Origin of the sequence: Pseudomonas sp. xss_4 (assembly GCF_043104125.1) — a bacterium.
Lineage (GTDB): Bacteria > Pseudomonadota > Gammaproteobacteria > Pseudomonadales > Pseudomonadaceae > Aquipseudomonas > Aquipseudomonas parafulva_B.
In genome coordinates, this window is sequence record NZ_JBICKJ010000069.1 from 55,652 (window position 1) to 113,322 (window position 57,671).

Here is a 57,671-nt window from a genome sequence, read left to right on the forward strand (position 1 = left end):
GAAGCTTTCGTTGAGGCTCACATAATCCCGATTCAGGGGCGGCACGAACATCTGGACCTTTACCGGGTCCTTGGTGCTGGCCACAAATTCGATCTTGGCATCGATGTTCCACAGATCGTCCGTTTCATCCTCGGTCACCGGGATGCCAAGTACGAAGATCTGATAAGCCGTGACCGCTACGCCCAGCAACACCAGAACGGTGATCAGGACTTTCAGATGGAGGGTAAGAGAGCGCATCGGAATTACTCTGCTTTGGGAGCGTCGGTGGCACAGGCAGGTTTGCCGGCCGCATATTTAAGGCTTGGGTCGACCAGGGCGTCGAAATGCTTCAAAGCCTCCGCGCCGATCAACAGTGGGAACTGGAAAGCGCTGCGATCGGTGAGGTTGACTTCGATGGTGCGCCTGGCCTGGCCCATGCAGATGTCCAGCTCGATGACGGGGCGTGCGGTGTAGGCCTTGCCTGATTCGGCGTCGTAGTCGCCAGCCCTGCGCTTGATCTTGCTCACGCGCGCCAGCGGGCGTTCGATGGGATGGGAATGGGCAGCATCGATGGCCAGGTAGAAGCGCACCCAGCTTTCGCCATTGCGCTTGAAACGCTTGATGTCGCGGGCGCTGAGCGAGGCTGTCTTGGCCCCGGTGTCGAGCTTGGCCGCCACTTCGAGGTCGAGGTCGCCCAGGCGAGCATATTCGTTCAGACCGTACACGGTCTTGCCGGCTGCCTGGCTCAGGGCCGGCAACAGGAGGAGGCTAATCAGCAAAGCAAAGGGTGTCAGTTTCATAGTCCTGGCGCGGTATTGTGCAAAGTTCGGGGTAAGGCGACTGGCAACGGCTGCACAAGCTTCCTCGTTGATCTGCCGGCACCATGCGGGCGGGGCAGACGGGCTATCCATACTCCATCGAAGGCGCGGCATTCTATCACGCCGACGTATTGACGCCAGCGGTGCGCGATCTGACAGTTTGATCGGAGGGTAGTTTCTTGTTGGGTGCATTGTTGACAATGTGGCTTAAGGCTTTGACTATTACGTGACCCAGCGTTAGATTTAACGCCATGTTTTGTGAAAGGTGTCAACAATATGCAGGCGCTCTCAATGGGTAACCCGACTGGCAACGAGGAATCGGAAACCCTGTCCGAGCATGTCTTCAGGCGGATTCAGGCGGCGATTGTACGGGGGGACATAGCCCCGGGGAGCAAGATTTCCGAGCCGGAGCTTGCCCGCACCTATGGCATCAGCCGAGGCCCGCTGCGTGAAGCCATTCACCGCCTCGAGGGCCAGCGCCTGCTGGTTCGTGTGCCCCATGTGGGCGCACGGGTGGTTTCACTGAGTCACGCCGAACTCATCGAGCTCTATGAAATCCGCGAGTCGCTCGAAGGCATGGCCTGCCGCCTGGCGGCCCAGCGCATGGGCCGAGCTGACATCGACGAGCTGCGCCAGGTGCTGGAAACCCATGAGCGCGATGCTGCCTTCCAGGCGGGCGTGGGCTACTACCAGCAGGAAGGTGACTACGATTTTCACTATCGCATCATCCAGGGCAGCGGCAACCAGACCTTGGTCAAGATGCTCTGCGGCGAACTGTACCAACTGGTGCGCATGTACCGTATCCAGTTCTCGGCTACGCCCAATCGGCCGCGTCAGGCCTTCGCCGAGCACCACCGCATCCTAGACGCCATTGCCGAGGGTGACGGCGAGTTGGCCGAGCTGTTGATGCGTCGTCACATCGCTGCGTCCAAACGCAACATCGAGCGCCATTACCAAGGCGACCACACCCACAGCACACGAGGTGAACAATGACCGTCCAGAGTACCCCAGGCCAACGTTTTCGCGACGCAGTGGCCGCCGAGCGCCCGCTGCAAGTGGTCGGCACCATCAATGCCAACCACGCCTTGCTGGCCAAGCGTGCCGGTTTCAAGGCCATCTACCTGTCCGGCGGCGGTGTGGCAGCAGGCTCCCTGGGTTTACCTGACCTGGGCATCAGTGGCCTGGACGACGTGCTGACCGATGTCAGGCGCATCACTGATGTGTGCGACCTGCCACTGCTGGTGGACGTGGACACCGGGTTCGGTGCCTCGGCCTTCAACGTTGCCCGTACCGTGCGCGCCATGAGCAAGTTCGGCGCCGCCGCCATTCATATCGAGGATCAGGTGGGCGCCAAGCGTTGTGGCCACCGTCCGAACAAGGAAATCGTCACCCAGCAGGAGATGGTCGATCGCATCAAGGCGGCGGTCGATGCCCGCCTTGATGACAGCTTCGTGATCATGGCCCGTACCGATGCGCTGGCGGTCGAGGGGCTCAATGCGGCGCTGGATCGGGCGGCCGCCTGTGTCGAGGCCGGCGCGGACATGATTTTCCCCGAAGCCATCACCGAACTTGCGATGTACAAGACATTCGCCGACCGGGTCAAGGCCCCCATCCTGGCTAACATCACCGAGTTCGGTGCCACGCCTTTGTACACCACCGAAGAGCTGGGCTCGGTCGATGTGTCGCTGGTGCTGTATCCACTGTCGGCGTTCCGCGCCATGAACAAGGCTGCCGAGAACGTCTACGCCGCCCTACGCCGTGATGGCACGCAGAAGAACGTGATCGATACCATGCAGACACGCATGGAGCTTTACGACGCCATTGGCTATCACGCTTTCGAGCAAAGTCTCGATGCATTGTTTGCCCAGAAAAAAGGCTGACCTGCCTACTGCGCGCGCTGCAGCGCCCTTGTTCAGGGGTAGATAAGGGTTAGCCAGCCTGCATTCCATAACAAGTTCAAGAAAGGAGAAGCACCATGGCCGAAGCAAAAGTACTCAGCGGCGCAGGCCTACGCGGTCAGGTTGCCGGTCAGACGGCCCTGTCGACGGTCGGTCAGGCCGGCGCAGGGCTGACCTATCGCGGGTATGACGTCCGCGACCTGGCTGCCCACGCCGAATTCGAGGAGGTGGCTTACCTGTTGTTGTATGGCGAGCTGCCCTGCCAGGCCGAGCTTGCCGACTACAAGCACAAGCTCAAGGGCCTGCGCGACCTGCCCCAGGCGTTGAAAGAAGTACTGGAGCGCATCCCGCGCGACGCTCACCCGATGGACGTGATGCGCACGGGCTGCTCCGTGCTCGGAACCCTGGAGCCCGAGCTCACCTTCGATGCCCAGCGCGATAAGACCGACCGGCTCCTGGCCGTCTTCCCAGCGATCATGTGTTACTGGTACCGCTTCAGCCATCACGGCGTGCGCATCGACTGTGTCAATGACCAGGACACCTTGGGCGGCCACTTCCTGCAGTTACTCCATGGCAAGCAGCCCAGTGAGCTGCATGTGAAGGTGATGAACGTATCGCTCATTCTCTATGCCGAGCACGAGTTCAACGCCTCCACCTTCACCGCCCGCGTGTGCGCCTCGACCTTGTCCGACCTGTACTCCTGCGTCACCGCCGCCATCGGTTCGCTGCGCGGCCCGCTGCACGGCGGCGCCAACGAGGCGGCCATGGAGCTGATCGAGCGCTTCCAGAGCCCGCAACAAGCGACGACCGAGTTGCTGCACATGCTCGAGCGCAAAGACAAGATCATGGGCTTTGGCCATGCCATCTACAAAGAGTCCGACCCGCGTAACGAGGTGATCAAAGGGTGGTCCAAGCGCCTTGCCGATGAGGTGGGCGACACGGTGCTGTACCCGGTGTCCGAAGCCATCGACAAGACCATGTGGGAGCAAAAGCGCTTATTCCCCAACGCCGATTTCTACCATGCCTCGGCGTATCACTTCATGGGTATACCGACCAAGCTGTTCACCCCGATCTTCGTCTGCTCGCGTCTTACCGGCTGGGCAGCGCACGTGTTCGAGCAGCGTGAGAACAATCGCATCATCCGTCCGAGTGCCGAATACATCGGCGTCGAACAGCGTCAGTTCGTACCGATCGAGCAGCGCTGATGGTCGCCCACCCCGCGCAGACTTTGTTGGCCTCGCGGGGTGGCCCAGCATGTCTGCCCGCACGCGCACCCTTGAACGCCATCCGTGACCGAGCCTGATAACGATATGAATACTGCCTACCGCAAAGCCTTGCCAGGCACTGACCTGGATTACTTCGACGCCCGCGCTGCCGTCGAGGCCATCAAGCCCGGCGCCTATCAGGGCTTGCCCTACACCTCGCGTGTGCTGGCCGAGAACCTGGTGCGCCGCTGCAGCCCTGGCACGCTCCAGGCGTCGTTGGCCCAGCTGATAGAGCGCAAGCGCGACCTCGATTTCCCCTGGTATCCGGCCCGGGTCGTCTGCCATGACATCCTGGGTCAGACCGCGCTGGTCGACCTGGCCGGCTTGCGCGATGCCATCGCCGACAAGGGCGGTGACCCTGCCCAGGTCAACCCGGTGGTGCCAGTGCAGCTAATCGTCGATCACTCACTGGCCGTCGAGTGTGGCGGCTATGACCCCCAGGCGTTCGAACGCAACAGGGCCATCGAGGATCGCCGCAACGAAGACCGTTTCCATTTCATCAATTGGACCAAGAAAGCGTTCAAGAACGTCGATGTCATCCCGCCTGGCAACGGCATCATGCACCAGATCAACCTGGAGAAGATGTCGCCCGTGGTACACAGCGATGACGGCGTGGCCTACCCGGACACCTGTGTCGGCACCGACAGCCACACCCCGCATGTGGACGCCTTGGGCGTCATCGCCATCGGCGTGGGCGGGCTTGAGGCCGAGAACGTCATGCTCGGGCGCGCCTCCTGGATGCGCCTGCCGGAAATCGTCGGCGTCCAGCTCACTGGTAAACTGGCGCCCAACTTGACGGCAACCGACCTGGTATTGGCCCTGACCGAATTTTTGCGCAAGCAGAAGGTGGTCGGCGCCTACCTGGAATTCCATGGGGAAGGCGCCCGTGCCCTGACGCTCGGCGACCGCGCCACCATCTCCAACATGGCCCCTGAATATGGCGCCACCGCGGCCATGTTCGCCATCGATCAGCAAACCATCGACTACCTGCGCCTGACAGGCCGCGAGGAACAGCAGGTCGCACTGGTAGAGACCTACGCCAAGACCGCGGGTCTGTGGGCTGACAGCTTTACCGAGGTGGTCTACGAGCGCACGCTGGACTTCGATCTGGCCAGCGTGGTGCGCACCATGGCGGGCCCCTCAAACCCCCATGCCCGGGTGGCCACCAGCGAGCTGGCCGCCAAGGGGATCGCAGGTGCCTGGGAGCAGGTACCCGGTCAGATGCCGGACGGGGCGGTGATCATTGCAGCCATCACCAGTTGCACCAACACCAGCAACCCGCGCAACGTGATCGCTGCCGGGTTGCTGGCGCGCAATGCCAATAGGCTGGGGCTGACGCGCAAGCCTTGGGTCAAGTCATCCCTCGCCCCTGGATCCAGGGCAGTGCAGCTGTACCTGGAAGAGGCGGGCCTGGAGGCGGAGCTCCAAGCGTTGGGCTTCGGCATCGTCGCCTTCGCCTGCACCACCTGCAACGGCATGTCCGGCGCCCTCGATCCGGCCATCCAGCAGGAAATCATCGATCGGGACCTGTATACCACCGCGGTGTTGTCGGGTAACCGAAACTTCGATGGCCGTATTCACCCGTATGCCAAACAGGCATTTCTGGCGTCCCCGCCTTTGGTTGTGGCCTATGCCATCGCGGGTACGATCCGTTTCGATATCGAGAAAGATGTGCTGGGCGTGGCATCGGATGGCCGTGAAATTCGCCTCAAGGACATCTGGCCCAGCGATGAAGAAATCGATGCGATGGTCCGCGCTGCGGTCAAGCCCGAACAGTTCCGAAAGGTCTACATCCCCATGTTCGCCGTCGAGCAAGACCGTGGGCCCAAGGTAGCGCCGCTGTACGACTGGCGCCCCATGAGCACCTACATCCGTCGCCCGCCCTACTGGGAAGGCGCCCTGGCGGGAGAACGCACCTTGCGTGGCATGCGCCCGCTGGCGTTGCTGCCGGACAACATCACCACCGATCACCTGTCGCCCTCCAATGCCATCATGCTCGACAGCGCGGCGGGGGAGTACCTGGCCAAAATGGGCTTGCCTGAAGAGGACTTCAACTCCTATGCCACCCACCGTGGGGACCACCTCACGGCTCAGCGCGCCACCTTCGCCAACCCCAAGCTGTTCAACGAGATGGTGCGCAATGAAGATGGCAGCGTAAGGCAGGGTTCGCTAGCACGCCTTGAACCCGAAGGCCGGGTCATGCGCATGTGGGAAGCGATCGAAACCTACATGCAGCGCAAGCAGCCGCTGATCATCGTGGCCGGTGCCGATTACGGTCAGGGCTCTTCACGCGACTGGGCTGCCAAAGGGGTGCGTCTGGCGGGCGTGGAGGCCATCGTCGCCGAGGGGTTCGAGCGCATCCACCGCACGAACCTGGTGGGCATGGGCGTCTTGCCCCTCGAATTCATGCCGGGTACCGACCGTAAGGTGCTGGGCCTGGACGGCAGCGAAACCTATGACGTGATAGGCATCCGTACTCCCCGCGCTACCTTGACCCTGGCGGTGACCCGTCGCACAGGAGAGCGTTTTGACGTGCCGGTGACCTGTCGTCTGGATACAGCCGAAGAGGTGTCGATCTACGAAGCGGGCGGGGTGTTGCAACGCTTTGCCCAGGACTTCCTCGAAGCGACCGTTTAACACAACGTGGCCGCCTTGCGGCCCCCAGTCGCCCGCACTGGCTCGGACCACCGGGCCATCCAAGAGGCTTCAATCCATGGCACATGCACCTCAAATCAAGATTCCGGCTACTTACATGCGTGGCGGCACCAGCAAAGGCGTGTTCTTCCGCTTGCAGGACCTCCCGGCGCAGGCGCAAACGCCCGGCCCGGCACGCGATGCCTTGCTGCTGCGGGTAATCGGCAGCCCCGACCCCTATGGCAAGCAGATCGACGGCATGGGCGGGGCGACGTCCAGCACCAGCAAGGTCGTGATCCTGTCCGCCAGCAAGCGCCCTGATCATGATGTGGACTACCTGTTCGGCCAGGTCAGTATCGACAAGCCTTTCGTAGACTGGAGCGGCAACTGCGGCAACCTTTCCGCAGCAGTGGGTGCGTTCGCCATCGGCAGTGGCCTGATAGAACCCACGCAGGTACCCGAAACCGGTGTCGCCACGGTGCGTATCTGGCAGGCCAACATCGGCAAGACCATCGTAGCGCATGTGCCGATGAGCAACGGTCAGGTGCAGGAGACCGGCGACTTTGAGCTTGATGGCGTCACGTTCCCTGCCGCCGAAGTGCAGCTGGAGTTTCTTGATCCGGCAGCCGACGATGATGGGGAAGGTGGGGCGATGTTCCCTACCGGCAACCTGATCGACGAGCTTGCAGTACCGGGGGTTGGCACCTTCAAGGTGACGTTGATCAATGCCGGTATCCCAACGGTGTTTCTCAATGCAGCCGATCTTGGTTACAGCGGCATGGAGTTGCAGGATGACATCAATGGGGATCCGGCTGCCCTTGAGCGGTTCGAGGCGATACGGGCCCATGGTGCGCTGCGCATGGGGCTGATCGAACATCTAGGGCAGGCTGCCGCACGCCAGCATACCCCCAAGGTGGCATTCGTGGCGCCGGCACAGGCTTATCTCGCCTCAAGTGGCAAGCAGGTGGGGGCAGAAGATATCGACTTGCTGGTGCGCGCCTTGTCCATGGGCAAGCTTCATCACGCGATGATGGGCACTGCCGCCGTCGCGATCGGTACGGCTGCGGCCATCCCGGGGACACTGGTGAACCTTGCTGCAGGCGGCGGTGAGCGCAGCGCTGTACGCTTCGGGCATCCATCGGGCACCTTGCGGGTAGGTGCGCAGGCGTGCCTGATCGATGGGCAGTGGTCGGTGACCAAGGCGATCATGAGTCGCAGCGCGCGTGTGTTGATGGAGGGCTGGGTACGCGTTCCTGGCGATAGTTTCTGACAGGCGTGCTCGCCATCGCCGGCCCGTCACGTTCAAGAAGGCGTCTGGGCGTGATTTAGTCGGTGCCTGACTGTTCTGAATGAAAAAAAAGCCCCGGCATCACTGCCGGGGCTTTTTTCATGGAGCCAGTGGATGGCTGTCTGGCTTACGCCTGGACCACTGGAATCTTGGCGTTAGCGGCCGCTTCGCGGAACTCGGCAATCTGGTCGAAGCTCAGGTAGCGGTAGACGTCGGCAGACATGCTGTCGATGTCCTTGGCGTACTGCATGTACTCTTCGACGGTCGGCAACTTGCCGATGATCGAAGCCACCGCAGCCAGCTCGGCCGATGCCAGGTACACGTTGGTGGCGTCGCCCAGGCGGTTCGGGAAGTTACGGGTCGAGGTCGACACCACGGTCGAACCGGTCTGCACCCGCGCCTGGTTACCCATGCACAGGGAGCAGCCTGGCATTTCCATCCGCGCACCGGCTTTGCCGTAGATGCCGTAGTAGCCTTCTTCGGTCAGCTGATGAGCATCCATCTTGGTCGGCGGAGCCAGCCACAGACGGGTCGGAATACCACCCTTGACCTTTTCCAGCAGCTTGCCAGCGGCGCGGAAGTGACCAATGTTGGTCATGCACGAACCGATGAACACTTCGTCGATCTTCTCACCCTGTACCGAGGACAGCAGGCGAGCATCGTCCGGGTCGTTCGGGGCGCAGAGCACAGGCTCCTTGACGTCGGCCAGGTCGATTTCGATGATTTCGGCGTATTCGGCATCGGCGTCGGCCGACAGCAGTTCTGGGTTGGCCAGCCAGGCTTCCATGGCCTGGGCGCGACGCTCCAGGGTGCGTGCATCACCGTAGCCCTCGCCGATCATCCAACGCAGCAGGGTGATGTTGGACTTGAGGTACTCGGCAATGGCTTTTTCCGGCAGCTTGATGGTGCAACCGGCGGCGGAGCGTTCAGCCGAGGCGTCCGAGAGCTCGAAGGCCTGCTCGACGGTCAGTTCGTCAAGGCCTTCGATTTCAAGGATGCGACCGGAGAAGGCGTTTTTCTTGCCCTTCTTCTCGACGGTCAGCAGGCCCTGCTGGATGGCGTAGTAAGGGATGGCATGCACCAGGTCACGCAGGGTGATGCCAGGTTGCAGCTTGCCTTTGAAACGCACCAGGATCGACTCTGGCATGTCCAGTGGCATCACGCCGGTGGCGGCAGCGAAGGCTACCAGGCCGGAGCCTGCAGGGAAGGAAATGCCGATCGGGAAGCGGGTATGCGAGTCGCCACCGGTGCCCACGGTATCGGGCATCAGCATGCGGTTCAACCAGCTGTGGATGATGCCGTCCCCTGGGCGCAACGACACGCCGCCACGGGTGCGGATGAAGTCTGGCAGGGTGTGGTGGGTGGTGACGTCGATTGGCTTCGGATAGGCCGCGGTGTGGCAGAAGGACTGCATCACGAGGTCAGCGGAGAAGCCCAGGCAGGCCAGGTCCTTGAGCTCGTCACGGGTCATGGGGCCAGTGGTGTCCTGGGAACCCACGGTGGTCATCTTCGGCTCGCAATAGGCGCCTGGACGTACGCCTTGGCCTTCCGGCAGGCCACACGCGCGGCCGACCATCTTCTGCGCCAGGGTGAACCCTTTGCCGGTGTCGGCAGGCTGCTCTGGCTTCTTGAACAGGTCCGATGGGCCCTGGCCAAGCTCGGCACGGGCTTTTTCGGTCAGGCCACGGCCGACGATCAGTGGGATACGGCCACCAGCACGCACTTCGTCGAGCAGCACTTCGGTCTTGAGTGCGAATGTGGTGACCAGCTCATTGCTTTCGTGACGGCGTACTTCACCTTTGAACGGGTAGACGTCGATCACGTCGCCCATGGCCAGGTCGGTGCAATCGAACTCGATCGGCAGGGCGCCGGCGTCTTCCATGGTGTTGTAGAAGATCGGGGCGATCTTGGTGCCGAAGCAGAAACCGCCGGCACGTTTGTTGGGGACGTACGGGATATCGTCGCCGAAGAACCACAGCACCGAGTTGGTGGCGGATTTGCGCGAAGAACCGGTACCCACCACGTCACCCACGTAGGCGACCGGGAAGCCCTTGGCCCTGACCGCTTCGATCTGAGCCAGTGGACCCACCGAGCCCGGCTGCTGCGGCTCGATACCGTCGCGGGCCATTTTCAGCATGGCCAGGGCGTGCAGCGGGATGTCAGGGCGTGACCATGCATCTGGGGCAGGGGACAGGTCGTCGGTGTTGGTTTCGCCAGGCACCTTGAACACGGTCAGGGTGTATTTGTCGGCGATGGCCGGGCGCGAGGTGAACCACTCGCCGGCGGCCCAGGATTCCAGTACGGCCTTGGCATGAGCGTTGCCGGCCTTGGCTTTTTCAGCCACGTCGTGGAAGGCATCGAACATCAGCAGGGTGTGCTTGAGCTGCTCGGCCGCGACGGCGCCCAGCTCGGCGTCATCCAGCAGCGCGACCAGCGTCTCGATGTTGTAGCCGCCCTGCATGGTGCCCAGCAGTTCGGTGGCGTGCTTGCGATCGATCAGCGGCGAGGTGGCTTCGCCCTTGGCGACGGCCGAAAGGAAGGCTGCCTTGACATAGGCGGCCTCATCGACTCCAGGCGGTACGCGGTTGGTGAGCAGGTCTACGAGGAAGGCTTCTTCGCCGGCCGGCGGGTTTTTCAGCAACTCGACCAGGCCTGCAGTTTGTTCGGCGTTCAGCGGCTGGGGCACGATACCCAGAGCGGCGCGCTCTTCGATGTGTTTGCGGTAGGCTTCAAGCACAGTTATTTCCCTCATCAGTGGCCCCTTTAAGGGGTCCGGGACGCTCATCCAGCATTCCTTGCACCCATGCGCCGTCATGGCTTCTTGGGCCGCCTGGCCAGGGTCGCAAGGAATCCTTGCGGAAGCTGCTTTCAAAGTTTTACGCCTGCAGAACGAGCATCTGATGAGGGCTGGCTAGGGCCTGCGGGGATGCAGGCCCGGACCAACGTCGTTCTGCCGGATCAACTGTGCTCGTGACGCTTTGAAAACAGCTTCCAACGGACATTGTTGCCTTCGAAAAGGCCGGATGATTCTACGGTAAAAAACGCTGGAAGGTAAGGCGGCGATGATGACTTTAACGGGTGACCCTGGTTAGACAAAGGGCTAACATGGCCGCGTACTCCACCTTCAAGCCGTTGTATTTCATGTCCAACAAGTCCATCAAAACGCCCTGCGTCGGCCTGTGTTCCACGGTTTACGGAGACACGGTATGCCGAGGGTGCAAGCGCTTCCACCATGAGGTCATCCACTGGAATGGCTATGACGATGCGCAAAAACGCGCGGTCTGGTTACGCCTGGAGCAACTGCTGGTTCAGGTGATGATGGCCAAGCTCGAGGTGTTCGACAAAGGCTTGTTGCGCCAGCAACTTGAACAACGTGCCATACGGTATGTCGAGCAGCAGTCCGAGTACTGCTGGGCCTACCAGCTCATCGCCAGGGGCGCGCGCATGATTCGGGACCTGGAGGCCTACGGCATGGCATTGCTGCCCGAGTTCCGCGACTGGGAACTGCCACAACTGCGCGATGCAATTGATCGTGAGTTCTTTCTGTTGTCAGAGGCGCATTACCAGCGCTACATCGCGCCATCGTTTCTCAACAGCGCGTTGGAGTAGTCACCTTTCCCTCTATTTCGCTGCTTGGCTGGCCTCTAGCGTGGTGCTTCCGACGATCTAATGGAGCATCTCGATGGACAGCTATACCTTCAAACCCGATCTGTGCTTTCACGCACGTTGCTGGTGGCAGATAGACGGGGCCCGCATTGCAGAGGGTGCTTGGCACGCGGCCGTGCAGCATCTGGCCCCGCTGTGGGTGGGTTTCGAAAGTGGTGACGGTGATGATGGCTGGATGCGGACAGAGCCTGAAGGCGCATTGGAACCGTCTCCCAGCCCGCCTTTCAGGGGGGTTTGGCATCTTGTGCCCTGTCCTGTGGTTTGGGGTGTACCATGTTCGCGATCTGTACAGTTACGAGATCAGGCCGGCCTATTTCGAGTCCACCGTTGATCTGTGGCCCAGGCTTGAGTATGTCATGGCCAAAGACTTCGGCTTTATAGGTATGTCCGGTAGTCCCCAGGCGGCAGGAACGGAGAACGCGCCGCTCTGGGGCATTGATGGCCTTGATCCCCGGCATCTGAAGGTTGGGCAGCGTAAAAGCAATCTACTGTTGTTTGACCCTGCCGGGGCAGCAGTCAGGCGTTACAAGCAGTTTGGTCGCTCTTACCTCGCCACCCACCAGGGGCGACGAGGTGCACTCAGTCTGGAGGTGGTCGGTCGCCCTGTGCCTCCTCATCCCAGGCCGTTGGAATAACCACTACGGTCAGGGCGAGTTAGGTCAACACGTGTTGATCGATTCGACCGGCTTGATGTAGAGCGCTTCCTTCTGCAATGCGCGGCCGGCGTTGCTTAGCGTTAGGCTCACATTCCGACTCAAGAGTGAGCCAGCATGACCGACTACATTCATCACCCTGAACTCTCGTTTCTTGCCCGCTGCTGATGGCAGTTGACCGAAGAGCTGATTCACCCGGATCGATGGTGGGACTGCCAGGACAAGCTCGCCCCAATGTGGCTTCACGTCGACGTAGCAAGTATCCACAACGATCATTGGTACAACTACTGGCGGGCCGAGCCTGAGGGGCAAGGGCCACTGCGACTGGCGCCAGAGGACTATACCAAGGATGGTCATCAGTATGGCGAGCTGTTCTGGTTCGGTGCCTACATTGCCGCTTCAGGGGAGGATGGGGCAAGGCTCCTACGAGATCCGGCCTTATGACAGAGACTGGCGACCGCTGAACCGAGTCCTTTACAACAATCCCTCCTCATTGTCGGGCTATGCGGCGGTCAAGCGCGAATGAGCCGAGCGCCGGGCAGTCGCGTCTTGCCAATCCCACCCATCTATGGTCCGTCGAAGCAATGGACTATGCCGGCATCAAGCGCGGTGCACGACTGTGCAACCTGATTTTGAAAAATGCTCAAGGGCGTAGCGTAAGGCGCTGTTAAAAAGACGGTGTATCGTTGATCAATACGGTCAGCGGCCAACCTGGCCGGATAGCGCTAGAGATCCTCGACTATGCGCATCAGGCCCGCGAGTGGGCGTGGGGAGCAGGACTGGCAAGTGCTGGTGTCCGGTACGCATTCAAGCCTCAATACAGTTTTATTGGACGTGCTTGGTGGCGGCCTGAAGGTGAATCAACGGAACAAGGCTTGGTCACGGCAAGGTTCGACGAAGGCAGCGAATGGTCTCCGAGGGCCGGGTTGGCCGTTGAGACGAGCGATTATTTCGAGGATCGCTGGCGCATCGGCGAATTCCGCATGGCATGCGACCGCCTCTGTTTTGCCGCCTACGGCAATGGAGAAAGCCATGTCTATGAGCTGTGGCCGCTCGACAGTCACGGCAGACGGCTTGATTCTACCCTTAAAGAACAGCGCGGTTGGACGACAAGCCTGGCCAAGCGCTGGACCAGCAGGCGAGCCCTCCCAGACTTTCTCTGGAAGCTCCAGGGGCTCGATCCCACCACCCTGGAAGAAGGGGCATCTGTCCACAATGCGCAGTTGCAGCAAGTGAATAGCGGACCTGTGACGTTGCACTTGCCCCATCAACGCCGTCGGTTGATCGCAGGCGTCCAGGGGCAGCAGGGCTCGCTAATGCTTCAAGTGCTTGAGACCGCGGCCCGGTGCTGATCCGGTGGCACGTTGCCACGCGCAGGTCTGCAGCGGTGCAACTGCGCCGCCGGACCAGGCTGGGCAAGGCGCCGTGGACGGAGGCGTCAGCGCGTTAAGAGCCTGCCTTTGGGCTTAGTCGCCGCTGTATTCGCAGCCACTGGTGCACGTCTCGTGAATACGCACCTTGGACAGCTCTGGCAGCAACGGTTTGACCTGATCCCAGATCCATTTGGCGATGACTTCGCTGGTGGGATTTTCCAGGCCAGGAATGTCGTTCAGGTAGTTATGATCGAGCTGCTCGTAAATGGGCTTGAACACGGCCTTGATCTCGGCGAAGTCGCGAATCCAGCCGGTATGCGGGTCAAGCGGACCCGTCAGATGAAGGCCGACCTTGAACGAGTGCCCATGCAAACGCCCGCATTTATGGCCTTCGGGCACATGGGGAAGGCGGTGGGCGGATTCGAACGTAAATTCTTTAAAGATTTCCACGCAGTCAAACTCTGTCTGAATCAGTAATGCGCGCAGTTTACCAGCATGCCTCTCACAAGGCTTGCAGTCGTTCATGCAGCCGCCCGGTGGCGACCAATTCTAGAAACTCGTCGCCCAGGCGTTGGCTTTCATCGATGGCCTTGTACCAGTAGCGCTGGCGCGCCGGTGCGTCGCCCATGAAGCGCTTGAAGTCGTTTCGGTCGGGCAGCTTCCCATGGGGCAGGGTTGCCAGGTAGGCCGGCGAGGGCGCCAGCAGCAGTACGTTCTGCAGGCGCCTGGCATCGCCCTTGCGCCACGGCAGGGCCTTGTCGAACCAGCCAGGGACGACTTTGTCAGTGAAGTGCGGGTAAACCACCAGGTCATCGCCGCCGTAGGGCAGATCCAGGTGATAGTCCAGCAGCCCGCCATCGCGGTACATGCCGGTCCCGGCCCCTGGGATGTCCCGTACCCCCTCCATGACCATGGGGATCGATCCCGAGGCAAGCAGGGCATGGCGCAGGTTTGCCAGGTCCAGCGGCAGGCAGCGCGTCGGGAAATCCGTCAGGGTATCAAGCGGTGGCAGGCTGCGGCTGTCGTGCAGAATGACCCGCTCGAAATGTCGGGCCAGGCGGGATCTGCCCAACAGGTTACTGGCGATCACCGAGCCAAGGCCCATACCCAGTCGGCCGCGATGATCGTGAGCGAGCTGGCCATGGCTTTTGACGACCAGGATATTCAACCGGTACGCCGGGCTCGCCAGCACCTGGCCGTCGCGCCCCTGCAACAGCTCGTCGAGCATGCGCTGGCAACTGCGTGTTATCTGGGCTGGGGTAACGCCTTTTGCAAAATCCTGCTCGGTGTAGAGCATTCCCAGCCGCCGCAGCCCGGCAACCGGGTCGTCAAGGCAGGCGCTTGCGAAGCGCCAGGCGCCAATCGATGCGCCAATCAGTGCGCGCGGGCGAGGGGCCGATGGCAGGAACTGACCGAACAGCGCCAAGTCCAGGCCCTGAATGCCCAGCGGTTTTGGCCCACCTGCTGCGCCCGGGAGCACGCCGACGTCGGCAGCCTGCAGCCCGCGCTCTCTAATTTGGCTCAAGGCGCGTTGGCCAGCCTTCAGGGTAAGGGCGGGGTACTTGACGTGTATAGCGCTCATGGCGGACCTCTGCGGCGACGGGCGCCGCATTATAGAGTGATGCAGCCGTTCGAGACGTGCCCTGTTGACCTGCCGGCTACGCTATCATGCGGCCAGCTGTTTTCAGGTTGAGTTAAGGACTGCTGGTTAATGTTGATTGCGTAGACAACGTGTACAGCATTATGGAGAAACGAACGATGAAAACCTTGACTGCACTGTTCACCGCCGCTGCCCTGTCGCTGGGTGCCAATGCTGCATTCGCCAAGGATGTGCAGCCTGACGAAGTGGTCAAACTGGTCAACACCAAGACCATCAAGTCCCTGGACGAACTCAAGGCGGCCGCCATTGCCAAGCACCCGGGTTCCACCGTCACGGACTCGGAACTTGAAGACGAATACGGCCGCTACGTGTACAAGGTCGAACTGCGCGATACCCAGAATGTGGAGTGGGACGTGGCTTTCGATGCCAAGACCGGTGAACTGCTGAAGGATGAGCGAGACAACTGATGAACCCACCTCCACGGGCAGCGCGCTACCTGGCCCTCGCTCTGCTGGCAGCGTGCTCGCTGGCCGCTGCCCGGGACCTGGACCAGGATGAGGCACTGGCTTTGCGCCAGAAGGGCGTGATTCTACCGCTCGAACACTTGCTGGAAACGGCCATGGCCCGTCACCCAGGGGCGCGTTTGCTGGAGGCAGAGCTTGAAGAAGACGACGACCGCTATGAGTACGAGGTCGAGTTGCTGACGGTGGACGGCGTAGTACGGGAGGTCAAGCTCGATGCTGCCACCGGTGCCCTGCTCAAAGACGAGGAAGATGACTGAATGCGCCTGTTGCTTGTCGAGGATAATGTCCCGCTGGCCGACGAACTTACCACTGCGCTGCAGCGTCAGGGGTACGCCGTCGATTGGCTGGCCGATGGCCGAGATGCGGTCTATCAGGGCCAGTGCGAGCCTTATGACCTGATCATCCTGGACCTTGGTCTGCCAGGGTTGCCTGGCCTCGAAGTCCTGGCTCAGTGGCGTGCAGGCGGGCTGCTGACGCCTGTGCTGATTCTGACGGCGCGTGGCTCCTGGGCCGAGCGCATCGAAGGCCTGAAGGCCGGCGCCGACGATTACCTCAGCAAACCCTTTCACCCCGAAGAATTGCAGTTACGCATCCAGGCGCTGCTGCGCCGCGCGCGTGGACTTGCCAACCAGCCAAAGCTCGAGGCTGCCGGCTTGCATCTGGACGAACGTCGTCAATGCGTAAGCCGCGAGGGCGTCGATATCCAGCTTACGGCCGCAGAATTTCGCCTGTTGCGCTACTTCATGCTGCACCCCCAGCAGATCCTGTCCAAAAGCCACCTGGCTGAGCACCTCTACGACGGCGAGACCGAGCGCGACTCCAACGTGCTCGAGGTTCACGTCAACCACTTGCGCCGCAAACTTGGCCGTACGGTGATCGAGACACGACGCGGCCAGGGCTACCTGTATGCCGGGAGCGCTGCGTGAAGTCGATCCAGGCGCGGCTCAGCCTGGGCCTGGTGGCTGTGTTGGTGGTAGTAGGGGTGGTACTGGCGCAACTGACGCTGTGGCTGTTCGAAGCCGGGTTGCAACGTTACCTGGAAAACGGCCTGCGCAACGAAAGCGAGAACCTGTTGGTGGCGCTGGTGCGCGGGCCTGCGGGCATGCAGCTCGATGAGCAACGCATCTCGGCTGCCTATCAGCGGCCGTTTTCCGGCTATTACTTTCGCATCGACTTTGCCCAGGGCACGTGGCGTTCACGCTCCCTGTGGGACATGAACCTGCCCAAACCGTCGGCCCCTGGTCTGTCGGACCGGCACGAGCTTGGGCCAGAAGGGCAGGAGTTGCTGACGCTGCGTGCCGATTACCGGCGCCTGGGGCAGGACATATCCATCAGTGTCGCTCAAGATTACTCACCTGTGCGACAAGGCTTCCGGCGCCTTCAGCAAATTGGGCTGGGCATGGGCCTGGTCGCGCTGGCCCTGGTGCTGGTCCTTCAGCGCATGACCGTCACCCGCTCGCTACGCCCGCTGGAGCGGGCGCGCCAGCAAATCGCCCAGTTGCAGCAGGGGCAACGCTCCCAGCTCGACGCCCAAGTGCCCAGTGAGCTGGTGCCGCTGGTTGGGCAGATCAACCATTTGCTCAGCCATACCGAAGACAGCCTGCGACGCTCGCGCAATGCACTGGGTAACTTGGGCCACGCCTTGAAAACACCCCTGGCGGTGCTGCTTAGCCTGGCATCCAGCGAGCGCCTGCAGGGCTTGCCTGAGGTTCGCGCACAGATGCGCGAGCAGTTGCAGCAGATCGAGCAGCGCCTGGCCCGTGAGCTCAACCGCGCACGCCTGGCAGGCGATGCGTTGCCGGGTGCGCAATTTGCCTGTGATGACGAGTTGCCGGGGTTGCTGAGCACCTTGGGCATGATCCATGGCGAGGGCCTGCTGCTGAGCCACGCCGTGCCACCTGGCCTGCTGCTGCCCTGGGATCGCGAAGACATGCTGGAACTGCTGGGTAACCTGCTGGACAACGCCTGCAAATGGGCGGACAGCGAGGTGCACTTGGGCATCGCAGCCACCGAGGAACACTATCAGCTGTGGGTTGACGACGACGGCCCTGGTATCCCTCACCAGCAGCGTGTGCAAGTGCTTGAACGGGGTTCTCGGCTTGACGAAGAAGTCGATGGACACGGTCTGGGGTTGGGCATCGTGCGTGACATCGTCCAGGCTTGGGGCGGGAAACTGCAACTGCTTGAGAGTCCGATGGGTGGATTGCGTGTGGATATCCAGTTGCCGCGCCGGAGCCTGTGACCAGCGCGGCGTCACACAGGTCGGCCCCGTTCCCGCTGGCAAACGGCTGTACTGCAAAAAAAATGCATCACTGCCACATTTTTTTGAATTAGCCCAAATGGACGTCGCTCGGCAGAATCGCTGCATGTAGCCTTCACTGGCCGATGGGCCAAGGCCTACGTTTCTTCTTCCGTCCAGACCTACAGAACCCGAAACGACATGCCTGCCTCGCGTACCGACCGTCTTTTGCAGTGGTTATTACCGCCGTCCCTGAACATCCCCCCCACCCAATGGCTGCGCGCCGGTATCGGCGCATTGGTCGGGCTGTTTCTCGCAGGCTGGCTGACGAGCCTGGCGTATGGCCCGGATATCGCCTTGCACCTGCTCGGGCCGTTAGCGGCCTCCGCGGTGCTGGTGTTCGCCGTTCATTCAGGTCCCCTTGCACAGCCTTGGCCAGTGCTTGGCAGCTATACCCTGGCCGCGATCGTTGGCTTGGCAATGCGAGACGGTTTTGGTCCAGGGCTTGGGGTCGCCGCCGCTGCCCTGTGTCTGTCCATCCTGGTGATGTGCTTGCTGCGCTGCCTGCATCCACCCGGTGGGGGAGTGGCGGTCAGTGCGGTTCTGGCCGACCCAGGGCTGACCGCCTTGGGTGACCATCTGCTTGAGCCAGTGCTGCTCAACGCGCTGATTCTTGTTGCGGTGGCTACCCTCTATAACCGCTTGACCGGGGTGCGCTACCCGAAAGGCCCTGCACCGCGTAAGGATTTGCACCACACCCACGATCCGCTGCCCAGTGAGCGCGTCGGCATCCGCGGTGAGGACCTGGATCAGGCGCTGGAAGAGTTGGGCGAGTTTGTCGACGTCACACGCGACGAGCTGGAGCGCATCATTCTCGCCACCGAGCAGCACGCGCTGCAGCGCAGTCTCGGTGGCATAACGGCGGCGTCGGTGATGTCGAAGGACGTGCAGTTCGTCAGCCCCGAGACCACCTTGCAGCAGGCCTGGAAGCTGCTCGACAGCCACCATGTCAAGACCCTGCCGGTGCTGCAGGACGGCGCCTTGGTGGGGATCGTCAGCCTGAGCGACCTGGTAGGCCCGGCCATGCAGCAGGCGCGTTTGAGCTGGCGGGGCCTGTTCGGGCGCAAGCCCGTGCGCATGGCGCAGGTGATGAGCCGCCGGGTCGTGAGTGTCAGCAGCCAGCACCCGCTGGAGCGCCTGTTGCCGCTGCTGTGCGAGCAGGGGCTGCACTGCCTGCCGGTGCTCGACGGTGATGTGTTGGTAGGGGTGGTCACCCAGACTGACCTGATCGCCGGGCTCAAGCGCCAGTTGCTCAGCAGCGCCAATGCCTCAGAGCGTCGGGTCCCAGCGTTGTGACCAGTCGCTGGCCTCGGCTGCGATAAGCCGGCGCAGGATGCCCAGGGCCTGTTGCAACGCTTCGCTGTCACGCTCGCGGGCGTAGACCAGAAAGGTGGGATAGGTGAATTCCGGCGCCTGCGGTACGCGCTCGAAGACGCCACTGTCCAGATAAGCCTGCACCACCCGCGTGCGAAAATAGCCGCTACCGCCCTTGTCGAGGATGAACTGCAAGGCAAGCGGCCCCAGGTTGAAACGCAGCGCGGCACGGGCGCAGTCGGGCAGGGCGGCGTCATGTTGCCGGCGGAAGGCCACACCCCAGTCGATATAGATGTACGGCTCCGGCCGTTCGACCCGCCGGATTCGCACCAGCTTTTCTTCCATCAGCTGCTCGACCTGCAAGCCTGGCCCGTAGATCGGCTGGTACACCAGAGCAGCGTCCAGCACGCCCATCTCCACCTTGCGCAGCAACGACTCGCCGTCGCTCACTTCGCTGTGGATGCTCTGGCCAGGCAGCTCCTGATACAGCGCCGTGACCCAGTCAAGCATCATCGGGTTACCAAGGCTCACCTCGCCCCCAAGGTGCAGTACCTGCTGGTAGCCAGGCGGCAAGGGCAAGTCGCGTCGTGCCGCCTCCCAGGTCTGCACCAGCTGGTTGGCATACCCGACGAAGGCTTCACCGTGGCTGGTCAGGCGGGCGCCACTTCGGCTTCTTATGAACAGGGTGCAGCCCAGTTGCTGCTCGAGGCGCTGCAACCTGGCGGTGACCGCTGTCTGCGATACGTACAGGCGCTCCGCAGCCGCCACTAGGCTACCGCTGCGCACGACTTCCAGAAAAGTGCGGGCCTGATCGATGTCCATTGAGGTGCTCACCGTAAAAAACTGGTCGCTATTCTAGTGAGTTCGTCGCCGCATTGAACGACTTTTGCCCACGTTGCAAAAATGCAGGTCGGTTAGGCCATATCGCGTCTGGCGTCTGGGTACAGGGCATCCATACTCAGCGTTCGCCCTTCAAGAACAACAACATCGGGTCAACTCACCATGAGCTATCAGCACAGTTACGCCCAATCCATTGCCGACCCCGCCGCCTTCTGGGCAGAGCAGGCGCGCTCGGTAGCTTGGTACCGCGAACCCACCGTAGTCCTCGAGAACAATGCCGATGGCACTCACCAGTGGTTCCCTGACGCAAGCTTGAACAGTTGCTATCTGGCTCTGGATCATCAGATCGAGCAGGGTCGGGGGGATCAGTTGGCGCTGATTTACGATTCCCCGGTGACCGGCACACAGCAGTCATTCTCTTACCTTCAGCTTCGCGAAGAGGTCGCGCGGCTGGCCGGCTTGCTGCGCCAGCTGGGGGTGCAAAAAGGCGATGGCGTCATCATCTACATGCCGATGGTGCCCCAGGCCGCCATGGCCATGTTGGCCTGCGCGCGCATTGGTGCTGTTCACTCGGTGGTATTCGGCGGGTTTGCGGCCAATGAACTGGCGTTGCGCATCGATGACGCGCGCCCGGTGTTGCTGCTGACCGCTTCCTGTGGGCTGGAGTTCGAGCGGGTCATCGAGTACAAGCCATTGGTTGATCGCGCCCTGGCGCTGGCCCGCCACCGCCCGCGCAACGTATTGGTCTGGCAGCGGCCCCAGGCGCAAGCGCCATTGCAGGCAGGGCGAGACCTGGATTGGGCTCAGTCCGTAACCGATGCGCAGCCAGTGGCGCCTGTTGAACTGGGTGCGGCAGACCCGCTGTACATCATGTACACCTCAGGTACCACCGGCAAACCTAAAGGCATCGTTCGCGAGAATGGCGGCAATGCCGTAGCGCTGCACTATGCCATGCGCACCGTCTACGGCATGCAGCCAGGCGATGTCTGGTGGGGCATCTCCGACGTGGGCTGGGTGGTGGGGCACTCCTTGATCGTGTACGGGCCGCTGATGTGCGGCTGCACGAGTGTATTTTACGAAGGCAAGCCCATCCGCACACCGGATGCTTCTGCCTACTGGCGGGTGGTTGAGCAGTACAAGGTCAATGCGCTGTTCTGTGCGCCCACGGCCATGCGTGCCGTCCGCAAGGAGGACCCTGACGCCGAACTGCTACGCAAGCATGACCTGAGTTCGTTGCGCCAGTTGTTCCTGGCAGGCGAAAAACTCGATTCCAGTACCCATCAATGGCTGGAGCGGGTAAGCGGCAAGCCGGTGCATGATCATTGGTGGCAGACCGAGACCGGCTGGCCGGTGACTGCGCCCTGCGTGGGGCTCGAGGGTAGCGCGGCAAGAGCAGGGTCGAGCAATCGCGCGGTGCCCGGGTACCATGTGCAGGTGCTCGATGACGACGGCCATCTGGTCGGGCCCAATCACCAGGGCGCGATCGTCATCGCACTGCCGTTGCCGCCAGGCTGCAGCCAGACGTTGTGGGGCGATCACCCGCGCTATGTCCAGGCTTACTTAAGTACGTACCCCGGCTACTACCACACAGGTGACGGCGGCTATCTGGATGAGGACGGGTTCGTCTACATCATGGGTCGCACAGATGATGTGATCAATGTTTCCGGGCATCGTCTTTCCACCGGCGAGATGGAGGATCTGGTCGCGCGTCATTCTGCTGTCGCCGAGTGCGCAGTGATCGGCGTTCACGATGACATCAAAGGGCAGGTGCCACTCGCGTTGGTGGTGCTCAAGGACGGCGCCGGCATTGTGGAGTCGCAGTTGCTCGTCGATCTTGTGGCCAGCGTACGTGAGGAGATTGGCGCATTGGCCTGCTTCAATCAGGTCCGGCTGGTCAAGCGTCTGCCCAAGACCCGGTCAGGCAAGATTCTGCGGGCGGTACTGCGCAAGATCGCCGATGGACAAGCGTACACGCCTCCCTCTACGGTGGACGATCCGGCAGTCCTCCAAGAAATCGAAGCGGTGCTCTCAGGGCTTGCGAGGGCGAGCTAAGACGGCTAGCCCGGCCCCGCTCAGCTTTCGGCGCCGGCGGGGCCCACTTGCTGTAGCTGGCCCAGGCGACTACGCGTGCGCATCAGGTCTGCAAGCGATCCCTCAAGGCTTTCTGCCAGCGGGCGCGAGCCAATGAGAGTCAGTTGCCGGTCCTGGTCGTAGAGCACGTCGACCACGTTGACGAAACGCTGCTGGGCAGCAAGCGAGCATGTCCCCAGGTCGCCCAGGCCTTCGATGATCCAGTGGGAGTATTGCTGGGCAAGTGCCAGGTAATCGATCACGGCTGTGGGCTGCTCGCACAGGTCTTCGAAAGTGAACCTGATCTGGTCGCCCTCAGCGCCCTGTAGGCGTAGCGGACGATTATTGACCATGAGGGTATCGCCCTGGGTCGTCGGCATGTGCAGGGACTGGCGCTGCATATCGGTACCGGGCCAGATGTAACGGCCCTGCGTGAAGCGTTGCAGTGCACGGTTGGCCGGCAGGCTGCGAAAGTCCGTTTTACCGCCGACTTCCTTGATGACCATGCAGTGGTTGATCAGGTCGATCACAGGCTGGAATCGCTGGTGGTAAAGCGGATTGGGCAGCAACCCTTCAGGTGCGTAGTTGCTGGTGAGCACCAGCAATGTGCCCCGTGCGAACAGGGCCTCGAATAACCGCGTCAACAGCATGGCATCCCCAATGTCATGCACATGAAATTCATCGAAACACAGGATGTCGTTCTGTCCGATCAATTCGTCGAGCGTGATGCCGATGGCGTCACCACTTGCCTGGTGGCGATGCACGCCCTGATGCAAGCGGGCGAAGAAATCATGGAAGTGCCAGCGCAGCTTGGCTGGGCTGGGCACCCACTGGAAGAAGCCATCGAGTAACCAGCTTTTACCACGACCGACCGGGCCGTGCAGGTACACGCCCGTAGCGTGCCCCGCTCTGTGCTGTTCAACCTGCTGCGACATGCAGGTGATGGCCTGACGTTGACTCTCGCTAAGCGTAAAGCCGCATCGGCGGGCCTTGTCATCGAAAGCGCCAGCCAAGTCATTACTGGGCGCTGCTGCACAGTGACTAAAGCGCTTGCCAAGGTGGCGCAGCGGGGCAGGTATCCAGGCGGGCAAAGGCTCGTTTCCTTGTAACAGACGGTAGCGAGAATCTTGCACTAGCCTTGGCTGTATGACCAATCGAGAAAGTGACCGTCAGTGATCACCTGCTGCGATAGGTCACCGCACCCGGGCACCTTATGCCTTGGGTTGCAGTTGACGCTCGATCATGTACTTCACGGTCAACCGGCGCTCCTTGAGACGGCGAAGGTCTTCGTCCTCGAAATTGCCTGCCGAGATGGATTCGGCCGCCAGCACCTGGTTGTCAATGTCGACATATTCGTCGAGCAAGCGGTCCAGGGCTTTATCGGTCTGACGGCGTTGTTGAACGATTTCACGAGGGTAGTGCAGGTCTTGATACAGATCGTGTGAAACAGGCATGGCATCCTCCAGGGGCATGACGGTGGCGATAACCATTGGAATGAAGGTTTGCGATTGCGTTGACGAGAAGGGGCAGGAATGCGACGAACGGTATTGCCGCATTGTTGCTGACGACTAACTCGCTGTTTTTCGGTAATTTTTTTAACAGAGGGCTTCCCAAGCTCCAACATTGTTGATAAAGTGCCGCGCATTCCAAGACAACAACGCGTTGTCAGTTACTTGGAGTTGTCAGAGCAGCTTCAGCTGCATCCGATACAGGGGCGTCGCCAAGCGGTAAGGCAGCAGGTTTTGATCCTGCCATGCGTTGGTTCGAATCCAGCCGCCCCTGCCATTTTCTACATCTCTATTTTCAGTGCATGGGCTACCAGCGCTGAATTCGTCGTTTCTGAGATTCGCAATTTTCCGGCAGATTTCCTTTGATCGAGAGGCGCATCCTGCAAAGCGCCTCTTTTCAAAAGCCGTCCCTGGCGGATCCTCAACCTATGCGTCAGCTCGCTGTACCCAGCATCTCGTTCAGTGCCCTGGCAAGTTCGTCAGCTTGTACCGGCTTTTGAATGACCAGGCTATCGGGCAAGTCCAGCCCTTGGAGCTCCGCATAACCCGTCAGGAACACCACGCGCAGGTTGGGGTAGCGCTCTCTGGCCGCCATGGCCAGCTGAGCGCCATTGAACTCAGGCATGGCGAAGTCGGTGAGAAGCAAGTCGATATCATCGTCCAGCAGGGCCAGTGCCTGCTCCCCGCTGTGTGCCTGGCGAACCTGATACCCATACTGACGCAGGACATCGCCTAGCATGTCGCGCACCAGATGGTCGTCATCCACCAGCAGCACATTACGGTTGTAGCCGCTCTCGGTGATGGTATGGGTCAATGGCAGCGGTTCCGGTTCGCTCACGACCTGATCCTTCACCGCAGGCAAATAGACGGCCACTTCGGTGCCTCTACCCGGTGCGGTATCAATGCGCACCCCGCCGCCCGACTGCTTGGCAAACCCGAAGACCTGCGCCAGGCCCAGGCCGGAGCCCTTGCCGATGTCCTTGGTGGTGAAGAACGGTTCGAAGACCTTGGCCAGTACCTCCTCGCTCATGCCGCACCCCGTGTCGCGGATGCTCATCATGACGTACTCGCCAGGGTCTGGATCTTCCGGGCGGCGTGGCAAGTCATCGATGCGCGTGTTGCGTGTGGACAAGGTCAGCTGGCCGCCCTCGGGCATGGCGTCGCGGGCGTTGATCGCCAGGTTCAGGATGATCATCTCGGTCTGGGTCGGGTCCGTAAGCGCCTGCCAGAGTGATTTGTCCAGATCCAGGCGTACAGAGACATTGCCGCCCAGGGTGCGGCGTAGCAGTTCTTCGAGTCCATCAAGCGTGCGGTTCAGGTTCAGCGGCACGGGTTCGAGCCGTTGGCGCCTGGAAAATGCCAGCAATTGCGAGGTCAGCTTGGCGCCGCGTTCACCCGCTTCCCTGATGTGAGTAAGCCTGGTTCGTGCCTTCTCGACATCGGCTTTCACCAGGTCGCGCTCCAGAAAGCTCGCCCCAGTCAGGATCACAGTCAGCAAGTTGTTGAAGTCGTGGGCCACGCCCGCGGTAAGCTGGCCCACAGCCTCCAGACGCTGCATCTGTTGCAGGGCGGCCTCGATACGCTCACGCTCGCTGATCTGTTCGCGCAGGCGGGCATTGGCCTCGGCCAAACCCATTGCCGTTTCACGCTCACTGGTAATGTCCCGCGCGACCACATAGAGCAGGGTGTCTTCGGGTACCACGACCCACGACAGCCAACGCTGCTGGCCGCCTGCGTGCAGAATCCGGCCAACGAAACGCGCGCTGGTGCGCCCATGGGCCAGGGACGCCAGTTCGGTTAGCAGCAGTTCCTGATCCGCCTCTGGTAGCAGGTGCAACAGCGACGACTGGCTCAAACGTTCACGCGAAAGGCCCAGACTGGCTTCCCAGGCTGGGTTTAGCGCCACCGGTGTCAGGTCGTGGTTGAGCACGGCCAGCAGGTCCTGGGAGAGCTCCCAGGCACGGTCGCGCTCGCGGGTACGTCGCTCGACACGCTCGCCGAGCATTTCGTTGAGTTGGCGCAATGCCTGGGTGGCCACGCGCTGGGTGTGAACATCCTGAAGAACACCTGAAAAACGTACGCACTTGCCGTCGACGAACTGGCTCTGGCCACTGCTCAGGACCCACCGGGGCTCCTGGCCATCGGGCGGCACGATGCGAAACTCCATGCGATAGTTGCCGCCACTTTCCGGGAGCATGGCCAGGTCGACAGCTTTGCGAACCATCTCCACGTCGTCTGGATAAATGCCAGCGTAGAACACCTCCAGGCTCATCTCGGTGTCCAGCGGCAGGCCGAACATTGCCTTGCAGCGTTCATCCCACGCCAGCACTCCCTCTTGGGGCCTCAAGTCCCAGGTCCCCATGCCCGCAGCGTTGATAGCAATGCGCGCGCGTGCTTCCACCTCCGCCAAGGCCTCCTCGGCGCGGCGTCTGCGCTGGCGCTCCTGCACCTCGGTGAGTGCACGGCGCACTGCCTTGGGCAACAACGGCAGGTTTTTCTTGAGCACGTAATCGGTGGCGCCCAGGCGGATCATCTCTACCGCATGTTCCTCGCCGTAGATACCGGAGAGGAAAATGAAGGGCACATCAGGGGCCAGGCGTTGGGCGATCGAGAGCACTTCGGTGCCGGATGACCCAGGCAATACGCAATCACACAGGATCAGGTCATAGCGCCCTTCGCGAAGGGCATGCTCGACGCCGTTGTGATCGAAGACCAGGTGAGACTGGATGCGCAGACCGCTGCGCTCAAGGCGCATCAGGGTGAGCTCGGCGTCCATCGAGCTGTCTTCGACCATCAGTAGATTCAGCGGGGTAGACTGCATCGTGGTGCAGGCCTCAGTTGCCGCGACGGTTCAGGCGCAACGAGCCGGGTGGAGGCTCGTTGAGTACCGCCCAGAAGATGCCCAGGTCGGAAATGGCGGCAACGAATTCCTTGAACTCGACGGGTTTGACCACATAAGCGTTGACGCCCAGTTCGTAGGCGCGCAGCAGGTCGGGTTCTTCGCGGGACGAGGTCAGCATCACGGTCGGAATACTGCGCAGCTCCGGGGACGCACGCAGCGCCTTCAGTACCTCCAGCCCATCGACTTTCGGCAGCTTGAGGTCGAGCAAAATCACGGCAGGGTTGCCGTCGTCGCGGTCGGCGTAGGCCTCGCGGCGCAACAGGTAATCCAAGGCATCTGCGCCGTCGCGCAGCACGATGACTTCGTTGGCCAACTGGCTGCGCTCCAGTGCCAGGAGTGTCAGCTCCAGGTCCCGAGGGTTGTCCTCGACCAGCAAGATGGGTTTGAGCATGATAGGTGCGGTACCTCAGTGTGTCGCGGATGGGCGCGGTAAAGTGAAATGAAAACTGGCGCCTTTGTCGATCTGGCCTTCGGCCCAGACACGGCCATCGTGCCTTTCAATAATGCGGCGAACACTGGCAAGGCCAATGCCCGTGCCTTCGAAATCCTCCATGCGATGCAAGCGCTGGAAGACGCCGAACAGCTTGCTGGCATAGGCCATGTCGAAGCCCACGCCATTGTCCCGGATACAGACCTCGGTCTCGGTTGGGTGCTGCACTGCTGTGATCTCGATGCGGGCAGGTGTCCGTCCACGGGTGTATTTGATGGCATTTGCCACCAGGTTGTTCAATGCCAGGTTGATGAATGCCGGGTCGCCATAGGCCCGGGGCAGCGGCGCGATGTCCCAGATGATCTCACGCCCGGCGTAGTCGGGTGCCAGTTCAGCGCGAATGGCTTCGACCAGAGCGTTGAGGTCCACTTCCGACATGCGCAGGGCAGAGCGGCCCATGTGCGAGAAATGTAGCAAATTGTCGACCAGGTTGCCGGCAAAATGCGCCGCTTCGCCGATGTGTTGCAAGAACCTTTTGCCCCGTTCACTCAAACCGTTGCCTTCCATTTCACCCAGCAATTCCGTATACCCCGCGATATGGCGCAAGGGCGCCCGCAGGTCGTGGGAAACACTATACGAGAATGCCTCGAGCTCCTTGTTGGAGCGGCGCAATTCGTTGGCCATCTGCGCCAGTTCTTCAGCCTTGCGCAGCACGATACCCAGGACCGCATTGCGCAACTCCATTACGCCCTCGATGACCAACGGGTCCCAGGGTGCACAGTAACCGTGCAGTTGCTCCTGCCAGCGTTCGAAACTATGGCGAGGCGCGAGGTTGCCCAGTGGTGCGACTTCCTTGGTAGGCTGCCCAGCCCATTGGACGCTACGCACCTGTTCGGGGCGGAACCACAGCAGGTAGTGCGAGTGGATTTTAGAGATGGCCACTGCCAGTACGCCGCCGACATGCTCGGCCAATTCGGGCAGCTCGCTGACGTCACGGCGTACATTATCCGTCTGGAAAACATCTTCACCTTGGCGGGCTAGCCAATGGACCAGCGCATTGACCTGTGCCTCTGGCGGGACAGCTCCGATCAGCTCGCAATGCTCGGCAGAAATGATCGCAGCGCCTTGAGCACCTGCAAACGCCAGGAGCACATCGGGCAACGTACGCAGGCCTTCGCTGACACTATCGTGGTCGGCCATGGAAGAAATCATCCGCACGATGTACCGCCGCAATTCCAGTAACTGGTGAGTGCGGGCATGGGCTTCACGGGATTCGATCTGCAGGGACAGGACGCTGGCCAGCAGTTCACAAGCGGTACGTGTGCGCAGGGCCACCGATCGCGGTTGTGCGTGATGGCACGAAATGAGTCCCCACAGTTTGCCATCCACCACGATGGACAATGACATCGATGCCAGCGTATCCATGTTGCGCATGTATTGCAGGTGCACGGGCGATACGCTACGCAAGCTCGTGAAGCTCATGTCCAGCGGTTTGCCGGTGGTTGGGTTGAGTGGCGGTATCAAGGGAGACGGCTGATAGTTGGCATCTTCGATGACGCGGATGCGGTTGACCCGATAGAGCTCACGCGCCTGACGCGGTATGTCCGAGGCAGGGAAGCACAGGCCCAGGAAACTTGGATAACCTGCGTCGGCAACCTCGGCCAGTACCTGGCCATTGCCCTCGGCATCGAAGCGATAGGCCTTGACCCGTCCGAAGCCGGTCACGCGCTTGAGCTGAATCACGGTCTGCTGCAACAACTCTTCCAGGCTGCCCGCCAGGTGCAGGCTGCTGACGAAGGTGCGCACCAATGGGTAGTAATCACCTTGGGCCGTCAGGTCCTCGGGCACTCTGTGCGGCTCGAACTCGACGATTAGCACTTGATCGTGCCGGTGTACCAGCAGATGGAGCTCCTCCCGGCAAGGTGCCGTGTCGTGCAAGCGCACATCACCGATATGGAAAGGAAAGACCTCGTCCTCCGGCAGCCTCGCCAACTGCTGGCGCAAGTCAAAGCCGGCCTGGACGATTTCGCCGAAGTTGCAACCGAGCACCGATTCGGCGGGCGTTCCCAGCCACTGCACGATGTTTTCACTCGCCTGTAGGACCTGCAGATGCTCGGGGTCGAGCACCAGAACAAAACCGTGAGGCTGAACGCTACCCGGCACTTGAATGGGCTCTTGAGCGCAGCGTTCGATCGCCTGTGCAAGGGTTCGGTCGGTGGTCATCGAAGAAAACGCTCCTGTCATTTGGGACCCTGCATGCCGCAAGAGTCTGGGGCAGGATAATGGTGATATACCCTATCAGAATATCGCCTCGCCTGCCGTGCTTGGCCGTTGAACCCACTTTGCATGAAGGCTGCTTCGCGCTGTCCAGATCTTGCCATGGCCGTTACTGCTTTTTTGCTAATACCAAAAAACAGGCGTGTCGGCCGGTTCGAAGGTGAGCCCGCTGCTAGGCTTGAAACGAGTGTTGAATGGCAGGGACGCTAACGTGAACAATCGCTTGTTTGCCGCGCTTGTGGGCCTGCTGCCAGTCGGCAGTGCCGTGGCGGCAGATTTTCTGGTCGAAGTGAGGGTGTTGGTGGAGCGCGGCTGCATGCTCGTCAACCCTGCCCGGGAGGCGGGAGCACAGGCACTCGGGCGCATCGACTTTGGTGCAGTGTCACGATTGGATGGCCCGCAAGCATCTCGAAGTGGAACGCTGTTGGGGCCTTCAGTGCCGCGGCTGGAGTGCAACCCGGACACGCCCTATCAGGTACGCGTGGACGCTGGCCAACATGGTGGGAGCGGTGCGGTGCGGTTCCTGGCCATGTCAGGCTCCAGCGCCAGGCCCATTCCCTACCGGTTATTTCGTGATGCGGCCGGGCGGCAGCCGATGTTGGTCGATGAGCCGCAATCATCACGGGTGCCTGGCAGCGGCTGGGTCGACCTGCCGTTGTACGCGAGGCTGGACAAGCTGGCCTGGGCCCCTGAAGCAGGGCGGTATGCCGACATGCTCAAAGTGACGGTCACCTGGTAGGTCAACCCATGCACAAGCACGTGAGGCCATGAACCGTTCCTCGATGCTGCTGCTGACCCTTGGTCCCTTGATCGTACCGGGCGGGGCGGCGCACGGCACCAGCACCGGTTTCATCCAGGCGCAACTGATCATCAGCGCTGCTTGCCAGATCAGCAGCGATGAAACGCAACCGGCGACACTGGCCAACCCTGGATTGATGGATTTCGGTGCCCGAGGCCCCAATTGGGAAGAGCCCGTGCGCAGTCGAGTGGATGACGTCGGCACCCAGGGCAGCTTGCAGATCAGCTGCACGCCTGAAGTGCGTGCGTTCAGGGTGAGCATCAATGCGGGCATGAACGGCGACGACGGGATACGCCGCCTGAGCAATGGGCGCGAGTTGATCCCTTACCAACTGGCCGTCGATCCTGCTGGCCGCAGCCACTATCCGGTCGGCCAGGCTCGGCCCTTCGTCATCAGCAGCACCCGGCAGATGCCCATTCCCATCTATGGCGTGCTGGTCGCACAGCCTCGTGCGCTACCCGCTGGCCTGTATCGCGACACCCTCAGAGTGACCCTGGACTGGTAACCCATCAAGGAGATATCGATGCGAACCCACCTCTCACGCTGCATCCTCGCCGGGCTGGGCATGGCGCTGGCGTCCCAGGCGCCGGCAGCCACCGTCACCGGTACCATAAACTCGACACTGACCCTGATTGCGGCTTGCCAGGTCAACGGCAGCTCAGGCACCTCGGGCCTGAATTTCGGCAGCCTGAACTTCGGCACTCAGGATGCCTTGTTCGGTACGGCCAACGCGCAGGTGCTCGGCGGCAGCGGCGGGGCACTGAGTGTGCTGTGTTCAGCGGGCACGGTGCCGGCCATTCGAGTACGCGCAGGCGCCCACGATGGTCAGTCCACCGGGGGCACCCGTGCTCTGGCAGACGGCGCCGGCAATTTCGTTCCCTATGACTTCTATACCGATGCGGGGCGCACGCAGTTGCTGGCCATCGACGGCACGATCACGTTGCCGACCAGCACCGGGGTCGCGCAAACCGTCAACCTCTATGGGCAGGCGCGTGGCAAGGCAGGTCTGCCCGCGGGGGTCTATACCGACACCGTCGCCGTCGAGCTGTCGTTCTGAGGCATGCGCGTTTGGCGTGCAGGGACCGTTGCCGGGTGCATGCTGATGCTGGCTGGCCCCCTGGGTGCGGCCACCACCAGTACCTTCGCGGTAAATGCGCAAGTTGTCGCCGGTTGTCTGGTCATAGGGGGCGCCACGCAGTACGGCACTCTGAACTACGGTACGCAGTCAGCCTTGTCCACGGCCGTGCTGAGTACGGCATTGGGCGGTTCGAGCGTGACGCTGCAGTGCACGCCAGGGGTAGTGCTGAGCATGAGCCTGGATGCTGGCCAGAACGCGAACGCAGGCGTGCGCAACCTCAAGCGTACGGGAGGCACGCAGGTAGTGCCCTACCAGTTGTACCAGGATGCTGCGTTGGCGCAGGGCATCGGCATTGGGCAAAACGTGAACGTGAGTTATGCCGACCCTGCAGCGGTAAGGCTGCCAGTCTACGGAAGGCTCCAACTACCCGGAACGGTGCCTGCCGGTACTTATACCGACGTGGTCCAGGTGACATTGACCTGGTGACCGGTCGATTCGCCACCATACCGTCCAAGGAGGGCTTCATGAGAGAACGCAGCAAATGGATCCGAGCCTTGTTGCTGATGTGCAGCGTGGCTGGCCAGCCGGTGTTAGCCGCCACGTCGGTACTGATCTGGCCCATTGACCCTGTGCTGGAAGCGGGACAGAAGGCAGGGGCGCTGTGGCTGGAAAATCGCGGGACCGCGGCGGCAAGCCTTCAAGTGCGTGTATTTGCCTGGCGTCAGGGGCGCTTCGAGGAGCAGTTCAGCGCACAACGTGAAATCATCGGCAGCCCGCCGGTGGCCACTATCGCACCCGGTCAGAAGCAGCTCATTCGCCTGACGCGCACAGGTGCGGCACCTGCCGGTCAGGAACAGGCCTACCGCATCATCATCGACGAAATTCCCCCCGCAGTGCCCGTGGACAAAGCCGAGGCCGGGACCACGGCCGCAATTCGCCTGCAGATGCGCTACTCGGTGCCGCTGTTCGTCTACGGGGAAGGCTTGTGGGGCCGCCCGGACCCGAACGGCGAGCGCAACGAGCAGGGTGTAGGCAAGCCCCAGCTGACCTGGCAGCCGGTGATGATACAGGGCAAGCCGTACATCGAGTTGCGAAACACCGGCCCGGTGCATGCACGCCTGACCGATGTGGTGGTGCAGCAAGGCAACCAGGCCAAACCAGTTGCAGAAGGGCTGCTGGGCTATGTACTGCCCGGGGCCAGCATGCGCTGGCCAGCGCCGCTGGCCGTGGGGGCCGATGGAACACTCAAGGGCCGGGTCAACGGCCAGGGCGAGGCGGCCGTCATCAACCAGGGTCGATAAGTTACAGGCAAGTCACAGGGCCAGGGAGGGCCCGGCAATGGTCAGGACCGATGCGTGAAGAGGTTCGCGACGAAGCGCCTGGGGTATCTGGGGCTGGCACTGGCCGGTTCTACCCTGGTGCTGGCAGACGACCTGCCGCCGCCGCCAACGGAGCTGTCGGCGGTTGCCGATGCCACCTTGTACCTGGACCTCACGGTGAACCAGATGCCAAAGGCTGAATTGGTGCCGGTGCAGCAAAAGGCCGGGCGCCTTTACATAGGCAGTGACGTGCTGCGCGCAGCAGGCCTTGCGTTGCCCGGCGACCCCTCAGGCGACGTGGCCCTGGACGCCGTTGCTGGGATGCATGCCGAATATGACAGCCAGAACCAGCAACTGCGGCTGGATGTGCCCCCAGGCTGGTTGCCGGACCAGCAAGTCGGTGAGCGCACGCTTTACCCGCCTACCGATGCGCGCAGCAGCTTCGGTGCCTTGTTCAACTATGACCTGTACCTGAACGATACCGATGACAGCGGCACCTACCTCGCCGCCTGGAATGAACTACGCGTGTTCGACAGCTGGGGGACCGTGTCCAGCACTGGCCAGTGGCGGCGCTCGTTCAACGGCGTGACGCGCAGTGGCACGGGTGATGGATTCCTGCGTTACGACACCACCTGGCGCTTCACCGACGAGCAACGGATGCTGACCGTCGAGGCCGGTGACCTGATCACCGCCGCCTTGCCCTGGAGTAGCTCAGTGCGCCTGGGCGGGCTGCAGCTATCCAGGGATTTTGCTGCCCGGCCAGACCTTGTGACCTACCCGTTGCCCGCCTTCGCAGGCGAAGCGGCCGTGCCAACGTCCCTTGAGCTTTTCATCAATGGTTACCGGGCCAGCACCACCGAGTTGCAGCCTGGCCCCTATACCCTGACCAACGTCCCTTTCATCAACGGTGCCGGCGAGGCAGTGGTGGTGACCACTGACACCCTGGGCAGGCAAGTGTCCACGACCCTGCCGTTCTATGTGACCAGCAGCCTGTTGCAAAAAGGGTTGACCGACTATGCGGTGGCAGCCGGCAGTCTCAGGCGTGACTATGGGGTGCGCGACTTCGGATACGGCCCAGGCGTGGCCTCGGCCAGCCTGCGCCACGGCCTGAGCGATACCTTCACGCTGGAGGCCCATGCGCAAACGGCCGAGTCCCTGATGCTCGGGGGCCTGGGGACGAACATGCGCCTAGGGCAGTTCGGGGTGCTCAATGCTGCACTTGCCCAAAGCCGTTTGGAAGGCAACCAAGGTCAGCAAATCGCCCTGGGTTATCAATACAACAGTCAACGCCTGGGTTTCAGCTACCAGCGCCTGCAACGCCATGGCGATTACGCCGACCTAACCCGCATCGACCGGCGCGACATGCAGCTGAGCAGGAGCAGCGAGCAGGTGACGCTGAGTTTGAACCTCAACCAGTACGGGAACCTGGGCGCGGGTTATTTCGATGTGCGCGCCGGGGACGGCACCCGCACACGTTTGATCAACCTCAGTTACAGCAGGCCCCTGTGGGGCAACAGCAGTATTTACTTCTCTGCTAACCGAGAGGTGGGTGATCGCCAATGGGCGGCGCAGGCGCAACTGGTGATTCCGTTCGACATGACCGGCACCCTGGCCTTGGGCATCGAACGCAACAAAGACGGCCAGCACCAGCAGCGGGTCAACTACAGCCGGGCGGTTCCGGTGGGTACCGGGGTGGGCTACAACCTCGGGTATGCCACCGGTAGCGATCGCCAGGCTTACCGCCAGGCCGACGCCACCTGGCGCCTGCAGTCGGTCCAGCTGCAGGCGGGTGTCTACGGCAGCAGTGGAGAAATGACCCGGTGGGCCGATGCCAGCGGCTCGATCGTGTGGATGGACGCCGGCCTGTTCGCGGCCAACCGCATCGATGATGCGTTCGTCGTGGTCAGCACCTCTGGCTACGCCGATGTGCCCGTGCGATACGAAAACCAGCCGGTAGGCCGCACCGACAAACGCGGTCACCTGCTTGTGCCCTATAGCAGTGCCTACTACCGAGGCAAATATGAAATAGACCCGATGGATTTGCCGCCTGACATTCTGGCACCGCACGTCGAGCAACGCGTTGCCGTACGCCGTGGCAGCGGTTATCTGCTCGACTTCGAACTCAAGCAGGTGCAGGCAGCTAGCCTGGAACTGGTGGATGGCAATCAGCGACCGCTGAGCCTGGGGAGCCGCGTCAGACACGTGCAAAGCGGCGCCCAGGCCGTGGTGGGGTGGGATGGGCTGGTTTACCTGGAAAATTTGCAGGCCACTAACCGCTTGCAGGTCGAACTGGCGGGGGGAGGGCAGTGCGAGGTCGACTTCACCCTGCCAGAAAGCACCGGCTCGATCCCTTTGATTGGGCCGTTGGTGTGCAAGTGAGCCGCCATCAAGCCTGGCTCTGCGCAGGGTTTCTAGCGCTCTGCGCAGAGCCTGCCCTGGCCAAGTGCGCGTCGGTGGCCACCGCGCCCGCTCTGTTCGGCGCCCTCAATTCAACCCAGGTTCGCACCGCCGTGCAGACAGCATCCACGGCGAACGCCGGTTTACAGTGCAATGGCACGGTATTGAGCGTGCTCAGCAACACCGACTCGTTCAAGCTGACGGTACAGCCGTCCACGGGGGTGTTGCTTGGCCCTACAGGGGATGTCATCCCGTATACGCTCTACGCCGATGCCACCACCAACTTTCCCATCAGCCGCGGTGTTGCATTCGAGTACGGACGCACGGGTATCCTCGACCTGCTGGGCTTGCTCAACGGTACGCCCAAGACTGTACCGTTGTACCTTCGCACCCAGATCGGGAGTAACGTGGCGGCAGGTCTCTATCGGGAGACCCTCAAGCTGGATTGGACCTGGAACTATTGTGAAGGGCTTTCGATGGGCGGATTGTGCATCGGGCGGGATACCGGATCAGGCACCCAGTACCTGACCGTCAGCCTGACGGTGACCAATGATTGTCAGATCGTTACGCCGAATATCAACTTCGGTTCTGCGCCTGTGGTCAGCGCCTTCGCAACGGTAACCCAGAGCCTGAGCGTTTCTTGTACCAAAGGCAGTGCCTACAGCGTCGGGCTCAGCGATGGGCAGAACGTGCTGAGCGGGCGGCGGCGCATGAAGTCGGCTGCCAACAATTACCTGGCATACGACATCTACAAGGGCGCCGGCACCGTTCGCTGGGGCGCGAGCGGTAGCGCCAGGCGGGCCAGTGCCGATGCCGACGTCAACCCGGGCATGGGTACTGGCACTGGCAGTCAGGTTTTCAACTACAACGCCCGCGTCTATACCGACCAGGCTACGCCGCCGGCGGCGAGCTACTCGGACAGCGTGGTACTGGACGTCCAGTTCTGAGAGAAGGCTCAGCGCAGGTCGTCTACCATCGCGGCGAGCGTATCCAATACGGCGCTCGCCAATGCCTTGGAGCGCAGCCCTGACCAGCCCGTGCGCGGGTCGGGGGCATCGTCGTGGTCCTTGAACGGCATCTCCAGGGTCAGTGACAAGCAGTCGTGCGCCATCCCCACGGCGTTGCAGGCCAACGTCGTGTTGGCCTGGCCTGGCGCGTCACGGGTGTACCCATGGGTGGTCTGGAAGTCTGCCGTCAGGCTCATCAGCGTGTTGCGGAAGGTTTCTTCCAGGTGGGCGAGGCGGGCTGTGTAACCTGGGTTGCCCTCGCAGGCGGCAGTGAATACATGGGGGATTTCTTCATCCCCGTGCACGTCGATGAAGGCGTCCACACCATATTGTTTCATCTGCGCCTGGGCGAAGAACACTTCCGGAGTGAGCTCGACATTGGCGTTCTGCCAGGCGCGGTTAAGGTCCTTGCCGGCGTAATTGGTGCGTAGATGGCCCAGGAAGGCACCATCAGGGTTCATGTTAGGAATCAGGTACAGATCAGCGCGGCTCAGCAGTTGCTGGACAGTGGCGTCGCCAGCCTGCAAACGGTCGATCAGCCCCTCCATGAACCACTCGGCCATGTGCTCACCGGGATGTTGCTGGGCGATGAACCACACCTTGCGCTTGCCCGCTGCACCGTCGCCTGCGCGCAGCAGCGGTATGTCGCGACCCTGGACGCTGCGGCCGCTGGCCAGCAATGTGATGCCGGGGAGGGCGAGCGCACGTTCGATCAGTTGATTGTGGCGTGCACGGGGGTAGGGCTCGAAGTAGGCGAACCAGATCTGCGGTTGCTGCGCCGTGATCTCGAAGCTCAGGGCGGTACCATCGAATTGGCTGGGCACCCGAAACCAGGCCTGCTGGTCGTAAGAGGCCACGGCGTTGTAGCCAGTCCAGGCATTCTTGTAAGACGAGCCAGCAGCGTTGTCGAGGCTGAACCGGTGTTTCTGCCCAGGCGTCAGGCCGCTGACGCGAAAGTGAAACCACTGGTAGTGGCCACTGTGGGTGTCCGGCCGGATGGCGAGGCGGACCTGGGCAGGATTGCTGGCGTCGATGACTTCGATGTTGCCAGAATCGAAGTCGCAATCGATATGCAGCGGTGACAGCGTCACGGTCATGGGCGGGCTCCTTGGCGATGTTGTTGTGCAGCTACTGTACACCGCTTGCAGGCCTCAAAGCGCCCCTGTGCGCTTAGCCGTGGTTCAGAGCCCCAACTGGCTGAGGCCCGGATGATCATCAGGGCGTCGGCCGAGCGGCCAATGGAACTTGCGCTCGCTTTCTGCGATTGGGTGCTCGTTGATGCTCGCGTGCCGATAGTGCATCAGCCCGTCCGGGGCGAACTCCCAGTTCTCGTTGCCATATGCCCGGTGCCATTGGCCGCTGTCGTCGCGGTACTCATAGGCATAGCGCACGGCAATACGGTTTTCGGTGAAGGCCCAAAGCTCCTTGATCAGCCGATAATCAAGCTCGCGGTTCCATTTGCGGGTCAGAAAAGCCTCAACCTCGGCTCGCCCACGGGGAAACTCGGCGCGATTGCGCCATACGGTATCGGGGGTATAGGCCAGCGACACCTTGGCAGCATCGCGACTGTTCCAGCCGTCTTCGGCCAGACGGACTTTCTCAATGGCGCTGTCGCGGGTGAAAGGTGGCAGCGGTGGACGGGACATTGCTCGACTCCTCGGCATGAATGTGTCCGAAAAGCGTAGCGTGCCTGGGACAAAGCGAGAATCATCACCAGGCAGACTTCATAATTGCGTCGGCGACAACAATGCTGATGTGTGCGGAGTACCGGTGTGGTCGAGTGTGGGGGCTGCCCGTCACGACCGTGGCAGGTGCACGGCCGTGACGAACAACGGGCTCAGCGCCGGCGGAACAAAGGCAGCGGCTGGTCCGTGGCACCCTGGTAGGTGACCGAGAAGTCCTTCAGGCCCTGCAGGGCGTCTTCGGGGTCCTTGTCGGCGCGGATGGCGAATGCATCGAAACCGCAACGGGCCATGAAGAACAGCTGGTCGCGCAGCACATCGCCGATGGCGCGCAACTCACCCTTGTAGCCGTAGCGGTCGCGCAGCAGGCGCGCATTGGAATAGCTGCGCCCGTCGGTGAAGGCAGGGAAATTCAGGGCGATGACCTGGAAGTGTTGGACGTCCTCGCCAATCTCCTCAGCCTCCTGGTCGCTGTCCAGCCAGATGCCCAGGCCACCGTCGCGGGCTTTCAGGGCATGGGCATGGTCGCGCCACATCTGCAGGGGCACGATGTAGTCGTCGCAGTTGGTCAGTTCGTCGAACGAAGTTTCCTTAGGCAGCAGGTGCCAGGTTTCGTCGACGATCTGGTTGTGCTTAATGATTCGCTGCATACACGCGTTCCTTGAAGGGGTCGATGCCGATGCGTTGGTACGTGTCGATGAAACGCTCTTCTTCAGTGCGTTGTTCGACGTAGACGGCGATCAGCTTCTCGATCACATCGGCCATGTCGTCCTGGGCGAACGAGGGGCCCAGGATCTTGCCAAGGCTGGCGTCGCGCGCGGCGTTGCCGCCCAGCGATACCTGGTAGAACTCTTCGCCCTTCTTGTCCACGCCCAGGATGCCGATATGACCGACGTGGTGGTGACCGCACGCATTCATGCAACCGGAAATGTTCAGGTCGATCTCGCCAATGTCGAACAGGTAGTCCAGGTCGTCGAAACGACGCTGGATGGATTCGGCGATGGGGATAGACTTGGCGTTGGCCAATGAGCAGTAGTCACCGCCTGGGCAGCAGATGATATCGGTCAGCAGGCCAATGTTCGGGGTGGCGAATCCGCTCTCGCGCAGCTCCAGCCACAGGGCATGCAGCTGGCGTTGCTCGACGTCGGCCAGGATGATGTTCTGCTCGTGCGAGGTGCGCAGGAAGCCGAAGCTGTAACGTTCTGCCAAGTCGGCTACGGCGTCGAGCTGCTTGTCGGTGAGGTCACCTGGAGCAACGCCGGTGGGTTTGAGCGACAGGGTCACGGCCACGTAACCAGGGCGTTTATGGGCGCGGGTGTTGCGTGAGCGCCAGCGCGCGAACCCTGGCTGTTCGCTGTCCAGGGCGCTGTAGTCGACATCGTCCAGCGCCAGGTACTGCGGGTCGACGAAGTGACGCGACACGCGCTGCACTTCCGCCTCGGTCAGCGTGCTGCTGCCGCCACGCAGGTGGACCATTTCGGCCTCGACCTTTTCGGCGAAGACTTCAGGTGTCAGGGCCTTGACCAGAATCTTGATCCGCGCCTTGTACTTGTTGTCCCGGCGGCCGTAGCGGTTGTAGACGCGCAGGATAGCGTCCAGGTAGCTGATCAGGTCCTGCCAGGGCAGGAACTCATTGATGAACGAACCGACCACCGGCGTGCGGCCCAATCCGCCCCCGACCAGGACGCGGAAACCCAGCTCGCCAGCGTCGTTGCGCACCGGCTCAAGGCCGATGTCGTGCACTTCGATGGCCGCGCGGTCCTGTTTCGAACCGTTGATGGCGATCTTGAACTTGCGCGGCAGGAAGGCGAATTCCGGGTGGAACGTGGTCCACTGACGGACGATCTCGCACCAGGGGCGCGGGTCGATGACTTCATCGGCGGCAACGCCAGCGAACTGATCGGTGGTGGTGTTGCGCAGGCAGTTGCCGCTGGTCTGGATGGCGTGCATCTGCACGGTCGCCAATTCGGCCAGGATGTCGGGGATATCTTCCAGGGACGGCCAGTTGAACTGCACGTTCTGGCGGGTGGAAATGTGCGCGTAGCCCTTGTCGTAATCGCGGGCGATCTTGGCCAGGGTACGCACCTGCCGGGCATTGAGTTGGCCATAAGGAACGGCGACACGCAGCATCGGCGCGAATCGTTGAATGTATAGGCCGTTCTGCAGGCGCAGCGGGCGGAATTCTTCCTCGCTCAGCTCACCGGCCAGGTAGCGGCGGGTCTGATCACGGAACTGCTTGACGCGGTCCTCGATGATCCGCTGATCGTATTCGTCATATACGTACATAAAAGTCCTGTCTCAGGCATGCAGCTATTCGCGCGCACGGCCGCGCACTCCGGTTCGGAGCCGGGGCACCATAGCAGGTTGTATTTATGCGCAAAAGTGATGTTTTTGCATATGAAAAGAACCAAACGGACTATGTGAGACTGACTGCCATTTATGCGCCAGTTCTGACCCGAGGGGTATAATCCTGGGTTTGCTTCAGAGACGTCAGCCTATGCTCAAGGCCCTGTACCGCTGCCTTTGCCTGTGCTTCGCCCTGCCATTGAGCGCAAGTGCGCAGCCGGTGTCAGTGGTTTTCCTCAACCCGGGCTCGCCAGACGAGACATTCTGGACCAGCTACAGCCGGTTCATGCAGTCCGCCGCTGACGAACTGGGCATGGACTTGCGTGTGGAGTATGGCGAGCGCCGGACCGATCTTGCCCTGAGCCAGGCCCGGGCGGCCCTCGATGGGCCCAGGCGACCTGATTACCTGGTACTGGTAAACGAGCAGTACATCGCCCCTGAGATCATGCGCCTGTCGCAAGGGACGGGGGTCAAGCTGTTGCTGGTCAACAACGGCTTGACGCCTAGCCAGGCGCGGGCTGTCAGCGCTCGGCCTGACAAATTCGCGCAGCCGTTGGGTTCTTTGACCACCAATGACGAACAAGCCGGTTTCCAGATGTTGCGTGAAATGATCGCGCAATTGCCTGCCACCAGTGGCCCAGTGGATTTGGTCGCGTTCTCAGGCGTGAAAACTACGCCTGCCTCGCAGCGCCGGGAAGAAGGCATGCGCCGCGCCTTGGCCGACTTCCCCCAGGTGCGCTTGCGGCAGGTGGTGTACGGCGGGTGGAGCCGGCAGCGCGCCTACGAGCAGGCGCGGTTTCTGCTCGAACGCTACCCACAGACACGGCTTGTATGGTCGGCCAACGACGAGATGGCCTTTGGGGCCATGCAGGCGTTCGAGGAAGCGGGGCTCAAGCCAGGCAAGGATGTCATGTTCAGTGCGGTGAACAGCTCGGGGGAGGCGTTGCGTGCGCGTCTGGATGGGCGCTTGAGTGTACTGATGGGCGGGCATTTCAGCCTTGGGGGCTGGGCCATGGTCATGCTGTATGACGATGCCCACGGCCTGCCGTTCGGGCGCGACGGCCTGCGCAATTACAGCCTGCCTGTGCTGCAGAGCATCGACCAGGCCAAGGCCGGGCAATGGCTTAAACGACTGGAGTTGGCCGACCACGGCGTGGACTTCAAGGCGTACAGCGCGATAGAGCGCACGGCTGGCTATCAGTACCCGTTCCTGACGTCACCGGTCGAATACTGAAAAGCCCTGCTTGAGCAAAGGTCTTTGCTGGTCTTAACTGCCGATTGTGCGGTGCATTCCCATAATCACTACAAGAGGCAATGCCATGACCAATCCAACGAAGTTGCGCAAGCCCAGCCATGGCGTCGATACCTGGGCAATCCTGTGCCTGGTCGCGCTGGTCGTCATCACGGCGGTGTATTGGGGCACTCACCCCTAATCCTGCTCACCGATCACATGGCGCATCAACACTGACGCGCCTTGTTTCCAGCTGCGCCCCACGGGAACCGCTGGATGCGGGTGTGCCTTAGCTGTCATACCCAAGGTTTGGCGCCAGCCAGCGCTCGCTGACACTTATTGGTTGACCTTTGCGGGTGCTGTAGCACTCGATCTGATCCTTGTCCACCTTGCCCACTGCAAAGTACTGCGCCTGCGGGTGGGCGAAATACCAGCCGCTGACAGCCGCGGCCGGGAACATGGCGTAATGCTCGGTCAGGAAGACGCCGCTTGGGCCGGTTTCGCCGATGGCGCTGCCGTCGAGCAGGCGGAACAGGGTTTCTTTCTCGGTGTGGTCGGGGCATGCCGGGTAGCCCGGCGCTGGACGGATGCCACGGTACTGCTCCTTGATCAGCGCTTCGTTGTCCAGCTGCTCCTCCCGGGCATACCCCCAGTAATCCTTGCGCACCTGCTCATGCAACCATTCGGCGCAGGCCTCGGCCAGGCGATCGGCCAGGGCCTTGACCATGATCGAGCTGTAGTCGTCGCCTTTGTCCTGGTACGCCTTGGCGACTTCTTCGGCCCCGATACCGGCCGTGGTGATGAACCCGCCCACGTAGTCGGTCACACCGCTGGCTTTGGGGGCCACGAAGTCGGCCAGCGACCAGTTGGGCTTGCCGTCGGGCTTGATGGTTTGCTGGCGCAGGTGGTGCAAGGTCGCCAGCGCAGCGCCGTCTTCGCCGTACACCTCGATGTCGTCATCGGCCACCTGGTTGGCGGGCCAGAAGCCAAACACTGCGCGAGCACTGATGAGTTTTTCGTCGATCAGTTTGTCGAGCATCTCGCGGGCGTCCGCATACAGGGCAGTCGCCGCCTCGCCAACGACTTCGTCCGTGAGAATTCGCGGGAACTTGCCCGCCAGATCCCAGGAAATGAAGAACGGCGTCCAGTCGATGTATTGGGCCAGGGTGCGCAGGTCGATGTCATGCAGGACCTTGGTACCAGTGAAGGAGGGTACGGCTGGCTGGTAACCGGCCCAGTCGTACTGGGGTTTGGCCGCCACTGCCTGGGCGTAGGTGAGGCGCTCGGTCCGGGCGCTGCGGTTGGCCGTGCGCGCGCGTACCTCTTCGTAGTCCTGGCGTGTGCTTTCGACGAAACCCGCCTTGAGCTCCTTGGACAGCAATTGCGTCGCCACGCCGACGGCGCGAGACGCATCGGTGACGTAGATCACGGCGTCATTGCTGTACTTGGGCTCGATCTTCACGGCCGTATGGGCCTTGGAAGTGGTGGCACCGCCAATCATCAACGGCAGCTCGAAACCCTGGCGCTGCATCTCGCGCGCCACATGCACCATCTCGTCCAGCGACGGTGTGATCAGGCCCGACAGGCCAATGATGTCGCATTTCTCGTCCCGAGCCGTCTGCAGGATCTTCTCGGCGGGCACCATCACCCCCAGGTCGACGATGTCGTAGCCGTTGCAGCCGAGCACCACGCCGACGATGTTCTTGCCGATGTCGTGCACATCGCCTTTGACCGTCGCCATCAGGATCTTGCCCTTGGCCTCGGGCTTGTCGCCTTTTTCGGCTTCGATGAACGGAATCAAGTGCGCAACGGCTTGCTTCATCACCCGGGCCGACTTGACCACTTGGGGCAGGAACATCTTGCCGGCGCCGAACAGGTCGCCGACCACGTTCATGCCGCTCATCAAGGGGCCTTCGATGACCTCGATCGGCCGCGCACATTGCTGGCGGCACGCCTCGGTGTCCTCGACGATGAACGCCGTGATGCCCTTGACCAGCGCATGCTCCAGGCGCTTTTCCACCGGCAGCGAGCGCCACTGCTCGTTCTCGACTTCCCGCGTGGCACCGCCGCCTTTGTAGTCGTCGGCAATGGCCAGCAGCGCATCGGTGCCCTGGGGCGTGCGGTTGAGCACCACATCCTCGACCTTTTCCCGCAACGGCGCTGGGATCTGGTCGTAGATTTCCAACTGCCCGGCATTGACGATGCCCATGGTCAGGCCGTTGGCGATGGCGTGGTAGAGGAACACCGAGTGAATCGCCTCGCGTACCGGGTTATTGCCCCGGAACGAGAACGACACGTTGGACACCCCACCCGAGGTCAAGGCGTGCGGCAGGTGGTCGCGGATATAGGCGCAGGCCTCGATGAAATCCACGGCATAGTTGTTGTGTTCCTCGATGCCGGTGGCGACAGCGAAGATATTCGGGTCGAAGATGATGTCTTCTGCGGGGAAGCCCACCTCGTTGACCAGAATGTCGTAGCTGCGCTTGCAGATTTCCTGCTTGCGCGCGGCAGTGTCGGCCTGGCCAACCTCGTCGAAGGCCATGACCACCACGGCTGCGCCATAGCGCTTGCACAAGCGGGCATGGTGCTTGAACTGCTCAACGCCTTCTTTCATGGAAATGGAGTTGACGATGCCTTTGCCCTGGATGCACTTGAGGCCAGCCTCGATCACCTCCCACTTCGAAGAGTCGATCATGATCGGCACGCGCGAGATGTCCGGCTCGCCGGCGATCAGGTTGAGGAAACGGACCATGGCCGCCTGGGAGTCGAGCATCCCTTCGTCCATGTTGATGTCGATGACCTGGGCGCCGGCCTCTACCTGCTGCAGCGCCACTTCCAGGGCCTCGGTGTAGTTTTCCTCGCGAATCAGCCGCGCGAACCTGGCCGAGCCGGTGATGTTGGTGCGCTCACCGACGTTGACGAACAACGACTGGCGATCGATGGTGAAGGGCTCCAGGCCCGAGAGGCGGCACGCCTTGGCGATCTCCGGGATTGGCCGTGGCGGGTACTTGGCCACGGCCTCGGCGATTGCCTGAATATGCCCAGGGGTGGTGCCACAGCAACCGCCAATGATGTTCAAGAAGCCACTGGCGGCGAACTCCTCGACCACGGCCGCCATTTCCGCCGGGGTTTCGTCGTACTCACCGAAGGCATTGGGCAAGCCCGCATTGGGGTGGGCCGAAACGTGAGTATCGGCCTTGCTCGACAACTCTTCCAGGTAAGGGCGCAAGTCCTTGGCGCCTAATGCGCAGTTCAGGCCGACGGATATAGGCTTGGCGTGCCGGACCGAGTTCCAGAAGGCTTCGGTGGTCTGCCCGGACAATGTGCGGCCGGAGGCATCGGTGATGGTGCCGGAAATCATGATCGGCAGCTCGATGCCGTCGTCCTCGAACACCTGCTGCACGGCGAAGATCGCCGCCTTGGCATTGAGGGTGTCGAAAATGGTTTCGATCAGGATCAGGTCGGCACCGCCCTCGATCAGCCCGCGGGTGGCCTCGATGTAGTTTTCCACCAGCGCGTCGAACGTGACGTTGCGGTAGCCCGGGTCGTTCACATCGGGAGATATCGAGCAGGTGCGGCTGGTCGGGCCGAGCACGCCCGCCACGAAGCGCGGCTTGTCGGGTGTTTCCAGCGTCTTGGCATCGGCCACTTGGCGGGCGATGCGCGCCCCTTGCACGTTCAATTCATACACCAGCGATTCCATGCCATAGTCGGCCTGGGAGATCTGGGTGGCGTTGAAGGTGTTGGTCTCGAGGATATCGGCGCCCGCGTCCAGGTAAGCCTTCTCGATGGCCGCGATGATATCTGGACGACTCAGCAGCAGCAGGTCATTGTTACCTTTGACGTCGCTTGGCCAATCGGCAAAGCGCGTGCCACGATAGTCGGCTTCCTCCAACCGGTAGCTTTGAATCATGGTGCCCATGCCGCCATCGAGAATCAGGATGCGCTCTTTAAGTGCTTGTTGAAGGGCGTGAAGACGAGCGCTGCGGTCGGACATATGAACTACCTGGACGGGCGGAAATCAGAAAGTGCTGAATCATAACAAAGCTGCACGGTTTTTAGGGGTGCGCTCGGTTTCCATGAAATATGTTCATGTTGCCTGGGTCTTACTCAGCTATTAATACAAACACTGCCCATGCTTATTGCGTTGGCTGCACATAATCAGGACATCTCGCACATGGTGCATCGTATGCTTGCCGGCTTTGTCGCTCTCTTACTCAGTAGCGCGGCGTTCGGGCAAGGTCTTCAAGCAAGTCCAGCCATCTCCTACACCCGTGATGTCCAGCCGATCTTCACCGAAAAATGCGTCGCCTGCCACGCCTGCAACGACGCTGCCTGCCAGCTGAAGCTGGAGGCAGCCGAAGGCGCCGTGCGCGGCGCCAGCAAGGTGCCCGTTTACCAGGGCGAGCGCAGCAAGGCCGTGGCGCCCACCCGGTTGTTCTATGACGCTCATGGCGAGGCCGAGTGGCGCAAGAAGGGCTTCTATTCGGTGCTCGACAACCAGGGCAGCCAAGCCGCTTTGATGGCGCGCATGCTCGAACTGGGGCACAAGACGCCGCTCACCCCGAATGCCAAGGTACCGGATGAGATTGCACTAGGCCTGAACCGCAACAATATGTGCCCGTTGCCCCACGAGTTCGACGCCTACGCCGGTGCGCATCCCAAAGAAGGCATGCCGCTGGCCGTCACCGGCCTGACGGACCAGGAATACGCGACACTGCGTGGCTGGCTGGCGGCGGGTGCGCCAGTCGAGTACCAGGCGATCAAGCCCAGTGCCAGCGAAGCCCGTCAGATCGCCGAATGGGAAGCGCTGCTCAATCGTCCAGGAGCTTCAGAAGCCTTGGTGGGGCGTTGGTTGTACGAGCATCTGTTCCTCGCCCACATCCACTTTACCGGGGGTGAGCAGGGGCACTTTTTCCAATGGGTGCGCTCGCGCACGCCCAGCGGGCAGCCTGCCGATATCATCGCCACGCGCAGGCCCAATGATCCGCCCGGAACAGAGTTCTTCTATCGCCTGATTCCCATCCAGGGCGTGATCGTGCACAAGACACACATCACCTACCCCCTGGGTCCGCAAAAACTCAAGCGGGTCAAGCAGCTCTTCTACGCCGGCGATTGGCAGGTGACCACGCTGCCAGGCTACGGCCCTCGTCACCGCGCCAACCCTTTCGAAACCTTCGAGGCGATCCCGGCGGTGGCTCGCTACCAGTTCATGCTCGACAACGCCGAGTACTTCGTACGCACATTCATACGCGGGCCGGTGTGCCGTGGGCAGATTGCCACGGACGTGATCCGCGACAACTTCTGGGCGCTGTTCCAGGAGCCTGCCTTCGACCGCTACGTCACCGATGCCCGTTACCGTGGCAAGGCCACGCCCTTGCTCGCCATGCCGGGTCAGAACGACGATGTGGGCAGTGTGCTCGCACTGTGGCGTGCCTATCGCGACAAGCGCAACGAGTACGAGAAACTGCGCCGTGAGGCCTATGCCGACATGCCGGCCCCGGGCTGGTCGACCTTGTGGACAGGCAACGACAACGCGTTGCTGAGCATCTTCCGTCACTTCGACAGCGCTACAGTGACCAAGGGCCTGGTGGGGGATGTGCCCCTGACGATGTGGTTGTTCGACTACCCCTTGCTCGAGCGCACCTACTACCAGCTGGCGGTCAACTTCGACGTCTTCGGCAACCTGTCGCACCAGTTGCAGACGCGCCTGTACTTCGACCTGATCCGCAACGGCGCCGAGGTCAACTTCCTGCGCCTGATGCCGGCCGAGGCGCGCCAAAGCATCCTGAGCGACTGGTATCAGGACAGCGGCAAGATAAAGATGTGGCTCGACTACGAAAACATCGACGCCGATACCCCGAGCGGCCTTGCCCTGAGTCCACACGATCCCAAACGCGACTTCGGGTTGCAGCTGATCGCGCGGACCGCCAGCATCAATGCTTCACCCGACCCGATCAACCGCTGCCAGGGGGCGTACTGTTCGCGGTCGCAGATGACTGAAGAGTTCCGCAATGCAGAGCAGTCCCTCAGCCGGCTGGTCTCGCGTCCCGCCGCAGGGTTGAAAGTGATCAATCAATTGCCCGAGGCGACGCTGCTGCGCATTGAAGGGCAGGGTGGGCAGCGGCAGGTCTATACCTTGATGCGCAACCGGGCGCACAGCAACGTGGCATTCCTGTTGGGCGAGGCTTATCGTTACCAGCCGGGCCTCGATACCCTGACCTTGCAGCCCGGGGTCATGACCAGCTACCCCAACTTCATGTTCAACGTGCCAGCCGCCGAAGTACCGGTTTTCGTCGACCTGATGAGTCAGGCCAAGGATGATGCCGCTCGCTTCGAGCGCATCGTCGAGCGATGGGGTATACGCCGAACTCACCCGCAATTCTGGCGTTATTTCCATGACCTGAGCGCGTTCATTCTGGAAACCGACCCGGTGGAGGCCGGCGTGCTGGACATGAACCGCTACGAAAACCTCTGATCGGGGCGCGCTGACCTTTCGCGCCCTCCTGCGGTCCCAAACCATGAGTGGCACCGGCAGCTGCGCTGCAGCCGGTGCCTGAATGCACCGGCAAACGCAGGGTACTTCATGCTGTATTCGCTTCAGGCACTTCGTGCTTTCGCCGCCTGGGTGGTCGTCTGCCACCACTTCATGCAGGTTTTTTTCGACTTTCATGCGTCCGGGCCCGTCGGCCAATTGTTCACTGATCGGGGTGCGGTCGGCGTGGATATCTTCTTCGTCATCAGCGGGTTGGTCATCTACCTTTCGACCTGCGACAAGCAGGTTGTCCCGCATCAGTTTCTGCTAAACCGAGTGCTGCGTATCGTGCCGGCCTACTGGTTCTACTCGGCCTTGATGGCCTTGATGCTGCTGGCCTTCAGTCAATGGATGCCGCATCAGGTGTTCACCTGGCAGCACCTATTGCGTTCACTCTTTTTCATACCGGCAGAGAACCCAGGTGGCTACGGTATGTACCCCACCCTGAACGTCGGCTGGACCTTGAACTTCGAGATGATGTTCTACCTGCTGTTCGGGATGGCGTTTCTCGTTGGCCGGCGCCTGCACTTGCTGGTGGTGGCCGGGCTGTTGGTAGTGGTGAGCGAGGTCCTGGGGCGCCTGGGCGTGGTCAGTCATTTCTACAACAATGACATCGTCTATGAATTCCTGCTCGGCATCGGTATCGGGGTGCTGCATCGCCGTGGTCTGATCCGTCAGGGTGTCTGGGTCCCGCTGGGGCTTCTGGCAGTGGCCGCGCTGGCCATTTATCAGCTAGACGCCTCTCAACGGCTGCTGCATTGGGGCCTGCCCAGCGCAATGGTCGTCCTGGCCTTCATCGCCATGGAGCCGCTGTTCACTGGCAATCGCGTACTCAAGGCGCTGGGCGACTGCTCGTATTCGGTGTACCTGATCCATGTACTGGTCCTGCACCTGGGCTGGTTTGCCAGCCAGCAACTGGGGCTGGACCCGTACCTGACATTCGCCGTCTGCGTGCCTTGCATCGCACTGCTGTCGTGGCTCAGTTACCAGTGGATCGAGCGCGGCCTGTACCGTCACATGCAGGCCTGGAAAGCACCGAGCGTACAGGTGCAGCCGTATGTGCTTTCCCGAGTCAAATACTAGGACTTTGTTAGAGGGCTGCGTTGGCGTACACTGGCGCACAAGTCTGTGAGGAACCTACATGAGCGCTATAACCATTACCGACGCCGCCCATGACTACCTGGCTGATCTGCTGTCCAAGCAGAACACGCCGGGTATCGGCATTCGTATCTTCATCACCCAGCCGGGTACCCAGTACGCCGAGACGTGCATCGCCTATTGCAAGCCGGGTGAAGAGAAGCCTGATGACACTGCTGTGGGCCTCAAAAGCTTCACTGCCTACCTCGACGCTGTCAGCGTGCCGTTCCTGGAAGATGCGCTGGTGGACTATGCCACCGACCGCATGGGTGGCCAGTTGACCATCAAGGCGCCTAACGCCAAGGTGCCGATGGTCAATGAAGACAGCCCGATCAACGAACGCATCAACTACTATCTGCAGACCGAAATCAACCCTGGCCTGGCCAGTCATGGCGGTCAGGTGAGCCTGGTGGATGTCGTCGACGAGGGCATCGCTGTCCTGCAATTTGGCGGCGGCTGCCAAGGTTGCGGTCAGGCGGACGTCACCCTCAAGGAAGGCATCGAGCGGACACTCCTCGAGCGCATTCCTGAGCTCAAGGGTGTGCGTGATGTGACGGACCATAGCCAGAAAGAAAACGCCTACTACTAAGGCATCAGGGGTTGCACCGAGCTGGAATCTGGCTTGGCGCTGGCCCTGGAAGGCGACGTGCCGCACTGCACTAGCAACAAACTGTTACGTTTGCAAGCCCTGCGACAATCGGCCGCTGCCCGTAATCAGCGGCCTGCAGGGGTTAATCGCCGCCAGTGGGTAGAAGGTACTTGGGGGGCATGCCAGAATGCGCCGGTTTTCTGCCCGGCCCGCCCCGAGGGTCGGCACCTTCCCTGTAAAGGATGGTTTCATGAATGATCTTCTGAGTCGGCGTGCAGTCGTCGCCGGCATGGGCGTTCTTGGGCTTGGCCTGCTGGCAGGTTGCAGTCCGGCGCGTGGGCTCGAGTTCAAGTATGGCAAGAACATGAGCAACGAAATCCTTGGGCGCAAGTTCTCGCTGCGCGATCCCCAAGGCAACGTCCGTACCCTGTCAAGCTTCTACGGCAGCATGCCGATGGTCTTCTTCGGCTTCACCCAGTGCCCGGCCATCTGCCCGACCACCCTGGCACGAGCCGCCCAGATCCGCAAACTGCTGCGCGGCCGAGACCGTGATCTGTTCCAGGTGGTATTCATTACCCTCGATCCAGAACGCGATACGCCGCAAGTGCTCGATGCCTACGTCAAGGCGTTCGACCCGACCTTCGTCGCGCTCACCGGTACGCCTGAAGAAATCGACGCCGTGGCCAGGGAGTTCAAGGTGTTCTATGAAAAAGTCCCGGCCGGTGACACCTATACCATTTCACATTCGTCCACCAGCTACGTTTACGACACCCGTGGCACCCTGCGGCTGAGCCTCGGGCATTCCCTCACAGCCAAGGAATGTGCCGAAGACCTGGTTACCCTGATGGAGATCTGCTGAATGTCATTGCAATCCGTTAAGCGCGGCCTGGCTGCGTTGGTCCTGCTGGGCCTCACTGGGCCGGTAATGGCCCAGACCACAGTCAGCGAGGCGTGGGTGCGCGCCAGCGTGCCTCACCAGCAGTCGACCGGTGCCTTCATGACCATTACCGCCAGTAGCGACAGCAAGCTGGTCAGTGTCGCCTCGCCTGTGGCCAAGACTGTACAAGTGCATGAAATGACCATGAACGGGGACGTCATGGGCATGCGTGAGGTCAAGGCTGTCGCGCTGCCGGCCGGTAAGCCTGTCACCCTGGACCCCAATGGCCTGCACGTGATGCTGATGGGCTTGAACGATCAGGTGAAGGAAGGCCAGCAGGTTCCGCTGACGCTGACGGTAGAAACCGCCGATGGCACCGCCGAGACTGTGGCCGTGCAAGCTCAGGTACGCGCGCTCACTGCGCAGGCGCAAGGTGAGCATGAACATATGCACATGAGCCACCCGTAACACCTGGCGGGGCTGCCTTGTGGCCCCAGCTGGTTCAACTGCGAAACTTCGGCAGTGGCCTGTCCAGCGTCAATGACGTCAGCGCACGCCGCACACGTGCTTCGTCAGCTTCCAAGGCCTTCAGGCTTGCCCGTATCTTACCGGCCGCCGGCAGGTCGCCCTGGCGATCGATCCAGTCGGCAATCGCCTTGCAAGCAGTGCTAAGGCACGCTTGCCGCTGGTTCATCAGTGACAGAAGGGTGGTGATCTCTCGTTCGGACATGACGGCTCCTCCTTTCAGCCTTTTGAGTGTAGCAGCGCCATGGCCAAACGCCTGCGCCGCATTGACGCGCTCACGCGGCGAAGCAGGCAAGCCGGTAGGCCCCCGGGGTGATGCCATAGGCTTGCTTGAACTGTCTGTTCAGATGGCTCTGGTCGGCAAAGCCCAGGCTGAACGCCACTGTCGCAGGCGGCTGCCCCTCCTTGAGCAGCTCCCTGGCCCTTACAAGGCGTCGCTGCTTGAGCCAGGCGTGAGGGGGCATGCCCGTTGCCTGGCGAAACACTCGTGCGAAGTGAAACGGCGACAGGTTGACGGCAGCCGCCAGTAACTCCAGCGACGGCGGGTCAGCCAAGTGGGTTTCCAGCAACTCTCTTGCGCGTGCAACAGCGCGAGGCTCGCGACCAGGGGCAGACAGATCGGCCAGGCGTCCGTGGCGTTGAACCAGCGCCAACACCGCCTGGCGCCATACGGTTTGCTGTTGCAGTGCGCTGGCGCTGCTTTCGGACAGCTGATGCAGTTGGCTGAAGGCGCTGGCAAGGCCAGCATCATGGATCACGCTATCGCGAAAGCGCGGCATCCCCCCATGGCCCAGTTCCAATTCATCCAGCACACCGGTAACGCGCTCATGTTCAGGGTAGAACCCGCGATAACGCCACCCGGCCTCGTGGGCCTTGGCACCGGTATGCAGTTCGTCCGGATTGATCAGGACCATGCTGCCAACCGGTGCAAGATGCTCGCTGCCCCGGTGCCAGAAACGCTGGGCACCGGATTCGATCACGGTGAACACATCGCCTTCATGCACGTGTGGTGCAAACCGTTGCTGCACATACCGGGCGTGCAGCATTTCCACATCGCCCAGCGCCGGTGCCTGCCATAGATGCGTTTGCTCACGGGTAGTGGTGTTCATGAAAGCACGCTTCGCAGGACGAAGAAAATCAACATGCTCAACAGCATGCTCAGCATCACGCTACGGGTCAACCACACCAGTGCGGCAGCCACCACCGCCCCCAGCAGGTACGGGTTGAGCGGTTGCAGGTTAAGCGTATGCCCTGGCAAGAAGATGATAGGGCCGCAGATGGCCGTGAGCATACCTGGCACCGCAAAGTCCAGGAATTGACGCGCATGGGCGCTCAGGCGCAACGGTAGGCGCGGTTCGAGAAAAGCATAGCGATTGAGGAACACCACTATGCCCATGCCGATGATGAGCAGCCAGGTCATCAAACGGTCCTCCGAAGTTTCTGGCATGCGAAGCCGGTGCTCATCCCAAGCAGGCCGGCGCTGACCAAGGCCGTTTCCCAGTGCCAATGGCTGAGCAGTACTGAAGCGGCCAGTGAAACGGCGACGCACGCGAGCGTAGGCAGATTACGTACCATGGGCGTGATCAAGGCGACGAAAGTGGCGACGATGGAGAAGTCCAGGCCTAGCTGATCAAGGTGTGGAATGCTTTGCCCCAGCACGATTCCGACCCACGTGAACAGATTCCATGCAACGTAGAATGTGAAGCCCAGACCTAAGGCATACCAGCGATTGAAATGCTGGTGGTCGTGCCGACTGGTCAGGGCAAAGAACTCATCGGTCAGCAGAAATCCAAGCCCCAGGCGCCAGTGCAGTGGCAAGGGGGAGAGCGCTGGGCGCATCGACAGCCCGTAAAGCAGGTGCTGTGAGGTGAGTAACAAGGTTGTCAGCAGTATGGAGGCCAGGCTGGCACCGCTTTTGAGCATGCCGATGGCCACCAGCTGCGCAGCGCCGGCAAAGACGATCGCCGAGAGCCCCTGGCTTTCCCAGGCGCTGAGGTTGGCTTCGATGGCCATGGAGCCGGCCAGCAGGCCCCAGGGCGCGACGGCAAGCGACAGCGGCATGATGGCGATGGCGCCCTGCAAAAAGGCGTGACGTGCGATGGACGGCATAGGAAGCGGGCATGTGGACAAGGCAGGCCAGCATGCCAAGCCACCACAGGTGATGGCTTGAACGTTCTTGCTCTGTTGTCACCCATTTGGTGCGCCGCGCTGAGGCCCCCGGCGGCCTGGGGTCAAGGCCGGCTGGTCAAATGCTGCTGCGCCGTTACACAGCCATTGGTCTCTACCGCTTTTTGCAGCAATGAGTGGCGATGTTGCGGATCCAGATCACCCAGCAGGCGGTAGACCTCGGCCTGATAATCGCGCTGTCGCCCCCATAGCATCTCAAGGCCCTGGGGCTGGCTGCGGCTGCAGGCCATGCGGGTGGCAGGCTGGGGATAGTAGGGCGCATAGAGGGTTGCCATGCTCGGTACGGCCTCCAGTGCGGCGCGGTACTGGGCGCTGGCGTTGTAAGGTGGGCACCAGGTGGCAATGGCTGGTGCCGACGGCGCAAACCCTTGGTCGAGGCTTGCCTGGAGCAGAGGGCAGGCGGCGTCGGGTATCTGCGCGGCAGGCAAGTAAGTCATGTAGTAAAGCGCCAGACGGTACTGCGCCACTGGGTGGCCGAGTGCGACCGATTTCTTGAGCAGTGCCACCGCAGTCGGCAACGTGTGGGCCATGGCCTGCCCCTGGCGCCGCAGCTCTGGGTCGCTATCCAGGGCTGTGCGCAAGACGCTTTCGTCCTCTTGAGTATCTGCCTGTTCCAGAAGAGGCAGTGCCTGGCGGTAGAGCAGATCGGCATGGGGGTCGATGGACACTTCCAGTGCGTGCCCCGCCGTAGGCAGCAGCGCGGCCAGCATCAGCGCCATCTGCGGCAAGCGACTCACAGGCTCGCCTCGCCAGTTGCCAGGCAAGGATGGACGGCTTCTCTATTCATGACAGTCAAGCGTACGCCTCAGGCAATCGGAACGACGGACTATTCTATCCATGCAACAGGGCCGTCCGAAAGACCACCCGACGATTGTCAATCAGTAGAGCACTGTAGAGTGCTCGCGGACAGTGGTTTTTCCCGGGCAAGGCCGAGCTTGGCCGTGATCACGTTGGCCAGCGCGGTCTGCCCCATGTCGTTGAGGTGCAAGCGATCGATGAACAGGTCCGAACCGAAGGCTGGCGAGCTGTCGAGCATGCAGTTCATGTCGAAGCAGGGCACCGGTGCGGCTTGTTCGCGAATGCGGCGAAAGAATGCCGCATGCACCTTGCGGTCAAAAACGCCTTCGAGCAAGCGGTCGATGTTCCCTGGCGTTTGCTGAAGTGCGCTGAGCATGAACTGCTCACCCGCTGGCAGGGTCTCGCGACACCAGTGCACCAGGGGTTGAAGGATGAAGGTGAGGGTAGTGTGAGCGCTGCCTAGCAGTCGATCCCATTGCTGCACTGAGCGAGCAATATGGTCGGCTGCCTGGGCGGTGCGTTTTTCTGCTGGGGAAAGTGCCTCGAAGGGCCGACGAGGCCGAGGCGCGGCGGCCGGAGGCGCCAGCATCTGGCTCAGCCGCTGCCAGAGGCTCAGGCTAGGCTCTGATGCTGCCTGGGCTTGCTCTGAACCGGCCAGCGACGTTTGCCAGTCATTGATCTGCCGAGGCTCATGTGAGCAGGCGCTGATGTCCCAAAGCGCTTCGTGTGCCAGGCTGTTGAGTCCGCTGAGTATGACCACATGTCCCAGCGGTGCCAGGCGGTGCTCATGAGTGAGGAACATCAAAAGTTCCTGGCTCGCATCCAGCCCGCAGCCGGCCAGGCTCAGCCAGAGTTCTCCGGTCAGCGCCGACAGCTGCGAGGCCACGGTGTATTCATCGGAACTGGCGCCGATGCCCATCGCCACCGAGCCTCCGACCAGCAGATTGATCCGCGCGGTGTTGTCGCGTTCAGCCACCGAAAACCGCCGGCCGTTGAAATGGCTGTAGCGAAGGCCCAAGGCGTCGGTGTTGACGACGGCCGAGCTGAACCCGGTTTCGTGCACCCGAACGCGTTGGGTGGCGCACTGGGTGGCCTGGGCAAGCAGCTGTTGGTACTCAAGCTGCAAAGGCGCAAGTCCTTGGCGACTGGGAGTGGACATCGGGTCTCCTGGCAAGACAGCGCCTCAGGCAAGGGGCTAGGCGGTAAGCTCCTTGAGGTTGTACAAAAGCCCGCCGATGGCGATCAACAGCAATGCCACGCCGGACGCGATGCTGATGAATCGTTGGCTGCGCGCTGACGCGATCTTGCCGATGGCAAAGATGTAAAGACTCAGCACGGCGAAGTCGATCACGATCCAGAGTAGTGAAAGCACGACCATACTTTTGCCGAACGACTCGGTGATCTGGATGAACTGCGGGAAGAAGGCGATGAAGAAAATGATGTCCTTGGGGTTGGAGATCCCCACCATGAAGCCTTGCCACAGCCCCCCGCGGCTCACGGGTTTGGCGCTTTCGGGCCGTTGGTCTGGCTGCGGGCTTGCGAGCGCCTCCCTGAGCGTGCCGACGGCGATATAGCCGATGAACAGGCAACCCAACAGGCTCATGGCACTAAGCCACGCCCTGTCGATGGCCGCGCTGGTGAGGATGATCCACGCCGCTGCGCCGATCAGTACCAGCGAGGCCCAGTTGGTGCCCAAGGCCGTGAAAATGGCCTTGCGTGAGCCAGAAGCGGCTGCGGTATTGACGATCAATGCCACGACCGGACCTGGAGTGGCGATCAGCAGCAGGACGGTAAGGACGTAGGAGGCAGTCAGGGCGGTATTCACGTCAGTTCTCGATCATGTTGTCGGGGGTGGCAGGCACTGCGGTCCGGGCATGGAAAGGGCAGCGTGCCGGGTTCAACGAACCGGTTTCCTGTAATTGATATTGCGTCCACTCAAAGTTATCCGCTTCACCGAAGAAGCCGAGGCTGTCAGGCATTACCCCGTCGTTGTAGTGGCCGACCCGCTGGCGAATGCGCTCGCGGATGCGCTGGCCGCTCGTGGTGGCGACATTGGCCACTTCGTCGAAGTTCTCGCGCGGGTTGATGACGAATGTGATGTGTTTGCCCAGGTTGCGGCTTTTCATCTGCTGGTGGCCCGGGAAATTCATGTTGATGAACAGCGGCATGCCGGCAAAGCAGAACGACCAGCCGCTGTTTGCGGGGTCGGCCGGCACTGTCTGGGGCCAGGGGTTGGGATCTCGTGCGTGAACGCCTTGCAGCACCTTCCAGGCAAGTGCCTGCTGTTGCGCGAGCGGCATGTCGGTCACTGTTTCTAGAAACGCCACCAACGGGTGGCCGATGCGAAGCTTAGGCGCAATCGGATCCATCAACCCGACATAGCTGGCCAGCCCTTGAGCGATGTCATCAGCCAGTTGTTCAGCGCTGGCGAAAAGAACGTAGCAAGTTTGCGCATTGACCGCCTTGCGCCCGAATAGGCAGGGGAAATCCGGATTGGCAACAGTATGGCGAAAGTGTTGCAGTGCAGCGGTTGTCCAGTGTGGTTCGATGCACGCATGTTCGAGGGTCTGCTCAAACGCATCCAGGCGATAGCATTGTCCATATCCCGTAAACATGGTTTCCCCAAACTTTTAATTGATGAACGATCTACGCAGTTTCAGGCAGGATCTAGGTTATGTATGTTTTTTTAATGCATTTTCAAGAACTATCAGCAGGTTGTAAAACGCGTGAAACTATGACCTACTATTAGTCTTGCTAATACTCAGGAGGCGTCAATGTCGGAAAGGATTCAGGCCTTGCATGCACTGCGTGCGTTCGAGGTCGCGTCCCGCTATGGTTCGTTCACCAAGGCGGCGGAAGAGCTTGCACTGACCCAAGGCGCAGTCAGCCACCATATCAAGACCCTCGAGGGCATGTTTGGCTGCGATTTGTTCGAACGGCGAGGGCCCAAGTTGAGCCTGACCGAGCACGGACGCCTGCTCTCTCAAGAGCTCAAGGTCGGTTTCAAGATCATCGAAAACGCTTGCGCGCTGCTGCGCCAGGATCGCTACGGCCTGCGTTTGAAGGCGCCTTCAACGCTCACCGTGCGCTGGTTGCTAAGGGCACTGGACGGTTTCAAGAAACACGAAGACACCTGCACTGTGCAGCTCTCGAGCGTGTGGATGGACATCGACAGCGTCGACTTCTATTCTGAGCCCTACGATTGCGCCATCTTGCTGGCCAACGGCCGTTTCGCGGCCGATGTGGAGAGCTTCAGGCTGTTCGACGAGTGGCTCATTCCGGTCTGCCACCCCGACTACATGGGACAGGCGCAACCTGCGCTGTCGGACCTGAACCGTTGTGAATTGCTGCATCCCTCGCCTGATCGGCGCGACTGGCGGCGCTGGTTGGCGCGCATGGATGCCCTCGATGTCAGCATCGACCAGGGCCAGGTGTTCGACACGCTCGATCAAGGTATCTCTGCCGCTCAGCAGGGCCTGGGCATCTCCGTGGTCGATCTGGTGTTGGCCAGTGCCGACCTGGCAGCCGGGCGCCTGGTCACGCCGTTCAAACAGGCCGTGGCAACTGGGGATGGCTACTACATGACCTGGCTGAAAAACAGCCCCAAGGCCCGTCAGATGCAAAAATTGCGAGATTTTCTCCTCGGTCAGGTGCCTCCCTTGGTGCTCAAGGACATCAACTACCTGTACAGCTGAGCCCGCTGTACCGCACACGGCAAGCGCAGCCACTTCACCGACGGTGGGCACCGTGGGTTTGGATGCCGGAGCATCTTGTCGTCTCACAGGCCAGGCCCGGTGCGCCGGGGGCCACCCGTTACACTTGTTAT

The 57,671-nt window shown here is 61.5% G+C and carries 52 protein-coding genes and 1 tRNA gene (1 of these 53 cut by a window edge); 29 read left to right on the plus strand and 24 right to left on the minus strand.

The annotated features are described in order from the left end of the window. Positions 1-237: the 5' end (the start) of an inactive transglutaminase family protein gene (locus tag ACF8GB_RS13770; protein ID WP_027914607.1), read on the minus strand. It extends 1,299 nt beyond the left edge of the window; the window shows 237 of its 1,536 coding nt (coding positions 1-237); its start codon is at positions 235-237; the stop codon falls past the left edge of the window. 5 nt (positions 238-242) lie between these two features. Further along, positions 243-779 carry an ATP-dependent zinc protease gene (locus ACF8GB_RS13775; protein WP_196185588.1) on the minus strand — a complete coding sequence of 179 codons (537 nt, stop codon included), beginning with the start codon at positions 777-779 and terminating at the stop codon, positions 243-245. A 294-nt stretch (positions 780-1,073) separates the two neighbouring features. Between ACF8GB_RS13775 and ACF8GB_RS13780 the strand changes: the two genes are divergently transcribed. The 5 genes from ACF8GB_RS13780 (at position 1,074) to prpF (ending at position 7,864) form a co-directional block, all read left to right on the plus strand. Further along, positions 1,074-1,790, plus strand: coding sequence for a GntR family transcriptional regulator (locus ACF8GB_RS13780; RefSeq protein WP_196185587.1), 717 nt, complete (start codon positions 1,074-1,076; stop codon positions 1,788-1,790). Continuing rightward, positions 1,787-2,677: a methylisocitrate lyase gene (prpB, locus tag ACF8GB_RS13785; RefSeq protein ID WP_058637390.1), complete on the plus strand. Its 891-nt coding sequence runs from the start codon at positions 1,787-1,789 to the stop codon at positions 2,675-2,677. The genes ACF8GB_RS13780 and prpB overlap by 4 nt, the downstream gene beginning before the upstream one ends. A gap of 95 nt (positions 2,678-2,772) precedes the next feature. After that, the gene (prpC, locus tag ACF8GB_RS13790; RefSeq protein ID WP_196185586.1) at positions 2,773-3,900 is read left to right on the plus strand and encodes a 2-methylcitrate synthase; all 1,128 of its coding nucleotides are present in this window, start codon (positions 2,773-2,775) and stop codon (positions 3,898-3,900) included. A 105-nt stretch (positions 3,901-4,005) separates the two neighbouring features. Next, positions 4,006-6,597, plus strand: a complete 2,592-nt coding sequence (gene acnD / locus ACF8GB_RS13795; RefSeq protein ID WP_145255341.1) for a Fe/S-dependent 2-methylisocitrate dehydratase AcnD — start codon at positions 4,006-4,008, stop codon at positions 6,595-6,597. A 76-nt stretch (positions 6,598-6,673) separates the two neighbouring features. Then, positions 6,674-7,864, plus strand: coding sequence for a 2-methylaconitate cis-trans isomerase PrpF (gene prpF, locus ACF8GB_RS13800; RefSeq protein ID WP_196185585.1), 1,191 nt, complete (start codon positions 6,674-6,676; stop codon positions 7,862-7,864). Between the two features lie 145 nt (positions 7,865-8,009). Here the strand turns inward: prpF and acnB are convergent, their stop codons facing one another. Then, positions 8,010-10,619: a bifunctional aconitate hydratase 2/2-methylisocitrate dehydratase gene (gene acnB, locus ACF8GB_RS13805; RefSeq protein ID WP_058637387.1), complete on the minus strand. Its 2,610-nt coding sequence runs from the start codon at positions 10,617-10,619 to the stop codon at positions 8,010-8,012. 404 nt (positions 10,620-11,023) lie between these two features. Between acnB and ACF8GB_RS13810 the strand changes: the two genes are divergently transcribed. The 3 genes from ACF8GB_RS13810 (at position 11,024) to ACF8GB_RS13820 (ending at position 13,553) form a co-directional block, all read left to right on the plus strand. Next, entirely contained in the window at positions 11,024-11,491 is a 468-nt protein-coding gene (locus ACF8GB_RS13810; protein ID WP_100852605.1) for a DUF1289 domain-containing protein, read from the plus strand. Between the two features lie 944 nt (positions 11,492-12,435). Continuing rightward, positions 12,436-12,645 (plus strand): hypothetical protein, encoded by a 210-nt coding sequence (locus ACF8GB_RS13815; protein WP_058637385.1) that lies wholly within the window; start codon positions 12,436-12,438, stop codon positions 12,643-12,645. A 242-nt stretch (positions 12,646-12,887) separates the two neighbouring features. Next, complete coding sequence (locus ACF8GB_RS13820) at positions 12,888-13,553, plus strand: hypothetical protein (RefSeq protein ID WP_197843974.1); 666 nt, start codon at positions 12,888-12,890, stop codon at positions 13,551-13,553. A 114-nt stretch (positions 13,554-13,667) separates the two neighbouring features. On the opposite strand, the gene queD is transcribed toward ACF8GB_RS13820, so the two are convergent. Next, a complete protein-coding gene (queD, locus tag ACF8GB_RS13825; RefSeq protein ID WP_033695042.1) occupies positions 13,668-14,024 on the minus strand; it encodes a 6-carboxytetrahydropterin synthase QueD in 357 nt (118 codons plus the stop codon). Positions 14,025-14,076: 52 nt separating this feature from the next. Next, positions 14,077-15,156 carry a patatin-like phospholipase family protein gene (locus ACF8GB_RS13830; RefSeq protein ID WP_392527170.1) on the minus strand — a complete coding sequence of 360 codons (1,080 nt, stop codon included), beginning with the start codon at positions 15,154-15,156 and terminating at the stop codon, positions 14,077-14,079. Positions 15,157-15,332: 176 nt separating this feature from the next. Between ACF8GB_RS13830 and ACF8GB_RS13835 the strand changes: the two genes are divergently transcribed. From ACF8GB_RS13835 to ACF8GB_RS13855, 5 genes are all read left to right on the plus strand, one after another. After that, the gene (locus ACF8GB_RS13835; protein WP_058637382.1) at positions 15,333-15,641 is read left to right on the plus strand and encodes a PepSY domain-containing protein; all 309 of its coding nucleotides are present in this window, start codon (positions 15,333-15,335) and stop codon (positions 15,639-15,641) included. Beyond that, positions 15,641-15,955, plus strand: a complete 315-nt coding sequence (locus tag ACF8GB_RS13840; protein WP_058603824.1) for a PepSY domain-containing protein — start codon at positions 15,641-15,643, stop codon at positions 15,953-15,955. The genes ACF8GB_RS13835 and ACF8GB_RS13840 overlap by 1 nt, the downstream gene beginning before the upstream one ends. Next, a complete protein-coding gene (locus ACF8GB_RS13845) occupies positions 15,956-16,624 on the plus strand; it encodes a response regulator transcription factor (protein WP_058637381.1) in 669 nt (222 codons plus the stop codon). It abuts the gene before it with no gap. Next, entirely contained in the window at positions 16,621-17,940 is a 1,320-nt protein-coding gene (locus tag ACF8GB_RS13850) for a sensor histidine kinase (protein WP_058637380.1), read from the plus strand. Before ACF8GB_RS13845 ends, ACF8GB_RS13850 begins: the two co-directional genes overlap by 4 nt. Positions 17,941-18,138: 198 nt before the next feature. After that, a complete protein-coding gene (locus ACF8GB_RS13855; protein WP_058637379.1) occupies positions 18,139-19,293 on the plus strand; it encodes an HPP family protein in 1,155 nt (384 codons plus the stop codon). Here ACF8GB_RS13855 and ACF8GB_RS13860 read toward each other — a convergent pair. After that, positions 19,267-20,133, minus strand: a complete 867-nt coding sequence (locus ACF8GB_RS13860) for a LysR family transcriptional regulator (RefSeq protein ID WP_392527171.1) — start codon at positions 20,131-20,133, stop codon at positions 19,267-19,269. The genes ACF8GB_RS13855 and ACF8GB_RS13860 overlap by 27 nt on opposite strands. 180 nt (positions 20,134-20,313) lie before the next feature. Here ACF8GB_RS13860 and ACF8GB_RS13865 point away from each other — a divergent pair, with 180 nt between their 5' ends. Further along, on the plus strand, positions 20,314-22,203 hold the full coding sequence (locus tag ACF8GB_RS13865; RefSeq protein ID WP_392515213.1) for a propionyl-CoA synthetase: 1,890 nt from the start codon (positions 20,314-20,316) through the stop codon (positions 22,201-22,203). A gap of 20 nt (positions 22,204-22,223) precedes the next feature. Here the strand turns inward: ACF8GB_RS13865 and zapE are convergent, their stop codons facing one another. Beyond that, the gene (gene zapE / locus ACF8GB_RS13870; protein WP_196124774.1) at positions 22,224-23,312 is read right to left on the minus strand and encodes a cell division protein ZapE; all 1,089 of its coding nucleotides are present in this window, start codon (positions 23,310-23,312) and stop codon (positions 22,224-22,226) included. 120 nt (positions 23,313-23,432) lie between these two features. Beyond that, on the minus strand, positions 23,433-23,675 hold the full coding sequence (locus ACF8GB_RS13875; protein WP_058637376.1) for a DUF465 domain-containing protein: 243 nt from the start codon (positions 23,673-23,675) through the stop codon (positions 23,433-23,435). A 256-nt stretch (positions 23,676-23,931) separates the two neighbouring features. Between ACF8GB_RS13875 and ACF8GB_RS13880 the strand changes: the two genes are divergently transcribed. Continuing rightward, positions 23,932-24,006, plus strand: a tRNA-Gln gene (locus ACF8GB_RS13880). A 156-nt stretch (positions 24,007-24,162) separates the two neighbouring features. Here ACF8GB_RS13880 and ACF8GB_RS13885 read toward each other — a convergent pair. Genes ACF8GB_RS13885 through ACF8GB_RS13895 form a run of 3 tightly spaced genes read right to left on the minus strand, consistent with a single transcriptional unit; the run spans position 24,163 to position 29,284 of the window. Continuing rightward, positions 24,163-26,550 (minus strand): hybrid sensor histidine kinase/response regulator, encoded by a 2,388-nt coding sequence (locus ACF8GB_RS13885; protein WP_058637375.1) that lies wholly within the window; start codon positions 26,548-26,550, stop codon positions 24,163-24,165. Positions 26,551-26,563: 13 nt separating this feature from the next. Next, the gene (locus ACF8GB_RS13890; protein WP_027914629.1) at positions 26,564-27,022 is read right to left on the minus strand and encodes a response regulator; all 459 of its coding nucleotides are present in this window, start codon (positions 27,020-27,022) and stop codon (positions 26,564-26,566) included. A 15-nt stretch (positions 27,023-27,037) separates the two neighbouring features. Further along, entirely contained in the window at positions 27,038-29,284 is a 2,247-nt protein-coding gene (locus tag ACF8GB_RS13895; protein WP_392474964.1) for an ATP-binding protein, read from the minus strand. Between the two features lie 265 nt (positions 29,285-29,549). Between ACF8GB_RS13895 and ACF8GB_RS13900 the strand changes: the two genes are divergently transcribed. The 7 genes from ACF8GB_RS13900 (at position 29,550) to ACF8GB_RS13930 (ending at position 35,878) form a co-directional block, all read left to right on the plus strand. Then, positions 29,550-30,077, plus strand: a complete 528-nt coding sequence (locus ACF8GB_RS13900) for a spore coat U domain-containing protein (RefSeq protein WP_145255320.1) — start codon at positions 29,550-29,552, stop codon at positions 30,075-30,077. A gap of 28 nt (positions 30,078-30,105) precedes the next feature. After that, the gene (locus tag ACF8GB_RS13905; protein WP_058637373.1) at positions 30,106-30,642 is read left to right on the plus strand and encodes a spore coat U domain-containing protein; all 537 of its coding nucleotides are present in this window, start codon (positions 30,106-30,108) and stop codon (positions 30,640-30,642) included. 18 nt (positions 30,643-30,660) lie between these two features. Beyond that, positions 30,661-31,194, plus strand: coding sequence for a spore coat U domain-containing protein (locus ACF8GB_RS13910; protein WP_058603835.1), 534 nt, complete (start codon positions 30,661-30,663; stop codon positions 31,192-31,194). A gap of 3 nt (positions 31,195-31,197) precedes the next feature. Next, positions 31,198-31,701: a spore coat U domain-containing protein gene (locus ACF8GB_RS13915; protein ID WP_058603836.1), complete on the plus strand. Its 504-nt coding sequence runs from the start codon at positions 31,198-31,200 to the stop codon at positions 31,699-31,701. 38 nt (positions 31,702-31,739) lie between these two features. Next, entirely contained in the window at positions 31,740-32,516 is a 777-nt protein-coding gene (locus ACF8GB_RS13920; protein ID WP_197843968.1) for a molecular chaperone, read from the plus strand. A 99-nt stretch (positions 32,517-32,615) separates the two neighbouring features. Next, positions 32,616-34,913 carry a fimbria/pilus outer membrane usher protein gene (locus tag ACF8GB_RS13925; RefSeq protein ID WP_153302532.1) on the plus strand — a complete coding sequence of 766 codons (2,298 nt, stop codon included), beginning with the start codon at positions 32,616-32,618 and terminating at the stop codon, positions 34,911-34,913. Then, a complete protein-coding gene (locus ACF8GB_RS13930; protein WP_392527173.1) occupies positions 34,910-35,878 on the plus strand; it encodes a spore coat protein U domain-containing protein in 969 nt (322 codons plus the stop codon). Before ACF8GB_RS13925 ends, ACF8GB_RS13930 begins: the two co-directional genes overlap by 4 nt. Before the next feature lie 8 nt (positions 35,879-35,886). On the opposite strand, the gene ACF8GB_RS13935 is transcribed toward ACF8GB_RS13930, so the two are convergent. The 4 genes from ACF8GB_RS13935 to ACF8GB_RS13950 form a co-directional block, all read right to left on the minus strand. After that, positions 35,887-37,035 (minus strand): M14-type cytosolic carboxypeptidase, encoded by a 1,149-nt coding sequence (locus tag ACF8GB_RS13935; protein ID WP_392527174.1) that lies wholly within the window; start codon positions 37,033-37,035, stop codon positions 35,887-35,889. 84 nt (positions 37,036-37,119) lie between these two features. Then, entirely contained in the window at positions 37,120-37,584 is a 465-nt protein-coding gene (locus ACF8GB_RS13940; RefSeq protein ID WP_058637368.1) for a nuclear transport factor 2 family protein, read from the minus strand. 191 nt (positions 37,585-37,775) lie between these two features. Then, on the minus strand, positions 37,776-38,270 hold the full coding sequence (locus tag ACF8GB_RS13945; protein ID WP_027914639.1) for a DUF934 domain-containing protein: 495 nt from the start codon (positions 38,268-38,270) through the stop codon (positions 37,776-37,778). Then, positions 38,254-39,906: a nitrite/sulfite reductase gene (locus ACF8GB_RS13950; RefSeq protein ID WP_196185579.1), complete on the minus strand. Its 1,653-nt coding sequence runs from the start codon at positions 39,904-39,906 to the stop codon at positions 38,254-38,256. The genes ACF8GB_RS13945 and ACF8GB_RS13950 overlap by 17 nt, the downstream gene beginning before the upstream one ends. A 211-nt stretch (positions 39,907-40,117) precedes the next feature. On the opposite strand from ACF8GB_RS13950, the gene ACF8GB_RS13955 reads away from it, so the two are divergent. Then, entirely contained in the window at positions 40,118-41,200 is a 1,083-nt protein-coding gene (locus ACF8GB_RS13955; protein ID WP_196185578.1) for an ABC transporter substrate-binding protein, read from the plus strand. A gap of 286 nt (positions 41,201-41,486) precedes the next feature. Here ACF8GB_RS13955 and metH read toward each other — a convergent pair whose 3' ends face one another. Then, positions 41,487-45,194 carry a methionine synthase gene (metH, locus tag ACF8GB_RS13960; protein WP_145255314.1) on the minus strand — a complete coding sequence of 1,236 codons (3,708 nt, stop codon included), beginning with the start codon at positions 45,192-45,194 and terminating at the stop codon, positions 41,487-41,489. A gap of 180 nt (positions 45,195-45,374) precedes the next feature. Here metH and ACF8GB_RS13965 point away from each other — a divergent pair, with 180 nt between their 5' ends. The 5 genes from ACF8GB_RS13965 (at position 45,375) to ACF8GB_RS13985 (ending at position 50,803) form a co-directional block, all read left to right on the plus strand. Continuing rightward, entirely contained in the window at positions 45,375-47,675 is a 2,301-nt protein-coding gene (locus ACF8GB_RS13965; protein WP_392527176.1) for a fatty acid cis/trans isomerase, read from the plus strand. A gap of 108 nt (positions 47,676-47,783) precedes the next feature. Further along, complete coding sequence (locus ACF8GB_RS13970; protein WP_392527177.1) at positions 47,784-48,815, plus strand: acyltransferase family protein; 1,032 nt, start codon at positions 47,784-47,786, stop codon at positions 48,813-48,815. Between the two features lie 58 nt (positions 48,816-48,873). After that, positions 48,874-49,458: a Fe-S biogenesis protein NfuA gene (nfuA, locus tag ACF8GB_RS13975; protein ID WP_023536208.1), complete on the plus strand. Its 585-nt coding sequence runs from the start codon at positions 48,874-48,876 to the stop codon at positions 49,456-49,458. A 250-nt stretch (positions 49,459-49,708) separates the two neighbouring features. Further along, a complete protein-coding gene (locus ACF8GB_RS13980) occupies positions 49,709-50,317 on the plus strand; it encodes an SCO family protein (RefSeq protein ID WP_058603848.1) in 609 nt (202 codons plus the stop codon). After that, positions 50,318-50,803: a copper chaperone PCu(A)C gene (locus tag ACF8GB_RS13985; protein WP_196185575.1), complete on the plus strand. Its 486-nt coding sequence runs from the start codon at positions 50,318-50,320 to the stop codon at positions 50,801-50,803. Positions 50,804-50,837: 34 nt separating this feature from the next. Here ACF8GB_RS13985 and ACF8GB_RS13990 read toward each other — a convergent pair whose 3' ends face one another. From ACF8GB_RS13990 to ACF8GB_RS14025, 8 genes are all read right to left on the minus strand, one after another. Continuing rightward, positions 50,838-51,065 carry a hypothetical protein gene (locus ACF8GB_RS13990; protein WP_058637360.1) on the minus strand — a complete coding sequence of 76 codons (228 nt, stop codon included), beginning with the start codon at positions 51,063-51,065 and terminating at the stop codon, positions 50,838-50,840. Between the two features lie 70 nt (positions 51,066-51,135). Beyond that, a complete protein-coding gene (locus tag ACF8GB_RS13995; protein WP_392527178.1) occupies positions 51,136-51,969 on the minus strand; it encodes a helix-turn-helix domain-containing protein in 834 nt (277 codons plus the stop codon). Next, positions 51,966-52,280: an AzlD domain-containing protein gene (locus tag ACF8GB_RS14000; protein ID WP_392527180.1), complete on the minus strand. Its 315-nt coding sequence runs from the start codon at positions 52,278-52,280 to the stop codon at positions 51,966-51,968. Before ACF8GB_RS14000 ends, ACF8GB_RS13995 begins: the two co-directional genes overlap by 4 nt. After that, positions 52,280-52,969, minus strand: coding sequence for an AzlC family ABC transporter permease (locus ACF8GB_RS14005; RefSeq protein ID WP_392527182.1), 690 nt, complete (start codon positions 52,967-52,969; stop codon positions 52,280-52,282). Before ACF8GB_RS14005 ends, ACF8GB_RS14000 begins: the two co-directional genes overlap by 1 nt. Positions 52,970-53,091: 122 nt before the next feature. Beyond that, on the minus strand, positions 53,092-53,766 hold the full coding sequence (locus tag ACF8GB_RS14010; RefSeq protein WP_230375053.1) for a sel1 repeat family protein: 675 nt from the start codon (positions 53,764-53,766) through the stop codon (positions 53,092-53,094). 155 nt (positions 53,767-53,921) lie between these two features. Next, a complete protein-coding gene (locus ACF8GB_RS14015; RefSeq protein ID WP_392527184.1) occupies positions 53,922-55,004 on the minus strand; it encodes a hypothetical protein in 1,083 nt (360 codons plus the stop codon). Between the two features lie 36 nt (positions 55,005-55,040). Then, a complete protein-coding gene (locus ACF8GB_RS14020) occupies positions 55,041-55,670 on the minus strand; it encodes a LysE family translocator (RefSeq protein ID WP_197843960.1) in 630 nt (209 codons plus the stop codon). Position 55,671: 1 nt separating this feature from the next. After that, a complete protein-coding gene (locus tag ACF8GB_RS14025) occupies positions 55,672-56,460 on the minus strand; it encodes a YqcI/YcgG family protein (RefSeq protein ID WP_196124757.1) in 789 nt (262 codons plus the stop codon). 159 nt (positions 56,461-56,619) lie between these two features. On the opposite strand from ACF8GB_RS14025, the gene ACF8GB_RS14030 reads away from it, so the two are divergent. After that, positions 56,620-57,540, plus strand: coding sequence for a LysR substrate-binding domain-containing protein (locus ACF8GB_RS14030; protein ID WP_058603856.1), 921 nt, complete (start codon positions 56,620-56,622; stop codon positions 57,538-57,540). Positions 57,541-57,671: the final 131 nt, after the last annotated feature.

Coding starts and splice junctions, on each gene's coding strand:
- ACF8GB_RS13895 (WP_392474964.1), bottom strand. CDS start 29,284: ATGACCACCGACCGAACCCTTGCACAGGCGATCGAACGCTGCGCTCAA.
- ACF8GB_RS13890 (WP_027914629.1), bottom strand. CDS start 27,022: ATGCTCAAACCCATCTTGCTGGTCGAGGACAACCCTCGGGACCTGGAG.
- ACF8GB_RS13905 (WP_058637373.1), top strand. CDS start 30,106: ATGAACCGTTCCTCGATGCTGCTGCTGACCCTTGGTCCCTTGATCGTA.
- ACF8GB_RS13810 (WP_100852605.1), top strand. CDS start 11,024: ATGTCCAACAAGTCCATCAAAACGCCCTGCGTCGGCCTGTGTTCCACG.
- ACF8GB_RS14030 (WP_058603856.1), top strand. CDS start 56,620: ATGTCGGAAAGGATTCAGGCCTTGCATGCACTGCGTGCGTTCGAGGTC.
- prpC (WP_196185586.1), top strand. CDS start 2,773: ATGGCCGAAGCAAAAGTACTCAGCGGCGCAGGCCTACGCGGTCAGGTT.
- metH (WP_145255314.1), bottom strand. CDS start 45,194: ATGTCCGACCGCAGCGCTCGTCTTCACGCCCTTCAACAAGCACTTAAA.
- ACF8GB_RS13950 (WP_196185579.1), bottom strand. CDS start 39,906: ATGTACGTATATGACGAATACGATCAGCGGATCATCGAGGACCGCGTC.
- ACF8GB_RS13990 (WP_058637360.1), bottom strand. CDS start 51,065: ATGTCCGAACGAGAGATCACCACCCTTCTGTCACTGATGAACCAGCGG.
- ACF8GB_RS13860 (WP_392527171.1), bottom strand. CDS start 20,133: ATGGACATCGATCAGGCCCGCACTTTTCTGGAAGTCGTGCGCAGCGGT.
- ACF8GB_RS13840 (WP_058603824.1), top strand. CDS start 15,641: ATGAACCCACCTCCACGGGCAGCGCGCTACCTGGCCCTCGCTCTGCTG.
- ACF8GB_RS13845 (WP_058637381.1), top strand. CDS start 15,956: ATGCGCCTGTTGCTTGTCGAGGATAATGTCCCGCTGGCCGACGAACTT.
- acnD (WP_145255341.1), top strand. CDS start 4,006: ATGAATACTGCCTACCGCAAAGCCTTGCCAGGCACTGACCTGGATTAC.
- ACF8GB_RS14005 (WP_392527182.1), bottom strand. CDS start 52,969: ATGCCGTCCATCGCACGTCACGCCTTTTTGCAGGGCGCCATCGCCATC.
- ACF8GB_RS14015 (WP_392527184.1), bottom strand. CDS start 55,004: ATGTCCACTCCCAGTCGCCAAGGACTTGCGCCTTTGCAGCTTGAGTAC.
- ACF8GB_RS14010 (WP_230375053.1), bottom strand. CDS start 53,766: ATGGCGCTGATGCTGGCCGCGCTGCTGCCTACGGCGGGGCACGCACTG.
- ACF8GB_RS13915 (WP_058603836.1), top strand. CDS start 31,198: ATGCGCGTTTGGCGTGCAGGGACCGTTGCCGGGTGCATGCTGATGCTG.
- ACF8GB_RS14000 (WP_392527180.1), bottom strand. CDS start 52,280: ATGACCTGGCTGCTCATCATCGGCATGGGCATAGTGGTGTTCCTCAAT.
- prpB (WP_058637390.1), top strand. CDS start 1,787: ATGACCGTCCAGAGTACCCCAGGCCAACGTTTTCGCGACGCAGTGGCC.
- ACF8GB_RS13955 (WP_196185578.1), top strand. CDS start 40,118: ATGCTCAAGGCCCTGTACCGCTGCCTTTGCCTGTGCTTCGCCCTGCCA.
- ACF8GB_RS13885 (WP_058637375.1), bottom strand. CDS start 26,550: ATGCAGTCTACCCCGCTGAATCTACTGATGGTCGAAGACAGCTCGATG.
- ACF8GB_RS13835 (WP_058637382.1), top strand. CDS start 15,333: ATGAAAACCTTGACTGCACTGTTCACCGCCGCTGCCCTGTCGCTGGGT.
- ACF8GB_RS13780 (WP_196185587.1), top strand. CDS start 1,074: ATGCAGGCGCTCTCAATGGGTAACCCGACTGGCAACGAGGAATCGGAA.
- ACF8GB_RS13995 (WP_392527178.1), bottom strand. CDS start 51,969: ATGAACACCACTACCCGTGAGCAAACGCATCTATGGCAGGCACCGGCG.
- ACF8GB_RS13865 (WP_392515213.1), top strand. CDS start 20,314: ATGAGCTATCAGCACAGTTACGCCCAATCCATTGCCGACCCCGCCGCC.
- ACF8GB_RS13830 (WP_392527170.1), bottom strand. CDS start 15,156: ATGAGCGCTATACACGTCAAGTACCCCGCCCTTACCCTGAAGGCTGGC.
- ACF8GB_RS13815 (WP_058637385.1), top strand. CDS start 12,436: ATGTGGCTTCACGTCGACGTAGCAAGTATCCACAACGATCATTGGTAC.
- ACF8GB_RS13980 (WP_058603848.1), top strand. CDS start 49,709: ATGAATGATCTTCTGAGTCGGCGTGCAGTCGTCGCCGGCATGGGCGTT.
- ACF8GB_RS13875 (WP_058637376.1), bottom strand. CDS start 23,675: ATGCCTGTTTCACACGATCTGTATCAAGACCTGCACTACCCTCGTGAA.
- ACF8GB_RS13935 (WP_392527174.1), bottom strand. CDS start 37,035: ATGACCGTGACGCTGTCACCGCTGCATATCGATTGCGACTTCGATTCT.
- prpF (WP_196185585.1), top strand. CDS start 6,674: ATGGCACATGCACCTCAAATCAAGATTCCGGCTACTTACATGCGTGGC.
- nfuA (WP_023536208.1), top strand. CDS start 48,874: ATGAGCGCTATAACCATTACCGACGCCGCCCATGACTACCTGGCTGAT.
- ACF8GB_RS13855 (WP_058637379.1), top strand. CDS start 18,139: ATGCCTGCCTCGCGTACCGACCGTCTTTTGCAGTGGTTATTACCGCCG.
- ACF8GB_RS13940 (WP_058637368.1), bottom strand. CDS start 37,584: ATGTCCCGTCCACCGCTGCCACCTTTCACCCGCGACAGCGCCATTGAG.
- ACF8GB_RS13985 (WP_196185575.1), top strand. CDS start 50,318: ATGTCATTGCAATCCGTTAAGCGCGGCCTGGCTGCGTTGGTCCTGCTG.
- ACF8GB_RS13965 (WP_392527176.1), top strand. CDS start 45,375: ATGGTGCATCGTATGCTTGCCGGCTTTGTCGCTCTCTTACTCAGTAGC.
- ACF8GB_RS13970 (WP_392527177.1), top strand. CDS start 47,784: ATGCTGTATTCGCTTCAGGCACTTCGTGCTTTCGCCGCCTGGGTGGTC.
- ACF8GB_RS14025 (WP_196124757.1), bottom strand. CDS start 56,460: ATGTTTACGGGATATGGACAATGCTATCGCCTGGATGCGTTTGAGCAG.
- ACF8GB_RS13775 (WP_196185588.1), bottom strand. CDS start 779: ATGAAACTGACACCCTTTGCTTTGCTGATTAGCCTCCTCCTGTTGCCG.
- ACF8GB_RS13910 (WP_058603835.1), top strand. CDS start 30,661: ATGCGAACCCACCTCTCACGCTGCATCCTCGCCGGGCTGGGCATGGCG.
- ACF8GB_RS13945 (WP_027914639.1), bottom strand. CDS start 38,270: ATGCAGCGAATCATTAAGCACAACCAGATCGTCGACGAAACCTGGCAC.
- ACF8GB_RS13920 (WP_197843968.1), top strand. CDS start 31,740: ATGAGAGAACGCAGCAAATGGATCCGAGCCTTGTTGCTGATGTGCAGC.